Raw genomic sequence first — 50,340 nt, 5'->3', positions numbered from 1 at the left:
TTAATATTGACAAAAACAACAATTATTTTACTTAATCGAAATATCTGTTCTAAAGTGTCCTGCACATCAATTTCTATTAAAATTCTTGTTGGTTCTATAATATTAACTTTTTTCACGATCTATATTGGTCAGGAATTTTAGATTATTACTATTACACTTTCTCTTGAAAAAGCATTATATAATTAGTAAATAAGTGTTTGTGCTAGTATTTATTAATTGATAAAATTTCCCCCTACTTTTACTCCTGCATGATCCTCTAAATTTCGGCGTCTTCTTAAATACCTCTCGGTAGTTAAAAGAGACTCGTGACCCAGCATATCTTGTATGCTTTTGAGGTCAATACCTTTATCAGCAAAATAAGCAGCTGTGTAATGCCTGCAGGTATGAGGAGTAATATTAAACCTTTTACTTCCTTTTTCATGGAGCATCTTTCTTCGCTTGATAAATGGAAATATATGGCTGGTCGTGAGTATTAATTTAGAGAATTCAGTACTTAGATAACTAGAATTGTAATGCCCGCCACTTGCTTTAGGAAAAAAGGCAGTTTCATCTACCTCGGATAACTCACTGTAAATTCCTCTTCTTTTTCGAAACTCACTAACAACCTCCAGAACATCATTAAAAATCTTAGCATTTCTCTCCTTGTTCCTCTTACCTGTCACACTTAAGAAATAACTATCACTTTTAGGATAATAAAAAAGGGAAGACCAATTAGCTGTTGCCAGTTCATCTATACGTAATCCAGTTGAAACCAATACATATAACAATGTGTAAGCAAAATAGTTTTCTTTTTTAAAGTATTCTAAGAGCTGCTGCACTTCATGATCATAAAAGTCACGATTAACAAGCTGTTCTTTATCGACACTTACCCTTTTTAACATAATCGTTACATCTTTTTTAATGGCACCTCGTTTAAAAAGGTATGTTAAAAATTGCTTAATAACAGTTGTTTTTCTTCTTAAAGTTGAAGGGGCAAGATTTTTTTCTTCTATTATATATTGGTATTTTTGAACATCTTCTTCATCAATATACCTGATCCCCCCAAATTGACTTGCAAACTCAATAAATTCTTTAACATCCCGAAAATATTCCCTCTTTGTATTATCTGATCTTTTTTTGCCAATTGTAGGTTCATCATGCAGGAAAAGGTAAAGTAACATTTCGTCCGGAACATGATCCCAGGATACACTTGAAAAACCATTGTCTATGAAAATCTTAAAAAATTGATTATTATTCCAAAATTCTGGAGAAGATAAATTTAAATCATATTTATTACCCTTTAATATAATCTCCATAATTTCCCTCCTGCCTCTCTTGGATAAAGTTGTAAATAGAACCTTGTCCAAGCTCCTACAAATCTTAAACTTCTCTATTTCTAATTTTACACTACTAAAATCTCAAAACCTAGAAAAATCCATGATTTTCATAGGTTTAATTACAAATAATAAACAATAATTTTCTTTTATAATATTAATACTTGTATTTTTTAAATTTTCTTGCTATTATGTTATCGACTAACTTAATTAGTCAACAATACAATACACATTTTGGTAGTTAGAAAAGTAGGATGTAGGGAGAAGTGTTAGGCTCTACATGGAAGAAAATGTATTTGATAAACAATCCAAACACAGTAATCACCAAAATTACAAAATCAGATAATAAAATTTTATGATATAACTTTTCAAGAGGGGTATCAGGACAAAAGGATTCTTGAAACTTGGAATAGGCTTATACGTAATATCGAAACTTTGATGTTAGTAAATACGATTGTATCTCAATTGGTCCAATTTCATTTATGATTCACCAAGGAAAAACTGCTACCAATTTGAGTAACAAGATTTTACAGAAACTAAAAAGCGATAACCTGATAATAAGACAACGAATTAAATAAATTAAAATAAAGGACGATACATAGCAAGAAACTTCCGTTTCTATGTAGGAAGTAAGGAAGGGTGTATAGAAAGATGTATACAATTGAATTTATTTCAAAAAGAGTACATAAGGAGTTAACTAAACTCAGTTATAAGGATCAAGAGATTATTATAAAGGTTTTGAAGGTTCTTGAATCAGATCCCCGACCTCGTTCTCTAAAATATTCTCCACTAAACATTGATAAAAGCATAAAGAGAGTTAAGTGTAAAAGAGCTAGATTATTTTATCTAATAGACGATAGCAAAAAATTAATCCAAATCGGGAAAATTCAAAATAGAGACTCACAGTCTTATAATAACTATGCTATTAAAGATTGGTTTGCTGGAGTAGCTTAAAGAAGTGTCTAAGGAGATTTAAATATGTACATTACAGTTAATGAACTAGCCAGAATATTAAATAAAACTAAAAGACAAATACAATATATGATTTCCAATAAGATTGCTCAACCAATTAACCCTGATACCCACAGAAGAGATGGAGGGTATCGCTTTAGCTCGTCAGAAGTTGAGAGATTAAAGGAAAGATACAACAGGAATGATTTGTCGTTAAAAGAGGCTTCAAGATTAGTGGGAATAACTCCTCAATACTTAAATCAACTTGCATTGGATAATAAAATTCAAAGCAGCATGGTAAGTATTAGCCATCGTTTAGAGCGTAGATTTACTAAAGAAGATTGTGAAAAAATCCTTGTTGAATTAAAACAGAAAAAACATTCTAAAAGAAATAATCAGTACGGAAAAAAACTTGCCAATTATAGCGATGGGTTTAGATTGTTTAAGCATATAACACTGGACAATCAAAAGTGCGTAATTGTCAATACAGATCCTTTATCTGTTCTTAATGAAAAAGGAGAAACAGTTTATATAAATAGTATTGATATTAATATTGAAAGATGGATAGATAAGCCATATGTTACAAAAAAGGGATTCGTTGAATTTCAAATTCCTATTCCTAAGTACGTAGATCATCCCGTATACTGTCTTTTCTATACATTAATAAAACAGATAGGTCCAAAAAACATTCAATTTTATGAGACTCCCTTAGGCGATTATTACATAAGAAGTAGGCAGTCGAAAATTCATATTAGTGATGATCAGTATTATTTACTACAAAAATTCATTTTAAAAGGAAGAATAGAGAAAACAAAAGATTTTATTTTCCTTTCTTCGGGTCTTGATCAAGTGCTATTAGATATACCTTATTATACACACCAAAAACTAAGCACATTAGCATATAAAAAACAGCAAAGTGTAAATGACTTATTTCTTAATATAATAGAAGAGTTTTTAGGTGAGTTGGATGAAGAGTAAAAAAAGTATGTTGAAGCGATACAAAGCCGCTGCGAGGATAACACATCATTTAAAGAAAATTGAAGATGTTAAATCTACTTGTAATCCTGATGACATTTTAGATTTTATACTTAAAAATTTATCAGAGGGTCAGCTAATAAAAATAAGTAATGATCTATTTACATTAGAAAGGCAAAAGATAAATAGTAGAAACTACCTTTTAATAATAGCTTCCGGTATTATTAATTTAAAGAATAATGATAAACAGTAAAATAAGTAAGTTTTTAAAATACAGCAACTAGGAAGTTACAATTTATGAGAAACGACACATTAAAATTAGTTGCTATTTTATCGATGTTAACAGACCATATCGGCCTATTCTTTTTCCCTCAAATAGAGATTTTTAGAGTAGTTGGTAGAATAGCTTTTCCTTTATTCGCCTTTGGGGTTGCAGTGGGATGTTACTACACAAAAAATATCAAGAAGTATACAATTAGGCTGTTGGGATTTGCATTGTTTTCAACCATCCCACATTATCTTGTAATAAATAATATGCAATTAAATATCCTGTTTACGTTTTTAGTGTCTGTTATAGGCATTGCCTTTCTGAAAGAAGAGAAAAAGCTTTATGGATTATTATGGCTACTAGTAGTTCCAATAATTTCACCTTTAGAATACGGTCTATATGGGGTGTGGGTACCAGTTTTATTTTATCTTTTTAGACAAAAAAAATGACCCAACTTTTACTTTTTGCGTTGGTAACCATCTTCTTTTGCTTATTTTATAGTACTTGGATTCAATTGTTTGCTATACCATTCTCGTTATTACTTTATTGGAAGCCAAGACTCCAATTATCTTTACCTAAGTACTTCTTTTATTTATTCTACCCGCTTCACTTAATAATACTTGGTTTATTCTTGTGGTTTTTCTGAGCTTTCAATGAGGAGTATAGAATCTATGCGACAGTTAAAATATAAACATAATTTTTCAAGTAATCTCCTTGGATAGCGCTCCATATCATCATTATAAAGTCGTCTGACTACCTCATATTGTTCTTCTATATCGACGGACAGTTGACGTATTGACAAAGAAGCTACATTTTTCTCGTTGTATTCTTTTACTAAATTAGCTAAATTGGATCGTATTTGAACCATTATTGTAAGCACCATCCATCTACTATTTCTTGTCATGATAATATTACGTTGTGTAGTTAGTATTGTCGACTAACTATATTAGTCACCTATTGGGTTTTTGTTAAACTAATTTTATTTAAGAGCTTTAAAGAAGTGTCTTGGGATGAATCCTTTTTAAGCAGGAAAATGCCCCATTTTTGCAAAGCCGACTTTTTATCTATTCGCTTTCATTACTTATGGATTATAAAAAGAGTAAAATATTGATAAAGGTAATAAAACCAATTATTTAAAATAAATGGTATCTATTGTCCTCACATTTAGTTAAAGGGAGGAAATATATGAAAGCTTTTGCAATTGATATAAAGTATAGTGTTTTTAATAACGATACTGAAGCAATAATGTACGTTATAAAAGATAATGAAGTTGAACCTCAGGAATATATATTTTCTATTCCTGTCATTACCTTTTCATGGTCAGCTGTTAGTGAAGAAGATGTTAAGTTTGACTTTTACAATGTCTTTGGAGATAAAGATAAGGAAAAGAGATTATTAAATGAAATGAAAAAAGCAATTAGGACAATAGAAGGAAGATGATTTCTTAGCATTCTTTCCTTGAGAGGCACTAAATAAAAAATAGCATTTGAGGATAAAAGAATCTGTTTAAAACTAATAGCAATGAAGAGATTGTATCATAAATCAGAATTCTAAAGATTAAATCCCCATACCTTAATACTAGCAAAGTGGTAGACAGAAGACCAATGAAAATGTGGTGGACTATTCTAATGTACATATAACAAATGATGAATTAAACGATCAAAGTATAGTGACAGTATTTCTAATAGAAGTAGAAGGTAGTTATTCTGTAACAAACTTTATAGAGCATATTGCCATTGATATTAGAAATACTTACATTAAGCCGATGTTTTTTAACTACCAAGATATTTCTAAGCATTTATCTAATAAGATAAAATGGGTTCAAGTTGATTATTATCCTGAATTAGGTGCTTTAGAGGTCGAAATGAGTTGAGATGAAAAAAGACAACGATTTAATTCTCTTGTATGGAATAAATGTGATGATGCTGCTATTGACTACATTAGTACAAAAAAAGAAAAGTATTGATAATATAGCTTAGGATTAGACACTTTATAAAATTCCAAAAATATTTCAAATGTTCACATATGGCATTGCATATGGTCTTAATTCTGTTATCATATAAACTAAATAAATATACTAAAAGGCGGAACACGCAAATTGCTCTTGGAATATAGAGTCGTTTGCGTGTTTTCTTTTTTATAAAAGGGAGGAAATTACTATGATAATTTTAGAAGAAGCAAAGGTATTATTTGTAAAATTAATGCAGAAGAATTGCAAAGAAAGAGAGTGGGAAATGGGTTATGTTTTATTCCAGTGTTTAAATATGAGAGATCCAAGAACAGGGGACCATAGCTTACTCGTAGCATACTATTCATATAAAATGGGGCAGATATTAAACTTAAATAAGGAACAACTCTTCCTAGCTGGTTTATTGCATGATATAGGAAAAATTGAAATGAGAGATGAAGTACTTAAAACAGATAGAAAACTTTCAAAAGTTGAGAGAAAACAACTAAAAAACCACGTGTTACAAGGTGTTTTTTTACTAAGTGAAATGGATTTTGATTCAACTATTATTGAGTTCTGTTCACAACATCACGAAAGAATTGACGGCAGCGGGTACCCACTAGGTATTAAAAATAAAAAATTATCACTAATTGGGCGGATAGCAAATGTTACTGATGTATTCAGTGCCTTAACAGCTAAGCAGAAATATAATCATGATGATCCATACTCTACACTGGAATCACTTAAATTAATGGAATCCCAACAAGTTTTCGATCCAGGTGCACTCTCCGTTTTATCAATGATAGTTCAGTCTAATAGCAAAGTTAAGCAATTTGCATAAAAACGAGAGGAAAAAATGTATGAAAGCAGTTATTTTTATGTTTCTATATGGATGTAGTAACAATACAAGCTTGTCGTCAACAGTAGAAAGTCTCGGCACCTCGTTTACTCCTATATCTCTTCTGAAAACTAGGCAACCTTATGGTAAAGAAGCTACTCTTTTCTTAAGGAATCAAATCGAAGATAAAGATATAGAAATTGAATATGACATTAATATTACAGATAAATATGATAGAAAATTAATACATGTTAGATTTAATAGTCAAACTGTACGGAGCTTCTCCTTAAAGTAGGATTAGTAAGAGTTGCTTATCTTTATAACGATTATAAGTTTATTGATAAGTACAGAGAGGCTGAGCAGGTTGCTGCTAATAATAAATATTTGGTCAAAAGAAAAGTATGGGGACAGCAATAATGGATTTGATATAGAAGCGTATAACGGATATTAATATTTCACCTAATTTTTTTACGAAAGGGTTATTAAGTAACAATATAATTTTTTTAGATAGTTCAACTTATAAAGCTAGAATATATCTTTCTAGGAAATATTTTTGAGCATCTAATAAACCTAGAAAAGTATAGTCTCTATATATAAAAAATAATAAATATCATTTATTATCTATTAAGGGACAACTATGAATCTAGGGTTTTATTTTCTATTTGGCGTGCCCTGCAAGCCGTAATTGCTAATTGGTGAAAGTCCAATCTGAGTAAGTGCCAAGACGCTCAGTAGCTGACAGGAAACTGGTGAAGAAATTCTAAGGTTGAAGCCCTGTGATGACAAAGTAACTCTCTAGAAGAGTGCGAGCAACTTAACAGGTTGTAACATAAAGTGAATCCTGCCGTCTCGTCAAAAGAACCCACCGTAGGTTGCTAAAGAGAAGTCGAGCCTAGCGAATATGGGCGATAACCATGGAAGGTGTGAGAACTTGGAATCGCAATACTCAAGAATGTCTCGGGATATGGCGAACGACATGTTAAGAAAGTAATTAACGGAATTGGGGATACCCTCCTCATCACTTTCTTGGGAAGTAAAGCAGAATCCTATAAGTGCAAACGAAATGGTGGATGGATGAGAGGGAGTCGGAGGAGGTCATAGAACCGAAAATGGTCATGTGGCTACAGACCCAACCGAGGAATTGAACGAGTCTTACAAATCATTATGGCAAACATAAAACAAGGCTACAAATATAATTGTAATTGTGACATAAAATGATTCTTTGATAACATTCCTTACAAGAAGTAGGACAGGATAATACATAAGTACGTAACTGACGGTACTGTTCTAAATGTGATATGGAAATGGTTGAAAGCAGGTTATTTGGAAGACGGAAAATATCTCAACGGAGATTCTGGAACTCCGCAAGGTGGAGTCATCTCACCGTTACTTGAGCAAATTTATCTTAATGAGCATTGGACACTTGCTCAAAACATCCATTACGCAGATGATTTTCTACTCTTTACGAAAACAGAGAATGATATCAAAGACGCAAAGGCACTTACACAAAAGATATTAGACTTAGGGCTTGAAATCTCTTTGGAAAAGCAAAAATCGTTAATTTTATCATGATGATTTCACTTTTGTAGGATATACCTATGAACATTGGAGCAAAACGAAAGAGAGATGAAAACCTTATTATATCGCAAAGCCGAAGGGTGCGATGTGGAAGGACTTCCGAAAAAGATTAGAGTGAAAACAGGAAAGACATTGACAAAAACCCAAGCGATTGGATAAAAGGAGCTATCTAGTAATTCGAGGTAAAGTAAACTATTATCTTAATTTATGGAAGCCCAAAGAAGCAAACAAACAAGTTGGGATACCTTGTAGTGGCTACTTAAATGTATGTAGGGACGAACTGCTTTCCGTTGAAGGCTTAATCAGAAGATAGTTAAAATTCTCTATGATACATCGAAACCTGACTCAAAAGAAAGGTCAAGCAAGCAATGCAAAGCAGGTGGAATATAGAATTCTATGCTAGGGTAGGTATAGTTTCAGCTTTTCAGCTTTTCAACATTTCTATGGAACACAGTTTGGCAATAAAAGTATAAGAGTATATAAGGTATATGAAAGAAAAATCACTAAAGAAACTTAAAAGAGCCAAAGAACGTGTTAAAGAGAAAGGCGAAGTGAACTACAGTGAATGGAGACTTCGCAAAATGAAAAATGCGAATACCGTAAGAACTACTTGACGTCATGGAACACGGGGTAAATTTATGCCTTAATACTGCACGTACGGTTTATATGAGGGGGCAGCCACGTAAGTGGGTGCCCTATTCTTTATTACTCGGGTTTGTTATTTGCTTTTGGGTCAGGAGTAAAGTTTGGCTTGAAACCATCATACATTACGTTTGTTACCATACCTGCTGTGGCATGGTGAAGGTCGTGGCAGTGGAACATCCAGTCTCCTGGATTGTCTGCTTTAAATGCAACAATATACTCTTCTCCAGGTTTAAGGTTTAGGGTGTCTTTTACAATAGGTGAACCTTTTATAGGCTTACCATTTTTGCTAAGAACTTGGAAGAAGTGTCCATGTAGGTGCATTGGATGATCATCTTCAGCCGAGTTATTAACAAGTGTAACTTTTACCAAATCTCCTTCTTTAACGTTTAAACTTTCTGTTTCTGGGAAAGTTTTATCATTTATTGTATAAATATTTTCTGTTCCATTATTTTCGGTATTTAAATTCATTGTATAGGATATGTCATAGGCTTGATCAAGCGTAAACTCTCCCACTTTATTTTTCCCATATGATGTAAGGTCGAAAACAGGAAGTGTATCTTGTGAATTTGGCTCATCATTAACTTCGCCTTCAAAACCTTCATATTCAATCATAGTTTTCATGCCCTCTGTACCTTCCATATCACCGTGACATTCAAGATACCATTTTCCTGGATTATCTGCTGTGAATTCGATATCATAACGTTCTCCAGGAGCTATTGAAATTAATTCATCCTTTAGAATTTCAGGGTTTGTAATTTCCTGTCCGTCTGAACTAATTATTTTAAAATCATGTCCATGTAAATGGATTTTGTGTGACATAAAGCCAGCATTTACTAGTCGGATTCTAACCTTTTCTCCTTCTTTAACAGGTAATGAAGGGATATCCTTACCGCTTTTCCCATTAATGGTAAAGATGTCGTACATACTCATATCATGACCCATTTCCTCAGTTTGAGTTGCTTCCATGTCCATGCCTTCCATCTCTTCTGACTCCATGTTCATACTTTCATGATCCATGCCTTCCATCTTATCAGATGATTCCATATCCATCGATTCTGGATCACTCATCCATTCATCTAGCACTAGAACATAGTCTCTATTATAATCCTTCTGTTCCTTGCTCTCAATAATAAAAGAACCATAAAGTCCTTTATCAACTTGGTTGACACCATCTTGATGGGAATGGTACCAATACGTTCCGGGGACAGTTGCTAAAAATTCGTAGGTGAAGCTTTCTCCAGGTTGAACAGCATTCATTGTCACACCTGGAATCCCATCCATATTATTAGGGACCGGTATTCCATGCCAGTGAATAGTAACGGGATCCTTTAGTTCATTTTTTAGATTGATCTTTACATTTTCACCCTCTTGAACGCGAATCTCCGGTCCAGGTACTGATCCATTAAATGTCCATGCATTGACATTTATACTTTCAATTAGGGTATGCTTTCGTTCTTGTGCAACAATAGTAAACTCATTTTTTTCTATTTTCTGAGTTGCATTTGAGTTTTCTATCTTACTATCTTTTGAACTCTCACTTTCTTCTTTTGTATTATCCATGTTCATGTTACTGTGGTCCATCTTACTTGAGGTATTTGAGCATGCACCAAGTACAAGTATTAGCAGTAAGGCTATTAAATAAATAAATTTGTTTAACGTTAACATGTAATCACACCTCCGAAATATTTACAAATCAATATTAACTCTTATTTATGAAGAAAATATGTAGTTTAAAAAATTATTAAAAAATTTTATTAATAAAATGAAAAAACAGGTATACATCGACAAATAATTATCCATAATGTTGAGGAGGTGATCTGTTTATGAGAAATCGATATATTAATATAACAATAATCACTATTTTAACTATTATTATAATTAACAATTTTACTAGTGTATATAGCATCTCTAGTTTTAAAGAACTTGAGGATATTAAAAAAGTAACGGAAACCAATAACATTGAAATACAAAAATGGAAGGTTTATATAAAGGATACAAAGTCTAATGTTCCGTTACGAATGGTAAAAAATGAACTAAGGGATATATTTAAAAAGGAAGATGGATACTCTTGGGACAAAGAAGTTGACGAACATCATTATCAAGCAACAGGAGTTATGGAGAAGGGTAATATTATAGAAAAAGTAATCATTTCAGTTTTACCATCTAATCATGAGTATTCAATAACGTACACATATCAATTAATTGTTGAGGGATCTATAGGTAATGACGTACTTAATCAATTAAATATTCCATTTGATTTTAAAAAAAATAATAGATTCCTTACTGTTGAAGGAGTTACATATGAGGGTGAAAGTAATAATTCAATAAGTAAGGATTTATTGGATTTAGTTGATGGGAAAAAGGTTGAAGAACTTAATGAGAAAGGTTTCCTTTCTGTTTCTGGTTACACCAGTAACTGGGAAACACAATTAAAACTAGATGAACAAAATATAATGAATATTCAAATTGGAGTAAGGAAGCTAAGTGATCAAACATCAAAAATTACAATTGGTACACCAATTATTATTACGGAGTATTAGTTTTTAAAAGTATTTAGAAGGAAAATGATTAAAGTACATAATTTCTTCAAATTTATTTATTAAGCTATTCTCATAATCCTTATAAATACAACCGGGGTGACTAACATGAATAAACTAAGAATGGGAAAAAAGGGACAAATATATATTCCTACTTGGATCCGAAAAGAAATAGGTTTCAAGTTAGGTGATTTAATCAATATAATTTTAGATGGTGAAAAGATTATATTATCAAATAAAGTTGGATATGAGAAAGAAAATAAGTGTGTCTTTGGTCAAAATGGAGTATTCATATTCCTTCTGAGATTAGAAGGCTAAACAATTTCAACAATGAAGCTATATTTAGAGTTGTCATAGATAAGAAAGAAAAGCAGATTAATCTTATTCCTGATATTAATATATTAGTATGAGTATAGACTAAAATCTATAATTATATAAAGGTGTCATAAATTAAACATAAGCAGTGAGGTTGAACAATTGTAATGATACCCTTTTTACAACAGGTATCATTACAGTTATTTTATTATTGGTTTATGTAAATAAGAAAAATAAGCGAAATGGGAACTTGTTCTTTTGTTATAGTTTACTTTCATTTCTTATTTTTATTTCTCTAACAACCAAAGCCAAGTTGAAAAGGTTTTAACGGAGAAACAGTTAGATGTTCCTTTACTTTCACAGTTGCCAGAATTGTCAAGAGGCTGTGAAGTTACTAGTTTATCAATGCTAGAAATCATAAATATATTAAAAATTAGCAGCCTGTATGGATCATAACAAATGCAAAATATTAAAAGTTACCTGACTCACAATTTGATACTTGAGTGACTGAACTCGGACAAATTAAAATTACTTATAGAGAACATTCAGTTGTTGTTACTGATTATGATGTAAATTTCATCCATTTTAATGACTCTCTAACGAACCAAAAAGATAGGAAAATCAAAAAGGAAAACTTTATTGCTGCATGGGAATAGATCGGGAAACAAGCTATAGCAGTTAAATGACTTTTTTAAATTAATATTGACGTATGGTTCATGAGTTGTTATGCGACATCTTTAAATATAGTAGGAGATCCCGGTAACAGATTCGTAATATTTTTGTCATGTTAATGTAATTTTTCATCCTTATTATTCCCAAAATATGTTAAGATAATACTGAAAGTTTTAGGAAGGGGGATGAGCCAGGATTGAAAAAATTGTTGGAAAGAAAGAGATAGAAAATCCTGTTTCAGAACTCTGGGCAGAACAAGAAATAGAAAAGATAATTTATCAATATGAAAAAAAGCTCCGCTATTTAGCTTTTAAATATGTTCAAGATTGGACATTAGTTGATGATATTATGCAAGAGGTATATTTAAAAATATTTCTGAAAAGGGATACTTTTGAAAAAAAGTCTACTATGAAATCGTGGTTATATTCAATAACTCGTAATCAGTGCATTGACTACCTTAGAAGTAAAACTAAATCCATAGTCTTAACGGAGAATTTTGAAGAATTAAAAGTTACTAATCATAACTCAGCAGAGTTAGAAGCATTAAAAAGGCTTGAAAAAGAGAGTCTTTATGCAACTATTAATTCTTTACCTATGAAATATAAGAAACTACTGATTCTTTATCATTTTAATCACTTTACGTATAAAGAAATTAGCAAATTATTAAATAAAGATATTAGTTTTGTTAAAAATAATATCTTTAGAGGGAGACGCTTGTTAAAGGAGAAATACTTTATGGATAAGGGAAATTAATTTAGAGATAGATAGTCTTATTTTTAGATGTCTATTTATTAGTAAAAAAATTTTACAGGTGTAAATGACTTTACGTAAAGATATATGCCATATACAAGTGAAAAATCAATAGTGTGGGAAATGTCTGTAATCTTTATTAATAGTTCACAGGTTCATGGATAAAGACAATCCCCTAAAGCAAGGAGTGCAATGATGAAGAATTTAATATATTTAATTTGGTGTCGCTGGTTTTTATTGATGTTATTAGTAATAAATGTAGTAGGAACATTTTACGGTTATATTTGGTATGGCTGGCAATTAGCAGAGACACCAGCAAAATTTTTAGTATTTGTACCAGATAGTCCTACTGCTAGCTTATTCTTTGTTATTGTATTAATTGCATTTTTATTAAAGAAAAATTGGCCTTTTGTTGAGGCATTAGCAATTGTTACATTGTTTAAATACGGAATCTGGGCAGTTGTTATGAACATTTTAGTGTATGGGGTGACAGGTGATCTCCATTGGTCTAGTTATATGCTTATCCTTTCACACGCAGGTATGGCTATCCAAGGATTACTATATGCGCCTTACTACCGAATAAAAATTGTGCATTTAATGGTGGCAGCATTATGGATATTGCATAATGATGTAATTGATTATGTGTTCTTTATGCTCCCTAAATATAGTGTACTTGATCAATATATACCGAAAATTGGCTATTTTTCATTTTGGTTAAGTATAACTTCAATATTTCTAACTTATATATTATGTATAAGGAAAAAACCAGTCCTTACTTTATAAAATCTAAGGATAATATATTATCCTTGTCAAATTAATGACTTTTGCGGTTCCATCTTCACGAAAATCTATTACCAGATAGTAAATGAGATTAATTGACAAGGGAGAATATGTTGTTGTAATATCTGAAAATGTAATATTTTTGCCTAATATATTAAATAATATTCACTAAATCGTAATAATTACGAAAAGGGGAATTGTCGATGAAAACAAAACTTATCATTTTTGCAGTCTTTATTTCATTATTCTTATTAACGGGGTGTAATCAATCTTCACCTTCACCCAAAAATAACGACAAAGGTATCCCTCTAAATGTTTATACCACAATTTACCCTCTACAGGACTTTTCGGAAAAAATTGGTGGTGAATTTGTTGAGGTTAAAACGATCATACCACCTGGTGCAGAGGCACATTCATTTGAGCCGACTAGCAAGGATATGGTTGAAATTATAGAAGGTGATCTATTTATATACATGGGAACTGGGATTGAAGGATTTACAGATTCTATTACAGATGCTGTTAAGAATGAAAATGTTGATATTCTAAAGGCATCTGAAGGCATTGAACTTATAGAAGCTGTAGAGGAACAGGGGGAAGAAGATCATGGAGAAGAGGAGGAGCATGGTGATTTTGACCCACATGTATGGTTAGACCCAATTAAATCAATTCAACTTGCTGAAAATATTAAGAATTCCTTCGTGATGCTTTATCCGGAAGAAAAGGATTACTTTGAAAAAAATTATTTAGAATTAAAGAAAGACCTGGAAGGCTTAGATTTAGATTTTAAAGAGATGGTGCAACAGTCTTCTAATAAAACTTTTGTTGTATCTCATTCTGCATATGGTTATTGGGCAAGTGCATATAACCTTAAACAAATTGGAATAAGTGGCCTTTCTCCAACACAAGAGCCATCTCAAAAAGCACTTAAAGAAATTATTGACTTCTCTAAAGAAAATAATATTTCGTATATTTTATTTGAACCAAATGTTTCTAACAAGGTTGCTGATGTTGTAAGAAAGGAAATTGGTGCAGAGGTACTAACAGTACACAATTTAGAAGCATTAACCGACGAGGATATAAAAAATAATGATGATTATTTTAGTATAATGCGTGAAAATATATCTACACTTCAGAAATCCTTAAAGTAACACCCACCAACTAAAGCACAATTTATCTATTGGAATAGTGATTAATTTTAAATCATATTGCTAAATATCATATTAAAATTCAATAAGTAACCTGATTGTATAAACCTTCTACATTCAGGTTGCTTATTTAAATTTGGCTGTTTTAAAGTTATAAATTGATAAGATATAGAACACCTCACTGTTTAATTGACAATTGTATTGTACTAAAGAAGGAAGCGTATGCCTGCATATTAAATGTTAACTGCTAACAAAAAACTTGTGTGTTAGATGGTTAATAACAAAAACCCAGGATACTTACATGGTACAAGGAATTTTTGATACCTTTAAGGTTATCGCGAATAAACAGTTGTAGGAGAGGTTAAAATATGCTTGATAGGTAATGTTAAACCCTTTTTATTTCATATTTTAATAGTAGTAATTTGTGGTGTCATTAACATTGGAGTATGGGGCAATGGAGTCAACCAGGAATATTTTATTATAGTTTTTATAATCTCTTTATGTCTGTATTTTTCTTTTGGGGGGTTTTTGAATAATAAAAATTCAGTATTTAAAAATATAGGAACCGTATTACTGATACCAATTTTTAGTTTGTTGTTATATTTGAGAGTATTAATCCTGAAGCAGATTTCTTCTTTGAATTTTTATATTTTGGAACTATCCAATCAATCCTGAATTTCACAGGAATTCCAGCGGGTTTTAATCATCCATTCTTTTTTGCCTTAACTCCTGCGCTGCTGCTGTGGGTGGGACTGCAAAATAAGTTATAATAAGAAATTTAATAATTAAATAAAATTGATTGAGGAACTCATTCTCTCATTTTAAATGTATTATCAATATTTTTCCTTTAACAGAGCCGTTAATTCAACAAGAACATGGAAATCCTTCAAATTTTTGCTCTCCAAATTATTCTTTGTATTTTTTTAGCTAAAGCAAAACAATCAACCTCCAATTTTTCTACAGTAAACAATATATGTTATAGATGAAATGATTTTCCAATTAAGTTAGGATTTAAAAAAGAATATGTAATATCAATTAGATCAGAAGACTGTATTTTGTTTTTTAGTGTTGGTCAGTTTAATTATTGTTTATTTAGGAAAATTAGTATTATATTTTAATTTTTAGGAGGTTATTATGCGTAAGGTTGGATGGACTTCTTTGTTTTTTACCTTATTGATTTTAACGAGTTGTTCAAATAGCCAAGAAACCAAGATAATAGACATGGGTGATGAAATTTCTCAAGAAGGCAATGACGTTCCGGATAATCAAATCTTATTAACAAATTCACCATATGAACTCGGTAAAGAAATAGAAGTAAAGAATCAACAGGAAAATGATGAGTGAACGTGGGATGGTTTGTATGAATATGTTGTATTTGTAAGCGGTGATTTTGAGAAAGGATTTCAATCATTTAAAGAAGCCGTTACCTATGCAAAAGATTTTAATGAATCAACTGTTTTTTTTAGAGGGGACAAAAATTTAGTTTGGGAAAATCCAAAAATGCTACCGGTAAAAACAAAATTGATCGATGCTCCGATTATTGCCCAGTTACCTCAATTACCAAGGGGGATGTGAAGTAACCTCATTATCTATGATGTTACAAGCAGCAGGCATACCTGAGGAGAAAGTAAAAAAACTAAACTGGCAAAAGAAATTAAGAGGGATCCAACACCATTCAAAAAGGTAAATGGGAAAATATTTTTCGGAAATCCGTATGATGGATTCGTTGGGGATATGTATTCACTAAAAACTCCAGGTTACGGAGTATATCACGGGCCTTTAGCTGAATTAGCTAAAAAATATATTCCTAATCGCGTAACTGATATGACTGGGAGTGAATTTAATGATATATTATACCCTGTCAGTGAGGGAAGACCTGTACTTGTGATCCATAACTCGTGGTTTAAAGAGCTACCTGATTCACAATTTCAAACATGGCATACACCTACTGGAAAAGTTAAAATCACAATGAGAGAACATGCTGTATTAATAACAGGGTATGATGAAAAATATGTATATTTTAATGATCCTTTAGCTAATTTAAAAAATAGAAAGGTAGACAATAAGGATTTTATAGAAGGATGGGTTCAAATGGGGAGTCAAGCAATTTCATATGTTAATTCTTAAGGGTTCTCCTTTCTGTTCTTTTATCAGGATTAAATTCGTAATCTACTTTGATAAGATTGGTGATACATTATAAACAAAAGTAAGTACATAATTTTGATAGCTACATGTAAATTATTTTGTAAAAAAAGGAAGACATCTGATTATACTTATAGATGTCTTCCTCTAAGAATTAACTAATAATTTCATTAAATTACAAGGCGTGCATTGCTCATTAGGCTCTTATGTGAGTGGTATATTACTAGCTTCCGCTTCATTGTTAAAAGTATATTTCTTTTCAATAAAAACTTGATGCCATACCATAAAGATAAGGATTGTCCAAAGCTTTCTACTGTTATCTTTTTGCCCAGCGCAGTGCTGGTGCAAGAGTGTTAGAACTTGCTCTTTATTGATTAGATAGTCTGTTGCACTATCCTTAATTATATTTACTGTCCAATCATGTATTTCTTCTTTAAACCAGTTTCTAATTGGAACTGGGAAACCTAACTTCTTCCTATTTAAAACGTGTGAAGGAACGATCCCTTCAGCAGCTTTCCTAAGGATATATTTTGTTGTATTTTCGGCAATTTTCATTTCTGTTGGAATTTTTGAAGCTATGTTAAAAACCTCTTTATCAAGAAATGGTACTCGTAACTCCAAAGAGTTAGCCATTGTCATTTTGTCCGCCTTTAGTAAGATATCTCCTCTTAGCCAAGTATTGATGTCAATATGTTGCATCTTTGTCACGCTGTCATAGTCTTTGGCTTCATTATAAAAAGGAAGTGTTATATTTTTAAAAGTAACATTATCCCAATACATTCTTAACATTTTTTTAATTTCCTCATCTTTAAAAATCTTTGCGTTACCAATGTATCTGTCTTCAAGTGGAGTACATCCTCTTTCAATAAAACTTTTTCCCTTAACACCATCTGGTAGAATTTTAGCTAAGAAATTTATTGAACCTTTAATTGACTGGGGGATTGTTTCAAATAGTCTTAGATCAAATGGTTCTCTATAAATATTATACCCCCCAAAAAGTTCATCTGCACCTTCACCTGATAATACAACCTTAACATGCTTTCTTGCTTCCCTAGCAACAAAATATAAAGGAACAGCTGCGGGATCAGCAAGTGGATCATCTAAATGCCATACAATCTTTGGAAGCTCTTTAATAAACTCTTCTGGCTCTATAACATAATCTATGTTTTCAATATTAAGTGCATTAGCAGTTTCTTTTGCGATATCTATTTCACTATACCCCTCTGTGGCAAAGCCTACAGAGAATGTTTTTATGTTTGGATTAATTTCCTTAGCCAAAGAAACCACAAAGCTAGAGTCTATACCACCTGATAAGAAAGAGCCAACTGGCACATCACTACGCATGTGCATATTAACTGAATTATAGAGTGCGTCTGTTAGTTCATTTTTTAACTTAGTAAATTCGTTTCTCACGGGCTTGAATTTTGGCTTCCAATAACTTTTAATTACTAACTGCTCTTTAGGCTTCTTTATAAAGTAATGGCCTGGTTCTACTTTCATAATATCTCTCGACATAGTAGAAGGCTCAGGGACATATTGAAATGTTAAATAATGGTGTAGAGATTCTCCGTTGATAAATTCATGATCTGTTCCTAAAACAATACTTTTTCTTTCGGAAGCAAAATAGATTTTATTAGACAATTCAAGATAATAAAGTGGTTTAATACCAAATGGGTCTCGTGCACCAAATAATTGCTTTTCTTCTCGATCCCAAATTAAAAATGAGAACATGCCTCTTAGAGAATCAAGCATTTTTTCCTTCCTACTACAATATAGAGCTAAAATTACCTCTGTGTCAGAAGACGTTTTGAATGTATATCCATCATTCTCTAATACATTTCTCAGTTCAATATAATTATAAATCTCACCATTAAATACAATCCAATATCTCTCATCTTCATAAGATAGAGGTTGACTACCAGACTCGATATCAATTATGCTCAAACGTCTAAATCCAAGTTGTATATGATTATCCACATAATACCCAGAATCATCTGGACCGCGATGAACAATCGCATTATTCATCCTTTCAAATTGTTGATCTATATTTACAGATTCCTGTCCAAAATCAGACAATACCCCAACAAATCCACACATATATTTTTCCACCTCAATAATTAACTTTTAAATTTCATATAAAATTTCATTTCATATATTAACCTAATTATTTGTAGAAATTGTGTAGTTCTTAATTTTATAATTTTGAAAAAATCAGTTTATTTTTAATTGGTTAAAGAGCTAAATACTAAGTTTTTATTCAATCTAAATTAATATCTTGTATTAGTAAAAGTGTATAAACCCTGAGAATTACTCTTTACCCAACAAAAGGGGGAATATAGGTCAGATTCCATTTCAGTGTTTTGGTATCATTTTTAAGATAGGATGTAATCGAAACTCGATCTTATTAAAAAGTATTTATAAGATACTTTAGCTTTGTAGTTGATTTTACAATTATCCCCTAATAACTTCTTTTGTAACATTTTCAGCCACTCCAATTATTTTTTAAGGTGTATTCCCTTTGAAGCAAGGGAAAAATAAAATTGGTTACTCAAAAGGTGTCTATATATACAAGGTTCTGGAAATAAAATGATTAAGTTCTTTTTATTTTTGAAAAATATAGAAAATACCTCTCCTGAGCTTACTGTATGTTTTTGGTATATTTTTTTGGTATGATATAGTCAAATATAAAGGAGGATATTTATGATCAAAAAAACAATAATATTTTCATTATTTACAGCACTGTTCCTAGTATTGGGGGCATGTGCAAACGATAATGATGGAAACAAAGAAAACAATGAGACCACAGAAAACACAGAGGATAAAGAAATCACTGAAGAAACAGAAGACATGGAAGGTATGGATCATAGTAATATGGATATGAACAACTCGGGGGAAGTCCCTGAAGGTTTGGAAGTGGCGAAAAATCCAACCTATAAAGTTGGAAGTCAAGCGATTATAAATGATGCTCATATGGAAGGTATGAAGGGGGCTGTAGCAACTATTGTAGCAGCGTATGATACTACAGTTTATACTATATCGTATACTCCGACAACTGGTGGAGAAAGAGTAGAAAACCACAAATGGGTTATTCATGAAGAGATTAAAGATGCAGGTGAAGAACCGTTTGAACCTGGAACGGAAGTATCCATAGAAGCAAGTCATATGGAGGGTATGGAAGGAGTAACAGCCGAAATAGATTCAGCTGAAGAAATGACAGTGTATATGGTCGACTACACTCCAACTAATGGAGGAGAAGAAGTAAAAAATCATAAATGGGTAACAGAAAGTGAACTGTCACCAAAAGAGTAAATGATGAATAAACAAGAATTATATTTTTTAACTAACCTAAAGAGTTTTTCCATAATGGAAAAACTCTTTTTTTTAGGTTTATTTCGGAATAATGGGGTATCGTATTTTGATTTAACCTTGTATTTTAAACAACCCCTTAATGATTTAAGTGTTTATTACCAAACAAGGAGTATCTAGTATTTTAGCTCAGGGTTTATTTTTTGAAAGCGGAAAAATTGTGACAAAAATTTGACTACAATAAATCTACATATTTATGTTAGATAATAATCTATTCATACCCTATAAAGTCTCTAGCTTATGAGGTTGTATTGTATTATTAGTGTCCTATTCACTAAAAATTCTTGAACTTTAAGAATTTCCTTTTTTCAATTTGTAATTCTTATAAGCCTTTGGATCTTTGTTTCAAAGTTAGTTTGGTAAAGTTATCTTTGATAAAACAATAAATAGGAAATAATCACTTATAAGTAGTTCGATTATATTAGTCTATTAACTAGTTTGAAAAGGGATTTTGATTTTTATAGAATAGTCCATATATTAAAATTAAGTAGGTGAAAATAATGAAAAATATTATTGATAAAAATCAAATGAATACTTATCTTGGCTTTTTCTTCTTGGCTGTAATTTTCCTCTGGGTTAAAACATATCTAGCACAGCTAGTCGAGTTCAATTTAGGAATCGATAATTCAATACAGAAATTTTTATTATTTATGAATCCTCTAGGTTCAGCAATTTTTTTCCTAGGATTTGCTCTCTTTACAAGAGGTAAAAAACCATATACATGGATTATTATTATTAATTTACTTCTATCATTTGTACTGTATGCAAATATATTATACTATCGATTCTTTAATGATTTTGTAACTTTACCAACATTAACACAGACTCAAAATATTGGTGACGTTAGTGGGAATATTGTTGCTTTGTTAAAACCTCATGACCTATTATATTTTCTTGATACATTCATTTTACTGATCATAGCAACACTACCTATTATGAAACTTGAGCCAATTCAACTAGGACGTCGTAAAATTATATGTATTTTTACTTCAGCCATTATTTTGATGGGTACAAATCTAGCATTGGCAGAAATGGATCGTCCACAGTTATTAACAAGAACGTTTGATCGAAATTATATTGTAAAGTATCTAGGTATGTATAACTATACGATTTATGATGCTGTTCAAAGTACGAGATCTTCTGCTCAACGAGTCATGGCTGATAGTAACGATATCACTGAAGTTATAAATTATACGAGGTCAAATTATGCTTCGCCTAATCCAAAGTACTTTGGGGTTGCAAAGGGTATGAATGTTATCTATATTCATTTGGAATCTCTGCAAAACTTTATTATTAATTACAAACTAAATGGGGAGGAAGTTACTCCGTTTTTGAATTCACTAACAAAGGATTTAAATACATTATATTTTCCGAATTTCTTTCACCAGACAGCTCAAGGAAAATCATCAGATGCTGAATTTATGTTAGAAAATTCATTATTCGGATTACCGCAGGGATCAGCTTTTTCAACAAAAGGTTTGAATTCGTATCAAGCGGCTCCTGCAATTTTAAGCCAACAAGGTTATACAACAGCTGTTTTTCATGGTAATACAGGATCATTTTGGAATCGTAATGAAATCTATAAATCATTTGGGTATGAAAATTTTTTTGATTCTAGTTATTATAATATGAATCCCGAAGAAGTCTTAAATTATGGATTGAAAGATAAGCCATTTTTTGAGCAGTCAATACCAATGCTAGAATCTTTACAGCAACCATTCTATACAAAATTTATTACATTATCTAACCATTTTCCTTATCCTATTGAAGAAGAGGATGCAACGATTGGTCCGCATAATACAGGGGATGGAACTGTTGACCGCTATTTTCAAACAGCCCGTTATTTGGACGAGTCCGTAAAGCAATTTTTTGACTATTTAAAGGAATCCGGCTTATACGATAAATCAGTAATTGTTTTGTACGGCGATCATTATGGTAATTCGGCAAATCGTAACGAAGCGATGGAGAAAGTAATTGGAAAAGAAATAACTCCATTTGAATATGCCGGTTTACAGCGAGTACCATTGATTATTAGTGTTCCTGGTATTGAAGGAGGAGTTATAAATAAATTTGGTGGACAAATTGATGTACTTCCTACACTTCTTCACTTGTTAGGTATTGATTCTAAAAAATATGTTCAATTTGGTACCGACTTATTATCATCGGAACATAAACAATTAGTAGCATTCAGAAATGGAGATTTTATAAGTCCGACGGTAAGTTCAATTAATGGAAAATACTATGATAGTTCAGGAAATGAAATTGAGAAAAGTAATGAGATCACAAGATTTGAGGAAATAGTGAAAATAAAATTAGGGTTTTCTGATAGAGTTGTAAATGGAGATTTATTACGATTCTATACACCGGAAGACTTTGTTCCAGTTGATCGATCTCAATACGAATATAATAAAAATCATACATTAAATTAAATGTTCCAAAAAACGGTTAATTTAATAACCCTACATGTAAAGCTGTTGAGAGTATAGTCTCTTAACAGCTTTTTCGATTTTAAAAATTAGTTAATCCTGAGTTGAAGGTACTTCTACGTTTTGGTTGTAATAATTGGTAATTTAAAAACGAGTATAAGATACATCACTTTTTAGGAAGGGGAATAAGGAGATGTATAGTCAGAATTAATTAATAACCCATGTATCTTCATTAAGTTGATTAATTATAAGGTTCTTTAAAACACGATTACGCGAAAATTTTCGCATTTAAACTATCTTAACTTAATAATGTTAACTGGAAATTAGAAAGTGTTAGTACAAAGCTAGTAATGTCTTGGTTATATTTTTTTCTTACTCGCATATAATGGTTAGGGTCAAATTTAATGGATCCAGTAGAAAGGATTAAAAAAGTAAAAGAGAAGGTTTTCATTAAGTGATGTTAACATAGTTTGCTCAAAAGGAAGGTGGAAGCCATAGATAAGTGGGAAAGTAGGATTGCATACCCGGATGGAAAAATTGCTGATTACCAAACTATGGGCAATGGAAGATATTTTAAGTTAATTGCTGAACCTATTAAACATAAAATTCTACCGGAAGTAATAATAAATGGATTAGGCTACAATGGAATGACTCCTGGTCCATTACTAATACTAAAGCAAGGGGAATGGGTATATATTGAACTAGTAAACCATTTTGATGAACCAACAAGCTTACATGTACATGGTTTGTCAAAACCTAATTCTCAAGATGGAATCCCTGAGATAGAACCTACTCCTAAAATTAAACCTGGACAGAGTTATACGTATCGTTTTCAAGCATGGCAATGTGGAACATTTTTTTATCATGCCGGAAACCCTTTGCACATAAGTTTAGGTATGATTGGTGGATTTGTAGTTATCCCACAATATCAAAAACATTTGCCTAAAAAAGACTACGTTTTAATTTTTATAGCAATGGGAACTTCCCCAAGGGGAGGTTGGAAAGGTAATACCCGGAGTATATAAACCTCAAAAATTTGATGTGAATCCCAACTTTTTCACCATTAATGGTAAAGCGTTTCCGAGTACAAGTCCATTAAACACAAAATACGGTGATAAAATTAGAATACGTTTCATTAATAAATCAAATGCAGCACACTCAATGCATGTTCATGGTCATGATTTTCGATTGATTGAAATAGATGGTTTTCCTAGATATAAGCACTTTGATACGTTAAATGTACCTTCAGGGAGAAGGCGTTCTATAGAGTTTATATCGAATAATCCAGGTATATGGCCAATAAATGGCACGAAAACTTTCCATCAAACTAATAATGGAGTAACTCCTGGCGGGATGATTACTCGTTTACATTATAAATAAAAAGCACAGGCTCCTACATAATTATTAAGGAGCTTGTGCTTTCTATTATAATTAAGAGACAGTTATCCAAGTGCAACATCCAAAATCATCATAATTGTGAACCCCACCATTAAGCTTAAAGATGCTAAGTCTTTATTCCCCTTTTCTTGGGATCCCGGAATAACTTCTTCTGCTACCACAAAAATCATTGCACCTGCAGCAAAAGCTAATGCGAAAGGTAAAAGTGGTTCTATAAATATTACAGCTGCTGCTCCAAGCATGGCAGCAATTGGCTCAACCATACCTGAAAACTGTCCGTAAAAGAAACTTTTTCGTCTTGAAAAACCATCTTTTCTTAATGGAAAAGAAACTGCTACTCCTTCGGGGAAATTTTGTATTCCAATACCTATTGCCAAAGCAATTGCAGCTGTTATAGAAGCTGAAGGAAACCCTGCTGCAACAGCACCGAAGGCAACACCTATTGCAAGTCCTTCTGGTATATTATGAAGTGTTATCGCAAGAACGAGTAATGTACTGCGTTTTTTAGTTGATGGACGGATGCCCTCTGCTTCGTCAATTGGCGAGTTAGGGTGTAGATGTGGAAGAATTTTATCAACCACCCACAAAAAAAGCCCCCCTAATAAAAATCCAATAGCAGCTGGTAGCCAGGTAGGTAGAATACCACCCTGGGACATTTCGATGGCTGGAGATAGGAGTGACCAAAAGCTTGCTGCAATCATAACCCCACCTGCGAAACCTAACATACTATCAAGAAATTTATCATTAACAGTTTTAGTTGTAAAAACTAAACCAGCTCCAAGAGCAGTCATTCCCCAAGTAAATAGGGTACCTATTAATGCTTGTAAAACAGGATCAAGATTTAAAAAAGTATCAAACATTTTATCTCCTCCAGATAAGGGTGATAATTTTTTTCTTTATATCTTATTAAAGTTAGTTTGGACTATTGAAGAAATTATTACAAAATATTTTTGTACATGCAAAAATTATAGATAAAGTAAAAAATGCTTTTTATTAATAGTCAAACCTATTTGGAAAAAAAGTTTAGAAATAATACTAAATCAATTTATCATTTATAAGGTAAAGAATATAGGATTACGTACAATAGGTAAGAAAAATATCATATGTTTAGTTTTAGTTGAACTAATTTAAGTAAGTACAAATTTTCTACATATTTTTTTGTTAATACTTATAAGGATTGTATTTATAGTTAATTTTAAATATCGAAAATGGAAAAAGTATTCCTATTATAGATAAATACTTAAAATGCTATGTAAATGTTAAATAAAATATAACACCTATTAGTACTAAGAAATGGAGTTTAACGATGAGTAAAAAAATTTATTTTAAACTTTTTATTGTTAGTTTTATAATTATGGGACTTGAGATGACTGCTACTCGGTATATTGCACCTACGTTTGGTAACACCGTTTACACTTGGGGGATCATAATTTCAATTTTTCTTATTGGTTCATCAACGGGGTATATAATTGGCGGATATGTTGCGGACCAAAAAGCTGTTAATAAAATCATGCAGTATCTCTATATTTTTGGGATATTAACTATTGCTCTCATTCCTATGCTTAAGAGTAGTATTTTCCCTTATTTAGAGTCTCTATCAAGTATATGGGGAACTACGATTGGAGTAGTTACTCTATATTTTGTGCCCAATTTGACATTTAGTAGTATTGTTACGGTTTTAATGAAAGACCGACTGGATAATCATGTAAGTGGAAAAATAATTGGTAATCTTCATACGGCATCGGCTATGGGGAGTGTAATGGGGACGTTGGTGACCACTTTTTTCCTTATTCCATCAGTACATATCAATTCGGTTATTGGTATATTTGCTTGTATGATATTTATAGTTTTTTTAATCTATTTTGAAGCGAAAACAAAATCACAAATGATATTATTGTTAATTTCCATTATTTTCGTTATGATGCCCTTTTTATCAACAAAATTACAGTCCTCTGAAATTTTATATAAAACAACAAGCCTCTATCATAACATCTTTGTATACGAATCAGATTATTATAATGGTAGTAATGGAAATTATCGATATCTTACATTCGGAAATGAGACAACCATTCAAGGTATGGTAGATATAAATCACCCTAATAAATTGGTATTAGATTATGCAAAAAACATATGGGAGATCTCCAATACCTTTGCACAAGATAGCGACAAAGTATTTATTATAGGGCATGGAATAGGCACGCTAACAAGAAAATATGAACAAGAAAATAAAGATGTAAAAGTTGCGGAAATAGACAAGGATGTTTTGGAGATAAGTCGGAGGTATTTTCGATATAAAGGTAACAGTGTCGAAATTGGTGATGGCAGAAAAATTTTAAAAGAGGAACAAGATAAGTTTGATGTAATTGTATTAGATGCATATAACAATACAGTTCAAATACCTTTTCACTTAACTTCAAAGGAATTTTTTTATTTAACAATCGAAAAGTTGAATGATAATGGAGTTTTAATTATTAATTCTATTGGAAACCCAAAAAAGGATATATTGATCGAATCTATAAATACAACGTTAAAAAGTGTATATCCATATGTGTACATATTTGCAAATGGAGAAAAGGATGGGTTACAAAACTTAACTATTGTCGGGAGTAAAAAGCATCTTGATGATAAAAAGGTAAAAGGACAGCAAATTGTGAAGGTTAAAGAAGGCAAGTTAATCTTAGATGGAGATACAAAGTTGCATAATCTAAATTAAAAAAATTTGGTTAAGAAAGACACATGATATTGAAAGGTTCATAGCATATCTGCAAGAATTTTCATCCGAGAAATAGTCATGTATTTAAATAATTAAAAACTAAGAGGTGTTACATATGAATGTAATAGTTATCCTAATATTAAGTTCTTTATTCTTTTATCTTTATTTAAAGGTGAAATTTTTAAAAAGTAACCTACCTATTGAAAAAAAGTTGATATCAGTGAAATCTAGAATTGCGTTAGGGTTGTTTTTAGGATTGTATGGTTTAAATCAGTTAATTCTTAATCTTTCAATTATTAGCTTAATAGTTGGAGTGATTTTTGGCTTAGTAGGTTTCGCAAGTACAATATTAGCTATTCGAGAATATAAATGGTATATACCGACTACTGAAAATGAAAAAGATCAATCACTTTAATGTGTTTGCCAAATATCAGTTTATAGCTTTTCTTGGCTTATTGATTTTAAAAACAACCGAGATTTGAATTGAAAAATCTTTGTCGAAAGTTTAACTGTACTTTTTTGATTAACATTTTTAAAGAATAATAATTGCAAATTTTGATTTAATAAACATAAAATAACCTGAGGTTACTCTCATATTTTTCGCTATTCCAGCTGGAAAAAGGGGGAATAATTTGAAAATTAGTCCTATATAATGTACAAGTCTTTATTCGGAGGGATTTTTCATGAAAAAAATTATGAGAGTAATTTTAATCTTAGGCATTATAGGGGTGATCTCCTCTACCATTTATCAACAAAATAAAAATGCTAACAACAATAAAGTTGCTAATATTGACGAAATAAAAGAAAGCCCACAAGTAAACTTTAAAGCCCCTTTATTTACTCTTATTGGTTTAGACGGGAAAGAATATTCTTTGGATTCTGCAAGGGGAACTCCTATAGTAATTAATTTTTGGGCATCATGGTGTGGACCGTGTAAACTTGAAGCACCAGAATTAGTTGAATTATATGAAAAATACCAAGGAAAAGTAGAAGTATATGCGATCAACATGACTGGAAGTGATATGGTGAAAGAAGCAAAACAATTTGCTGAAGATTATGGTTTTAAATTCCCAGTTTTGTTAGATAAAGGTGATATGATTTCAACAAAGTATCGTGTAACTGCTATTCCAACTACATTTTTTATAAATAAGGAAGGAATCATTGTCGATATCCTAACAGGGTATGGTGGATCTGAATTACTAGCTCAAAAATTTAAAAAACTGTCTGCTCAATAAGAAGATTATTATTAAATGATGTGTTCAAATAGTGTCCCTTTGTATAAAGTATAAATGTTTAATTCCTTACTAAAAGTTTTTAAATACTAATTTTTACTGTTTTAACTTTGAAAAATGGTAATAAAGTGTTTACTAGTTTTTCGATTAATCGTAAGAAATAGGAGTCTTAATTAAAAGAAATAATAAAAATGGAAGCAGTTTATGATTCCATTTTTACATGATTTAAATCAAGTAAAAAAAACGGCTAAAAATAACACTGCAGTTAGGGCGGCTGCAGTCATATTACAAGGAGTCATGACTTTGACATATTTCATATGATCATCTCTCCTGTAATATTAACTGACATACCGGGCATTCCAGAAACAGGAGAGGCTACATCACCAAAAGTACCTCATGAGAAAACTGCAGCTATAACTAATGGAACAGAACTCCTTGTTGTCTCTGCCAATGGGATAGCAACTGGCATCATTAATGCCTATGCCCGCCAAGATAACCGATAAAAATAGTAATGGCAGCTGTAACAATAAATACAATAAATGGAACCCATACAGGTGTAATTGTTCCTATAAATAATTCTTGAATCAATGTGATTAAACAAAGATCTTGTGATAGATCAGAAATTGACATGCAAGAGCGAGGATAATAATCGTGGTCATTAATTTATTGTCGCCATTTATAAAGTGATTGGTGTTTTTTTTAAATTGAACAACTTGAAAGAGATATAAAACGGATGATGCTATTGTTGTTATGATAAGTGCTAATAACATCATTCTCGATGGTTCATCACTATCCCACATGAGAATAAAGCTTAATGGAAGAAGATTAGCGACAGGAATAATAAATTCATTATACGAGGTTTAAGCGCAGACTTTTCATCCTCAACCCCATCTTCATATGCCCGTGATCCATTTTCTTCTCTTTTCCTTTCATCGCCACACCCATTTGGTCCTTTGCTGTTTCAGCTTTGTCTTCATTTTCTTTTCCATCGGTAATTTCTTTTGAGAACTCGAAAGCATAATTAGGGCTTTTGGCAAATTTTTCATTAGTTTTTTTATTTGATGTTCTTGCATTAATGCTTTCATTGATGGAAAGTTAAGAGCCGATGTTATGGATAACAGAGCAATATATAACAAGCTTTCGAGCCATAATCCAATAAACAACGATGGAATTACTTGTTTTGTCCATATTGCAAAGATAATAGCAAGGGGAAGGGACAATTGGCAACAATTGCTCAAAAGACATAAAATAACCTCCAATTTTATTTTAAGTTTCTTCGATTATTTTGTCTGGATTTCTACGTGTTCTATCCCCTAAAAAGACCAAAGAAAAATCGGTTACTATTATAAATCACCTAACTAAATTCACTATATAGTTATTAATAATTTTATTCCCGATATTTAAGAAGTTATCTCCATATTTTCTTCAAACTTTTTTAGTAGAATAATTCAAAGGGAAAAATAGAAGGAAATGGTGATAGGAGATGTATGAATTTTTTAATCAAATAAGTAATATTGTGACTCAACCCTTTTTAAATCTGGCGCGTAGTTTTGAAAGTATACCAATCTTATTTGCTTTCTTACTAGGGATTGTTGGTGCAATGGCACCTTGCCAATTTACAGGTAACATTGGAGCTATTACTCTTTATGGAAATAAATCCCTCCAAAAGGAGCTTGCATGGATCGATGTTTTTTTGTTTACTCTAGGGAAAATTGTTGTGTTTACAGGCCTGGGACTACTTGTTTGGTTTTTTGGAAAGGGATTTGAATCTCAACTAACACTATATTTCCCGTGGTTTAGAAAAGTAATTGGTCCAATGTTTATTATAGTTGGTATATTTATGCTTGGTATGATTAAGATGAAATGGACATTAATTCTATTGGAATTGCCGAAGAAATTTTTCCAAAAGGGAAAAATGGGTTCCTTTTTAATGGGAGTTAGTTTTTCGCTTGGTTTTTGTCCAACCATGTTCGTTTTATTTTTTGTTACATTAATGCCAATTGTAGTTTCTACATCGTATGGGGTTGTTTTGCCTAGTCTTTTTGCGATTGGTACATCCATACCGCTGTTCCTTGCTATGTTTTTAATTTGGTATTACGGAGCTAGTGGTGCAGTGATGAAAAAAGGAAGAAAAATTGGCTTTTATATTCAAAGAATTTCTGGTTCAATCTTGGTTGTATTAGGAGTATTGGATACTATTACCTACTGGACGATCTAGGATTCTCTCAATTTTCTTCAAATATATAAGGCAAAAAAATTGTGCAGAAGAGGGAAAAATGATGGAGTATATTAAGGTTTTAATTGGAGTTATATCGTTTTCTATTTTATATCCCATAAAAAGTGTTTTAGCACATAATGGGGTAGATGAACAAAACAGTACGAATAACATTTATGAACAATGGAATCCCATATTAGTTGTAGCCTTATTAGTTATTATAGCCGCTTATATCTATCAATTTAAAAAGGAACAAGACTTTGTTAAGAAACTTATCTTTTTCTTGTCTTCTCTATTCATTTTTTATCTTGCTATGGGTAGTCCCATACACTTATTAGGAGATCATTATTTATTTAGTGCTCACATGTTAGAGCAATCTCTCATTTATACGGCCTTACCGCCTTTACTTTTGTTAAGCTTACCAAAGCGTTTTGTTAAGCCAGTTATCGATTTTGGATTGAAGTATAAATTATTAAGTTTTTTAAAATATCCTTTAATTCCGTTACTATTATTTAATATGTTATTTTCTTTTTATCATATCCCGATAATATTCAATACGGTAATATCAAATAATATTCTGCATAATGTAACTCAACTTGTTTTGACTGTTACAGCTCTGTTTATGTGGGTTCCTCTTATCCCAAAAGTAAAGGACTTGGATAAATTAACGGAGGTTCAGAAAATTGGTTATATCTTTGCAGCAGGCATTTTGTTGACTCCAGCTTGTGCTCTTATCATTTTTTCAGACCAAACATTTTATCCTATATACACAGAAGCACCACAACTATTTGCGATCCTTCCGCCGTTAGAAGATCAAAGAACGGGTGGGATTATTATGAAAGTCGTACAGGAAATCGTGTATGGAACCATGATAGGCTATATTTTCTTTAAATGGGCAAAGCAAGAAAGGCTAAGAGATGTTATTCCAGATAAAACCATTACAGGGGTTGTAAAGTCATGAAGAACAAGGAAATTGTATTAGTGATCGATGATGAGTGGAACATGAGGAATTTACTTAACATTCATCTATCTTCGGACTTTGAAGTTACAGAAGCTTCCAGTGGTGAGGAAGCGTTTGGAGTCCTTCATAAAGAAAAAATTGACTTAGTGATATTAGATTTAATGATGCCTGAAATGGACGGCTGGGAGGTTTGTAAGAAAATAAGAAATATAAGTCAAGTACCAATCCTTATGTTAACAGCACGTGGAGACATAAAGGATAAGGTTCAAGGGTTTACTGTTGGGGCAGATGATTACCTTGTTAAGCCTTTTAACAAAGAAGAGTTGCTTGTAAGGGCAAAAGCTCTCATTAGACGTTCAATGATCTCAACAAATTCTCATTCAACTCCTGATGGATCCATTGAAATTTCCGATTTAAAAATTGATAAATTAGAAAGGCAAGTTTATATAAAACATACTGTTTTGGATTTAACACCAAAGGAGTTTGAGCTTATTCAACTTCTTGTTTTAAAACCAAAAACAATCTTTACTCGAGATATGCTTTTGGATCATATATGGGGTATTCATGATGTACTAGATATCCGTACCGTGGATTCACATGTTAAAAATGTAAGAGAAAAGTTTAGAAAAAATGGCCTTTCGTTTAACCCAATCAAAACAGTTTGGGGAAAGGGCTATAAGTTTCAAGCCCCGGATGAAGAACAATGAAATGGAATAGTATTGTTGTCAAATTAGGTGCAAGTATTTTGTTGCTTGTATTAGCCATTTTGCTTCCACTTGGTTTTATTATGAATCAAATATTTTCTGGTTTTTATTTTAGTAAGGTACAGGAGCAAATCAATGTTCTTTCCACCAGGTATGCAGAAACAATAAACACATTAGATGTACAATATCTGCACATGTTTGAATTGCTAGCGACCTTGACAGACCAAGAAATCGTCATTGTCGATGACCAGGGAATCGTTGTTGCAAATTCAGGAATTCCAAGTTTACCAAAAGGAGAAAAAATAGATTCGGATGAGCTTGACTTATTGACTAATAACAAGGCTACTCAAAATGAATATTATGATGAAACGAATAATAGACGTTATTTAAGTGTCGGAAAACCTATTTATTCTGACAATGTGTTCATCGGTGGGATCTTCGTGTTGGCTTCAATCGAAGACATGTATCAATCGGTCGATATCATAGAAAAATCGGTTATTTTAGCGGGAGTAGGTGCTATTTTCTTAGCACTCGGTTTTATCTTTATTCTTTCACGTAAATTATCAAATCCACTTTTGGAGATGGAGAAAGCAACTAGAAAAATCGCTAAAGGTGATTTAGATACTAGAGTTTCTATTGGTACAAAAGATGAAGTAGGTTCACTTGGAAATGCTATCAATGATTTAGCTTTTGAATTACACCGATACCGTTCGAACAGAAGAGAGTTTTTTGCAAACATTTCGCATGAGTTGCGAACTCCTATTACGTATTTAGAGGGATATGCAAATGCATTAGAAAATAATCTCTATCAATCCGAAGAAGAAAAAAAGCAATATCTTCAAATCATCCAAGAAGAAGCAAGTAGAATGTCTAAATTAGTAAATGATTTATTTGAGTTATCTAAAATGGAGGAAGGAAAGGTTGAATTATTTTTTGAGGAAGTAGACTTGGTCGAAGTAGTTGAGAATGCACTTTTAAAGACGAAGATTAAAGCTAAAGAAAAAGGACTAAAATTGGATTTTAGTAGATTACCTAATATTCCAAGTATACATGCTGACGGTTTAAGAATGGAACAAATCGTTATTAATTTGATTGAAAATGCCATTCGATATACGGAAAAAGGAATGGTAAAAGTAATTTTGTTTAAAGAATTAGAAAGGGTAACTTTAGCAGTTGAAGATACAGGAATTGGAATTCCAGAAGAAGATGTTCCATTTTTGTTTGAAAGGTTTTATCGAGTTGAGAAATCTAGATCAAGAGAATTTGGGGGAACAGGGCTTGGATTAGCTATTGTTAAACAACTCGTCGAGCTTCAAAGTGGAACGATAACGGTGAAAAGTAAAGTTGGAAAAGGGACATGTTTTGAGCTTACATTCCCAATGGATAAGGGGGATGCTCAGTGAAAAGAATGGAAGTTGTTTTATCTATTTCTTTAATTGCAGCTGGACTAATCTGTTTGACAATGTCTGGTTCCATACTGTTTGAGCAAGAAATTGCTGTTTATTTAAAAACGTTTATTCAGATTTGTTTATGGATGGGTATCCCCATTATTTTAGTTGGTTTATTTTACTTGTTTTATAGAAAGAAAAGGAGATAATTTATGACTTTAAAAACATTACTTACATTTTTAATCATATCTTTATTTACAATTCCAGTTAGTGCATTTGCGCACGGAACTGAGGCGGAACATCAACAAGAGGTTGTGACTAATATGTTTTTAACCTATGGCATCGTTATTTCAGCAGTTTTATTAGTTGTAGGAATAGTTGTATTATTGACAGTTAAGAGTCGTTTAAAGACAGTGAATGTTAAAAAACAAGAAGGAAGAACAAAAAGGGATAAGTTAAATAGTTGGTTAAAAGTCAGCCAGTGGGTTTCCCTTTTATCCCTAATATCTTTTATTATTTTAGGTGCTTTTGCATTATTAAATGAAAAGGAAGATGAAGTTAAGTTTATGGATATCCATGGCTTAGGGTTTACAAACGAAGGTTCCGAAATTTACGTTCCTGCACATGACGGTTTAAAGGTTTTTCAAGATGGAAAATGGAGAATTTCCGAAGGTGAAAGAAATGATTATATGGGATTTTCGATGGTTGACAATGGTTTTTACAGTAGTGGACACCCTGGTAAAGGGTCTTCATTAAAAAATCCATTTGGTGTAATCAAAAGTACAGATTTTGGTAAGAACCTTGAAACCTTAGACTTTTATGGGGAAATTGATTTTCATGGAATGGCAGTAGGCTATAAATCACATACCATTTATGTAATAAATCCACAAGCAAATTCAAGAATGGATGATACAGGATTATATTATTCTACAGATGATACAAAAACTTGGAATAAGGGCAAAATGGATGGGCTTGATGGACAATTATCGTCAATAGCTGTACATCCAACTGAAGAGGAGATTATCGCTTTAGGAACAAATGAAGGTATTTTTGTATCAAAGGACTTTGGTCAATCATTTAAAAAAGTTTCAGATTCGCCTACAACAGCAATATCGTTTTCTATAAAAGGGGAATTATTTGCAGGAAGTATTTCTAATGAAATTACTTTATCAAAAATTGATATTGAAACAAAAGAACAAACAATGATTTCAATCCCTCCATTAAGTGGAGAAAATGCAATCGGTTATATTGCAGTTAATCCACAAAATGAAAAGCAGATCATATTTACAACATTTGAAAAAGACATTTATATAACTGAAGATAATGGTGGGACTTGGAGTCAATTAGCTAAAAAGGGCGTGGGAATTGCTCTTAAGTCAGACGCAGAAGAGGAGTGATATTTATATGATGCGTATAGGGATGATGTTAAATATGTTAATTTGGATTGTTCTGCTTGGCTTTGCTATATACGGGTTTATATTATTGATAATGAAACCTTTTGAATATAAAACAAATAGTGCTCTAACTATCTTAAAAGAGCGTTTTGCACGTGGAGAGATTGATGTGGAGGAATATAAACAAAGAAAGAGTCTTTTGAAAGAACAATAGTAATCTCCATATTTTCTTCACAAAATTAAGTTACGATTAACATGTAGTTGATAGCCTATAAAAAATAAAACTACAGTAAACAGACTAAAAAGGGGAGAAGTTTTTTCTCCCTTTTTAATATTGGTGCCTATTAATCAATCTTCAAACTTTAATTAAAATAAAGCATGACAAAGTTGTCACTTTCATTTTTTCTTCCTTAAAATCCATACTTTCTCCATACTTTTCTTGTACGATTCTAGAGATACCGAAAATATTAAAGGAGGCTAACTAAAAAATGGAAACAATTCAACCAATTGATCGAATAGCATTTGAAATAGGACCCATGGCAGTCTATTGGTATGGAATTATTATCGCTTTTGGTGTATTTCTAGGGCTATATTTAGCAACAAAACAAGCAAAGAGTTTAGGACTAGACAAAGATATTATTGTAGATTTTGTCATGTGGGCTATTCCAATTGCTCTTATTAGTGCAAGAGTGTATTATGTCATTTTCAAATGGGAGTATTATGCCAACAACCCTGGCAAGATCATAGCAATTTGGGAAGGAGGTATTGCCATTCATGGAGCGCTTATTGGTGCAACCCTTACTGCTATTATATTTGCTAGAAAAAGACAAGTTTCTTTCTGGAAGTTAGCTGATATTTTAGCTCCTAGTATTATTTTAGGACAAGCAATAGGTCGGTGGGGGAACTTTATGAACCAAGAAGCACATGGAGGGCCTGTAACCAGAGAATTTCTTGTGAACTTACAGTTACCTGATTTTATAATAAATCAAATGTTTATTAACGGACAATATTATCACCCAACATTTTTATATGAGTCAATTTGGAATATAGCTGGTTTTATCGTTTTAATAATGTTACGGAAAATCAATCTTCGCCAGGGTGAGTTATTTTTAAGCTACATTATCTGGTACTCTATTGGGCGTTTCTTTATTGAAGGGATGCGAACAGATAGTCTAATGCTGACGGAGACGTTAAGAATGGCGCAATTTATTTCTATTGTACTAGTTATCTGTAGTTTACTAATCTTAATTTATCGTAGAAAAGCAGTGCATACTCCATAAAAATAAGTATGAAGAATGTATTCTCCATACTTTCTTCATACTTATTAACTATAATTGCTTATATAAACAAAAAGGGAGGATAATCTTGATGAAAAAGAAAATTGCATTTGTTACATCTTTTGCATTAGCGTCTCTATTAGTCGTTGGTCAGTTTACTTATGCGGAAAAACCTGACAATATGCCAAACATGATAAATGGCAATGGAATGATGAACATGATGGAAGCAATGAATTCACCTGAAGGACAAAAAATGATGAAAGCTTGTGGAGAATTTATGGAGTCTAGTGAAAATAGTGAAGTAAAAGATACCTCCTTGTAAGAGATTCTTCTGAAAACCTACGAAGGTATTGTATCTTGTTAGATGAAAGGGGATAGATATATGGAGTGGTTATTATTTTTATTATGTCCTTTAATGATGTTATTCTGCATGAAGGGGATGTTTTCAGGCGGTAAAAAGGATTGTCATTCAAAACAGAATAATTCAGAGAATCTGAAATCCCTGCAAATGCAAGTTCAAAATTTGCAAGAGCAAAATATGAAACTAATGGATGAGATGAAATCACATAAACAAGCAAGTGAAAACAAAGTAATCTCTATTTCAAAAAATAAGGATACTAATCAAAAAATTACATCTTGATGACAACCGAAATTGGTTGTCTTTTTTCTATTAAAACAAAAACCTTCTTACGGTTGGTATCTCCATATTTTCTTCAAACTTTTCATCTATAGTAATAAAAGGTAAACATTGGTGTTAGAAAGGTGAATGAAATGAATTGTTTAAAATGTGAGTGTGGTCATGAGAACCCATTCGGTACAGAGATTTGTGAAGCATGTGGAAAACCAGCAAATGAACAAACTGGGCAAAAGCTTCTGAATATGCGTTATGAAGGAGTAGCAAGAAGATCACAAACTTATCAAAAAAACATTGTAGACAAAATTTGGAACTTTTTCTCATCTGTAAGAGTCGGTATCTGGCTAATTGTAATAACTCTTATTGCTTCTGCTATTGGTACGATTTTACCTCAAGAAATGTATATTCCCCCGAATATAAGTCCATCACAGTTTTATAAAGATGAGTATGGAATGTTTGGGTATATTTTTTTTGTTCTTGGTTTTCATAATCTCTTCGGATCCTGGTGGTACATGCTTTTACTTGCTTCGATGGGTCTATCATTGATTATCGCAAGTTGGGACAGAGTTGTTCCTTTATATCGGTCATTGAAAAAACAACGTGTAACAAGACATGTAGGTTTTTTAAAGCGTCAAAGAATCTTTGGTGAAGCAAGAGTTCAAAATAAAACAGAAACAATAAACCTCGTTGAGCAACAACTTAAGCAAAAGCGATATCGTGTTCGCAAAGAGAATGGGAATATTTTGGCTGAAAAAGGACGTTTTTCTAGGTGGGGACCTTATGTAAACCATTTAGGACTTATCATTGTACTTATCGGTGCAATGTTACGTTTTTTTCCAGATATGTATGTGGACGAAATACTTTGGGTACGTGATGGAGAAACAGAAGCAATACCAGGTACGGAAAGAAAGTACTATTTGAAAAATGAAAAATTCACATTAGAAACTTATACGGAAGATGATGAAATATATAAAGAAATGATTGAAACGGTAGGTAATGGGATTGTTAAAAAATATCAAACAGATGCTATTCTTTATGAAAATATTAACCGAGAAGTCGCAGGAGCCGAGCCTGAATTGGTCAAAATGAAGGAAGAGGAAATTATCGTTAATTATCCATTGAAATTTGAAGGATTTGCACTTTATCAAACTAGTTATAAGCTTAATGAATTTTATAAAATGAGGTTTAAATTAGAAGAGAAGTCTACCGGAAAGACTTTTGGAGAGATTGAGGTTGATTTATTTAACCCAAAATCTACATACCTTTTATCCGATGGATATCGGGTAGAATTAATGAGTTTTTTCCCTGATTTTGAATTTACCAAGGAAGGTCCTACGACTAAATCAAAAATACCAAATAACCCAGCCTTCTTATTTAAAATGTATACACCTGAAACGGAAGAAGGAGAAGTTAGTTTTATAACAATCCAAAATAATACAGAACCACTTGGGGAGAACAAATATAAGATGTCATTTTCAGGGTTAGATGTACGTAATATAACAGCTTTAACTGTTCGTAAAGACCATACTTTAGGAATAATTGCTTTGGGTGGGTTAATTTTTATGATAGGTCTAGTTCAGGGAATGTATTGGAATCATCGGAGAATATGGATTCAACAGAGTAATAAGGAGATTCTAGTGGCAGCGCATACAAATAAAAATTGGTATGGATTAAAAAAAGACATTGAGTATATCTTGGAAGATACAAATATACCAATTCCTAAAGATCAAACAGAATAGGAAGGGGAAAGAACATGATCGAGATTAGTAGTAACCTTTTAGCAGGTGCCTTTTTTGCTTATTTTGTCGCAACTATTTTATCTTGGGGTTCAATCAAAACAAAAAATAAGGAAAATTCATTAAAGGGGAGGACCTGGGAGCGTTTTTCAATTATTGCTTCACTTCTTGGTTTCCTCTTACAAACGGGGTATTTCTTCACTCGTTGGGTTGCTGTTGCACATGTTCCGGTCAGTAACATGTTTGAATTTACAACCTTTTTTGGAATGATGTTAATCCTAGGGAATCTAATATTTTATTTGATCTACCAAACAAATGTCTTGGGACTATTTGCTCTTCCTACAGCAATGACTGTTATTGCTTATGCGAGTGTTTTCCCAAAAGAAGCGTCACCATTAGTGCCGGCGTTACAGAGTTACTGGTTAAAAATACACGTAACAACAGCTGCATTAGGTGAAGGTATCTTAGCCATAAGCTTTATTGCAGGATTTATTTATTTAATTCGAACAGTTGATCAATCTAAAAGCAGTAGACAAACATTCTGGATTGAATTTGTCATTTATTCAATAATAAGTACTTTAGCGTTTGCGTTAGTCGTTTATACTTTTAATCTATTGAATTTTGAAACTACATTTACTTGGGAAAATGAAACAAATCAACAACAGGAACTTACTTATAATATGCCAGCTTTGGTAGGGCCACCAGAGGGCAAAATACTGAGCAGTTCACATTCTTTTGAACCGATAGTGGATGCACCAGTATGGATGAATGGAATTAATGCACCTAGGAAGCTTAATTCAGTCATTTGGTCATTAGGAGTAGGACTAGTTTTTTATTTCATATTAAGACTATTATTCTTAAAAAGAATTGGAGCAAAAGTCCAACCACTATTAAAGAGTATTCGACCTGAGTTATTAGATGAAATAAATTACCGTTCTGTAATCATTGGTTTTCCGGTCTTCACATTAGGCGCTTTGATATTTGCGATGATTTGGGCTCAGGAGGCATGGACAAGATTTTGGGGATGGGATCCAAAAGAAGTTTGGGCATTAATCACCTTCCTTTTCTATGCAGCATACCTTCATCTCCGCTTATCAAAAGGGTGGGAAGGAGAAAAGTCTGCCTGGCTGGCTGTAATAGGGTTTGTAATCATCATGTTTAATTTAGTGGTAGTTAATCTTGTTATTGCAGGGTTACATTCTTATGCATAAGTAGCCTACAAGGAGGGAGTAAATTGCAAAAAAAAAGAAGATTAATAGTAAGGGCAGGTATACTAATAGGGTTTGTTGCTGTTATTGCCTATATTTTATATACAAATTTCTTTAATAATGATAATGGCTTGATTACTGAGGGTGACATAGCTCCAGACTTTCAATTACAAACACTTGATGGTGAAACAGTTAGGTTAAGTGATTATAAAGGACAAGGTGTGTTTTTGAATTTTTGGGCGACCTATTGTCCTCCGTGTAAAGAAGAAATGCCTTATATGCAGAATCAGTATGAAGAATTTAAGGATAAGGGAGTAACTATTTTAGCAATTGATGTTGGGGAACCTAAATTAACTGTAGAGAAGTTTGTAAAACGACACGGTTTAACTTTTCCTATTTTACTAGATCAAAATGAGGATGTTTTGGATTCATATGGAGTTGGACCTATACCTGTAACGTTTCTTATTGATAAAGATGGAAAAGTAGTTGACCGAATTACAGCTGGTTTAACTGAGGAAGACATCAAAAAATATTTGACTCGAATTATGCCTTAAAATACAAATAACGATTTAAAAGGTAAAAGGAAATAAGAAGGAGATGATATCTTGACAGACGTAAACGCGCTCTTAGCGTTTGGTGCAGGATTTTTATCATTTATATCTCCTTGTTGTCTACCTTTATATCCGGCATTTTTATCTTATATAACAGGTATGTCAGTGGGAGAATTAAAAGAAAATAATGCTCTACTTAAGCGTAGAGCATTTTTGCATACAGCGTTCTTTTTAGCAGGTTTTACTGTAATATTTTTAGTCATAGGTTTTTCTACTTCAATCCTTGGCTCAATTTTCATTCAGTATGATGATCTAATTCGGCAAGTAGGGGCTGTCTTAATCATTGCATTTGGCTTAATTATAATTGGAGTAATAAAGCCTCCATTTTTAATGAAGGATAGATCAGTGTTTTCCTTTCGAAATCGGCCAACCGGGTATTTAGGATCTAGTTTCATAGGTATAGGCTTTGCGGCAGGATGGACCCCTTGTACTGGACCGATTTTAGCTTCAGTTATAGCTTTAGGTGTAACAAATCCTGATAAGGCAATTTTTTATATGTTCATGTACTCCTTAGGTTTCTCGATACCATTTTTTATCATGGCATTTTTTATTGGGAAATTAAATTGGATAAAGAAGCATAACCGAAAAATTATCACTGCAGGTGGATATATCATGATCCTGATGGGTGTCTTCTTACTATTTAATTGGATGACCAAGCTAACATCATTTCTTTCCAATAACTTTTTTGATGGGTTTACAGGATTTTAGGTAATTACTTAATGAAAAGAATACTTGAAAAATGGGGAAATGTTTCTTAATTATCATTTTTTAAATACTTAATTTAATAGATAATGAATTTTAAAGACCGGGAAGGATAACACCTATAAAGGAAAAGGGTTAAAAGGATGGGGGTTAGATTAGGGTTATTATCATCACTAATTTTAGACCCCGTAACATTAGCTGTATCTAAGTACTTACCATTTTATTTGGAAAAAAGTGTTAACAGTTTTGTGATGCCGATAATTTATTCAGCTGCTATGTTCATCCTACTTTTAACAATTTGTTTGATAATATATGGATTTGAAATTGATCGAGAATTCCAAAAAATAACACTTTAATTAAATTTATTTCACTTTTATTAATTATCCTAGCTACAATGGTTCTATTTGTTACCTTAATTCTAAGAAGGGTCTGAATCTAATGCTTGTGGTCTTGTTATTTTCATAGCCAGGTGATAAGAGACAGTTGAGAACTCAGCTGTCTCTTATCACTATTTTAGTAAAGGACTAGGATTTTTATTTTTGATGAGTTTTGCAATAAATATTAAAGATAAGCATACTGGAGTTATTCCTAAACTATTATAACTGTAGTTATATTAAAGCTTTGAGGCCGGTATATGATCTTCTTCTTGCTATACTTTAGAGGAAACACTTTATGATTACATTTTTTTCCTCATTTAAATAGTTTATGGAATACCACTTGGTATCTCAATATTACTTTGATTATTTTTTAAAACCACATGCTATTTCTTTCGTCATCCATAATCTTTTCTGTTTAAAAGAAAATGCTAATATAGGTGTAAAAGAATTAGGAGGCCATTGAATGAACAAGCAAGTTAAAGTATTAGTCATTGAAGATGATCCTTATATTTGTGAGTTGATTACTTTATACGCAGAAAAAAGCGGGTATATAGTTAATACTGCAAAAAATGGAATAAAAGGGTTAGAAATGTTTTATGATATCTCTCCTGATCTTGTCGTTCTGGATATTATGATGCCTGAAATGGACAGTTGGGAAGTTTGTAAGGAAATAAGGAGATTTGAAAAAACTCCCGTTATAATGTTGACAGGGAGAGGCGAAAGTTACGACAAACTTAAAGGATTTGACGTGGGAGCGGATGATTATTTAGTGAAACCTTTTGACCCAAATGAACTAATGGCAAGGATTAAGGCGGTGATACGACGGGCTAATCCGATGATAGATCAAAATGAGATCATTGAACTTCCCATGTTAAAGATTAATCTTAAACAATACAATGTAATCTTATATAGACAGGAGATCATATTGCCTCCCAAGGAAATGGAGCTGCTGTATTTTTTAGCATCATATCCAAATCAAGTATTCACACGCCAGCAGTTGTTGGAACAAATATGGGGGGTGGATTTTGAGGGTGAGCCGAGAACTGTGGATGTGCATATTAAAAGGATTCGAGACAAACTAGGAGATTCCAACCCTTATTGGAAGGTCAAAACCATAAGAGGAGTTGGATATAAATTTGAGGTGGACAACTAGTGATTCGAATAAAAAGTATTTTTTTGAAGCTTTTTTTCACGTGTATCCTCATATTAATTGTGTCCCATTTCGTATTTGTTATTGTTTCTTATCTGTTATTTCAGAACAATCTAACAAAAATGCATCTAAATTCAGGAGATTTTGACCAAATGAAATTCTTGTTCATATTGGCTTCTATTATATCTATTATCATTACGGGCTTATTTACTTTCTACCTTACTAAAAGAATTACCGCTCCACTTCGGGAAATGAACCGGGTTGCCTTGCATATTGCTAGGGGAGAATTTAATCAAAGAGTCAATATCAAGACACATGATGAGTTGGGAGAGTTGGGGAAGACGTTCAATTATATGGGTCAGGAGTTGTTAGTCTTGGATCAGATGAGAAAGGATTTTGTTGCAAATGTTTCTCATGATCTGCGCTCCCCACTTACATCGATTCATGGATTTATCAGGGCATTCCTCGATAATACGATCCCAGATGAACGAAAGAGATATTATTTTACCATCATGAAAGAACAAACTGAGAGAATGATTAAGCTGATCAATGATCTTCTCGATATGGCCCAAATAGAATCAGGGCAGATGGAAATCAGACCTGTTTTCTTTAATTTTTCGGAATTAGTACGTAAAGTCGTAGCTCGTATGGAACCTGAATATGTCAAAAAGAAGGTTAATGTAGTAGTAATATCTAAAGAAGAACAAAATATACATGTATTTGCCGATCCGAACCGAATTGATCAAGTGATCGTCAATTTGATTCAAAACGCCATACAATTTTCTTCACCCAATAGTTCCGTTGAAGTAATTTTAAAGAAAGAAGAACAAGTGGTAATTTCTATTCGAGATTTTGGATCCGGAATCAGACAAGAGGACATTCAATTTATTTGGGAACGGTTTTATAAAGCGGATAGAGCCAGAACAAAAAAGACTGGTACAGGACTTGGCTTGTCTATTGTTAAGCACATTTTACATCTTCATCAAACCGATATTCAGGTGGAAAGCGAAGAGGGTAAAGGTACTACTTTTACTTTCACGCTCCCTATAGCTACGAATAAATAATAAAAACTTGAAAAAGTGTGATGCTCCGTTAATCTTCTGTTCACAAAACATTGCTATATTGATTTTGCGCAAGAAATCATGAAAATATATGGAGGATATCTCAATGAGTAAATTACAAAATTCCAACATCGATACTGGTGACGATACCGGTGCGAGTTCAGTCGAAGGGCGACCACCAAGGACACCACGCTGGGTGAAGTTGTCGGGGATCATCGTCATTGTCCTGATCCTGCTAGTTGTTATTATGAAGTTCATCGGTGGTGGTAACCATGGCCCTGGTCGCCACATACCGTTGGGTGACGCTGCTGGTCAGATATCGCCTATAGAACAAGGGAAACAACAGGTATGACCATGACACCTTTCCTCCGTAAATTCGCTCTTACCGCGCATATTACTGCCTCAGTCGGCTGGGTCGGTGCAGTCGTAGCCTAAGCTCTAGCCGTCGTCACTCGGACAAGCCAAGATGCTCAGATGGTACGTGCTGCCTATCTCGCTTTAGAGCCTATAACCGGGTTCGTTCTTGTCCCGTTGGCCTTCGCCTCGCTACTAACAGGGCTTGTAATGTCATTTGGAACCCCGTGGGGAGTGTTCCGGCACTATTGGGTAGTTTTCAAGCTCTTTTTAACTCTCTTTGCGACTATCATCTTGCTAGGGTTCACTCAGACACTTGACAGCATGACCAGCATTGCAGCAGATCCAACAACTTCCATTTCCACCCTCCGAGCGATGGGAGCAGGCATGAACCATGCCGTTGGAGCCCTGATGGTGTTGTTTCTGATCATGAAGGAACAGAATACACTAGCGGTAACATATGGTGATTTATGTGACAAGTAAAAGGAGCTATAACTTCCGGTTATGGTCCTTGTTGGGGTAAGTTACATGATGTTTTGATATAGCTAATCATGAAGCCGATGTTCCGATCGTAGCTGCTGCTGGACAGTTATTCGCTCATATTACTCAAGTAGCTACGGCAATGCTTTTTCATCTCTCACAACATAGATGGAAATGTATATACCACTGTATATGCCCATATGGATTCACGATCAGTTAGTATTGGTCAAACTGTTAGTAAGGGGCAACAAATAGGATATACGGGTAATACGGGGCGCTCATTCGGAAAACATCTTCACTTCGAAATTCATGATGGGGCTTGGAAAAACCCTGTAAATCCTATGAATTACTTACCTTAATTAGATAACTCCTAAAACATACATGTTTTGGGAGTTTTTTTGTGTTCTAAGCGGTAAAATCATCAGGTTAGAATTGAGCGTTACATGTTTTTTAGAACCATCGGTTGTTGGGGTATTTAAAATTATTTAAATATCTTTATCTTGTTATAAATCCTCGATATCTTTAAGATACAGAATTATCCCACTCATAATGTACATAATAATAAAAGATTTATGATCGAGAAAATATGTGTATAAGAGGGTAATAAATTTGATAATACAAACAAACTAAAAATTCTTTAAAGCTTGACCTCCATAATTTCTTCAAATTTCTCTGATAGAATTTTGTACATAAGATGAGGGATAAAGGTGAAAAAGATAAGCCGAAGAACATTCTTAGGAGAAACAGTGAAAAGTACATTAGGACTTTTAACTATTTCAGTTATCCCACTAAGCTTGGCAGCTTGTAATGATGATACTGTTGATACGACTGCGATGGCAAATCTTGGGCCTTTAGAAGAATTAAAAAAAGGACCGTTTCCCAAGAAAGTAAATTATCAAGTGAAAATAAAAGATGGATGGGAAGAGCAAGAACGTGAAGGTTTTGTTTATGTAAACATAAAAAATGACGAGCTTCTTATCATGTCTCCCATTTGTACTCACCTAGGATATACAGCTACGACACCGGAAGAATCAAAGCAGAAAGATGAAATTACTTATTTTTGCCCTTGTCACGGTTGGGAATACGATGAGTATGGAATAAATATTGGGGGACCGCCTCCAAGACCACTTGATATATTTAAACCCTACTTAGTTGAAGGGAATGTTTATATTCCTATCTTAAGTGCAACTGAAAGAAAAATTTGATATCTTGTTCACAATATTATTATTAAATGAGACTCCAAATGAAGTAAAGCCAGCTCACAAAGTAATGAATTTAAAAATCCTCTCCTAGATTTCAAAGTTTAGAATAGGAAATTTTAAAAAGTAAAAAATAAAATAAAATAAAAAATTTTAAAAATAATTCGCCCTTTACATAGGGTAGAGGGGTATGGTATATTGGATACGAGGAGGTTGAGAGATGGAATTAAAGGAACAACCTATAGAAGATGATTGTTGTGTAAACCATTCTTTTGAAAGAAAAAGTCATCACTCTGAAACAGTAAAAAAGAATTTAACTACACGTTTAAATCGCATCGAGGGTCAAATCCGTGGGATTAAGGGTCTGATTGATAAGGACACTTATTGCGATGACGTTATCACCCAGATTGCTGCCACCCAAAGCGCTCTAAATAGTGTCGCAAAATTATTATTAGAAGGTCATCTGAAAACTTGTGTTATAGAGCGACTTAATGAGGGTGATCCAGAAGTTATTGATGAGGTATTAGTAACCATACAAAAATTAATGAAAAAGTAAAGTAAAGGAGTCGATTGGAATGGAAAAAATAACTCTTAATGTAAAAGGAATGTCTTGTGGTCATTGTGTAAATTCAATTGAAGGAAGTGTAGGGAGACTTAAAGGAGTCTCCAATGTGAAAGTAGATCTTAATAGTGGGTCTGTAGATGTTGAATATAATCCAAATGAGGTAACCTTAGAGACAATCAAAGAAACTATTGATGATCAAGGTTACGATGTACACTAGTAAAATTTTAAAGGGAACGTGCTAAATATTAGCACGGTCTCTTTTTTAACAACACATACCCTATATAGGTATATTTATTGCGTGATTAAATCATAAAAACGGTAATATTTCTTTTTAAAGTCTCCTTTGAGTGGATAGATATTGATAGGAGGGTAAAAACATGACAGGACAGGCAAATACTAAAACGCCGTCTAATGGAGCTGCTCGTGAAAATGTTACTCTGAATGTTACTGGAATGACTTGCGCAGCGTGTGCAACTCGAATTGAAAAAAATTTAGCTAAAGTACCAGGGGTTGAGAAAGCTAATATAAATCTTGCTACAGAAAAAGCATCGGTTACGTTTAATCCTTCCGAAGCTACTGTTGAAGATATCATTGCAAAAGTGAAAAAGACTGGATACGGCGTTCAGGAAGAGAAGGTTCAGTTAAATATTATTGGTATGACTTGCGCAGCATGTGCAACCCGTATTGAAAAAGGACTAAATAAGGTTGAGGGGGTAACAAATGCATCAGTCAATCTAGCAACAGAAAAGGCTAGTGTTGAATTCATACCAGGAGATACAAATGTTGATCAACTGATTGCAGCTGTAAAAAAAGCTGGTTATGATGCGAATGTTATTGGTGAAACGGATGGGGATTATGAAAGAAGTACAAGAGAAAAAGCATATAAAACACAAAAAAATAAATTTGCAGTAGGTGCTATTTTATCCATTCCCTTCTTAATACAAATGATTTCGGACTTTACAATGGAATATGGGAACGGCGGATTTTTTCATTTGAACCCGTGGATTCAATTTTTACTGGCCACTGCTGTCCAGTTTTATGTAGGTGGCCATTATTATCGTGATGCTTTTAATGCTGTCCGAGGTGGTAGTGCTAATATGGCTGTCCTTGTTGTACTTGGAACATCAGCAGCCTACTTTTATAGTTTAATCGTTACAATAATGGGTACTGGACAATTCTTATACTTTGAAGCTGCAGTAATTGTCATGACACTGATAGTTCTAGGAAAATTGCTTGAAACAAGGGCAAAAGGACAAACTTCGGAAGCAATCAAGAAATTAATGGGTCTTCAAGCAAAGACTGCACGAGTTATTCGTAGTGGTGAGGAAATCGATATACCACTTGAAGAGGTTGTAGCAGGTGATGTGATTTTTGTACGTGCTGGAGAAAAAATTCCCGTCGATGGAATTCTTATCGAAGGAAGTACATCAGTTGATGAATCTATGTTAACAGGAGAGAGTATGCCTGTTACAAAAAAAGTAGGTGATACTGTCATTGGAGCGACTGTCAATAAACATGGTTCTTTCAAATTTAAAGCAACTAAAGTTGGTAAAGATACGGCATTGTCTCAAATAATTAAACTTGTAGAAGAAGCTCAAGGATCAAAAGCTCCAATTCAGCAACTGGCGGATAAAATTTCTGGCATATTTGTACCGATTGTTATTCTTATTGCATTAGCTACGTTTGGTATTACTTACATCCTAGCAGGATTTACACCTGCATTAGTTAGCACTATCGCAGTATTAGTAATTGCATGTCCATGTGCGTTAGGACTGGCGACTCCAACGGCAGTCATGGTTGGTACAGGGAAAGGTGCTGAAAATGGACTTCTTATTAAAGGTGCAGAACACCTTCAAAATTCACAGCGTGTAACAACTGTTGTTCTAGATAAGACAGGAACTATTACAAAAGGTGAACCTGATGTAACAGATATAGTTACTTTCGGAAATTATTCTGAAGATGAGTTACTACAGCTTGCGGCTTCAGCTGAAAAGGGATCTGAACATCCACTTGGGGAAGCAATTGTAAATGGAGCAAAAGAAAAGGGAATACAGCTTCAGGATAGTAAAAACTTCAATGCCATACCCGGACATGGGATTCAAGTCGAAATTAATAATAAATTAGTGTGGATTGGAAATAAAAAATTAATGACTAAAAATAATGTGGAAATTAATGCTGCCCTTAGTCGGATGGAACAACTCGAAGGCGAAGGGAAAACGGCCATGCTTATGGCTGTGGATGGTAGTCTTGCTGCCATCATCGCTGTAGCAGACACTGTAAAGGAAACATCAGCAGAAGCCATTGGACGGATGAAGCAAATGGGTCTTGAAGTAATTATGATTACGGGAGACAACCATTTAACAGCTGAAGCAATCGCAAAGCAAGTTGGTGTGGACCGTGTACTCGCTGAAGTTCTTCCTGAGGATAAATCTTCCGAAGTAGAAAAATTAAAACAGGAAGGAAAAGTTGTTGCGATGGTTGGAGATGGAATCAACGATGCCCCAGCACTTGCCGCAGCGGATGTAGGTATTGCAATTGGAACAGGAACGGACGTAGCAATTGAAGCTGCAGATATTACATTAATGCGTGGTGATTTAATGGGAATTGCCGATATCATCAGTCTATCAAAAGCAACGATGCGAAAAATTCGCCAAAATCTTTTTTGGGCATTTGCCTATAATGTCGTACTGATTCCTGTTGCATCTATAGGTCTTTTAAATCCGATCCTAGCAGGTGGTGCCATGGCTTTCAGTTCGGTATCTGTTGTAGGTAATACATTGATCCTTCGTAAGTGGAAACCGCAAAGATAATAACAATCCTTTATTGATGAGTACATGTAGAATTGGTTAGTTTAAACGTAACACCTTTGTTATATTTGTTTTTGGCCAAGTAAGTTAGACGAAAAATTATGGTTTTTTTAATTCCATCAATAGAATGTCGTCAAATGCTTGATAGTCATTCCTTTAGTACTAGCTCTTACTTTTAATAATATCCTATTCATGTTCATGAAACTTTTCATCATCCTAATTAAATAAACATTTTTCCATTCCATTCAATTCAAATGAAATGGTAAGGAAATAAATTTAATTAATTAATGACAATTGTCTAAAACATTTCATATTATTAATAAACAATATTTATAGTGTAGTGTTTATTTAACCTCCCATGACCTTCATTTAATAAAAAAGGATGCTAAAATTGCAACCTTTTTTATTTGCGTAGATTATTAAGTATAGCCCAAAGTTATGAAAAAATAGGATAGTATCCATATCATGATGATGTGTCTTTTCATAAATTAGTAATAAGTAATTGGAGGTGTTAATTAATGAGTGGTGCAGTTGCTGGAGCAGGTGTAGGCTACGGTGGAGGATTTGCTTTACTCGTAGTTTTATTTATTCTTTTGATTATTGTGGGCGCAGCTTTCGTTGGATACGGTTACTAAAAAACTAAAATATAATTAGGGTCAGGAGGGTTTTTATGGCTTTTGGAACTGGATGTGGTGGATATGGCTATGCGGCACCTGTTGCTGGCTATGGCGCTGGCCGATGGTTTGCACTAATCGTTGTATTATTTATCCTTCTTATCATTGTAGGTGCTGCTTGGTGTTAATCCTTTAAATATAATTTAGTGTTAAATAAAAAAGAAGGTTGCTTAGACCTTCTTTTTTTATACACTGAAAAGCACTAAGAGGCTTATAAATTAGGGCAAACACCTAATTCCTAGGACAAATACCCCAGCATACTATGAAATGGAAATAATATTTAAACTTTCTAAGGAGGATAAACATGCATTAAACACACGATGCCCATCATCAATATTCTCACAGTCATATGAGCTCTCACCATTTACTTAGTACGATACAACATTGTGAAGGAACTTGTGAACATATGATTAGTATGTTAATGAACCAAGGGGAAACCCATTCAAGAAAAAAGCAAATTCAACTGTTACGGGACTGTGCTGACATTTGCACATTGATGGTTAAATATTTAGCAAGAAACACTCATTTAGCAAAATGACTTGCTCAATATTGTGCTTATGTTTGTGAATTATGTGGGAATACCTGCTTGCAATTTCCTGATCATGAATCTCAACAATGTGGTCAAATTTGCTTAAATTGTGCACAAGAATGCAGAGCATTTTCAATGTGATCTTATTCATGATCTGATATAGCATTAGTATATGACTAAAAACTATTTTTTGGTTTAGACATTCCCCCAGGTCAAAAGTCAATTTTAAAATTAGGAACAAGTTAGTAGAAAATAGACAATGGTCTTCTAGAATTAAGTTATAATTCACTTATACCGTAGCAACAAAAAACATTCATGATCT

General features: G+C 32.8%; 56 protein-coding genes and 2 pseudogenes. 52 read left to right on the top strand and 6 right to left on the bottom strand.

The window, feature by feature from the left end; genetic code table 11:
• Nucleotides 1-212 precede the first annotated feature (212 nt).
• Nucleotides 213-1,295: a tyrosine-type recombinase/integrase gene (locus COD11_RS22520; protein WP_098799148.1), complete on the bottom strand. Its 1,083-nt coding sequence runs from the start codon at nucleotides 1,293-1,295 to the stop codon at nucleotides 213-215.
• Nucleotides 1,296-1,964: 669 nt separating this feature from the next.
• On the opposite strand from COD11_RS22520, the gene COD11_RS22515 reads away from it, so the two are divergent.
• The 4 genes from COD11_RS22515 to COD11_RS22500 are packed head-to-tail and all read left to right on the top strand — an operon-like array spanning nucleotide 1,965 to nucleotide 3,956.
• Nucleotides 1,965-2,267, top strand: coding sequence for a type II toxin-antitoxin system RelE family toxin (locus COD11_RS22515; RefSeq protein ID WP_098799147.1), 303 nt, complete (start codon nucleotides 1,965-1,967; stop codon nucleotides 2,265-2,267).
• 24 nt (nucleotides 2,268-2,291) lie between these two features.
• The gene (locus COD11_RS22510; protein WP_098799146.1) at nucleotides 2,292-3,242 is read left to right on the top strand and encodes a helix-turn-helix domain-containing protein; all 951 of its coding nucleotides are present in this window, start codon (nucleotides 2,292-2,294) and stop codon (nucleotides 3,240-3,242) included.
• Entirely contained in the window at nucleotides 3,232-3,492 is a 261-nt protein-coding gene (locus COD11_RS22505; RefSeq protein WP_098799145.1) for a hypothetical protein, read from the top strand. The genes COD11_RS22510 and COD11_RS22505 overlap by 11 nt, the downstream gene beginning before the upstream one ends.
• Nucleotides 3,493-3,536: 44 nt before the next feature.
• Entirely contained in the window at nucleotides 3,537-3,956 is a 420-nt protein-coding gene (locus COD11_RS22500) for a TraX family protein (RefSeq protein WP_098799144.1), read from the top strand.
• A 176-nt stretch (nucleotides 3,957-4,132) separates the two neighbouring features.
• Here COD11_RS22500 and COD11_RS22490 read toward each other — a convergent pair whose 3' ends face one another.
• On the bottom strand, nucleotides 4,133-4,375 hold the full coding sequence (locus tag COD11_RS22490; RefSeq protein WP_098799142.1) for a helix-turn-helix domain-containing protein: 243 nt from the start codon (nucleotides 4,373-4,375) through the stop codon (nucleotides 4,133-4,135).
• A gap of 317 nt (nucleotides 4,376-4,692) precedes the next feature.
• Between COD11_RS22490 and COD11_RS22485 the strand changes: the two genes are divergently transcribed.
• From COD11_RS22485 to COD11_RS22465, 5 genes are all read left to right on the top strand, one after another.
• Complete coding sequence (locus COD11_RS22485) at nucleotides 4,693-4,947, top strand: hypothetical protein (RefSeq protein WP_098799141.1); 255 nt, start codon at nucleotides 4,693-4,695, stop codon at nucleotides 4,945-4,947.
• A gap of 175 nt (nucleotides 4,948-5,122) precedes the next feature.
• Complete coding sequence (locus COD11_RS22480) at nucleotides 5,123-5,380, top strand: hypothetical protein (RefSeq protein ID WP_141549734.1); 258 nt, start codon at nucleotides 5,123-5,125, stop codon at nucleotides 5,378-5,380.
• A 286-nt stretch (nucleotides 5,381-5,666) separates the two neighbouring features.
• Nucleotides 5,667-6,296: an HD-GYP domain-containing protein gene (locus tag COD11_RS22475; protein ID WP_098799139.1), complete on the top strand. Its 630-nt coding sequence runs from the start codon at nucleotides 5,667-5,669 to the stop codon at nucleotides 6,294-6,296.
• 19 nt (nucleotides 6,297-6,315) lie between these two features.
• Complete coding sequence (locus COD11_RS28075; protein ID WP_098799138.1) at nucleotides 6,316-6,588, top strand: thermonuclease family protein; 273 nt, start codon at nucleotides 6,316-6,318, stop codon at nucleotides 6,586-6,588.
• 959 nt (nucleotides 6,589-7,547) lie between these two features.
• Entirely contained in the window at nucleotides 7,548-7,865 is a 318-nt protein-coding gene (locus COD11_RS22465) for a reverse transcriptase domain-containing protein (RefSeq protein ID WP_098799137.1), read from the top strand.
• Nucleotides 7,866-8,576: 711 nt separating this feature from the next.
• On the opposite strand, the gene COD11_RS22460 is transcribed toward COD11_RS22465, so the two are convergent.
• A complete protein-coding gene (locus COD11_RS22460) occupies nucleotides 8,577-10,181 on the bottom strand; it encodes a multicopper oxidase family protein (RefSeq protein WP_098799136.1) in 1,605 nt (534 codons plus the stop codon).
• Nucleotides 10,182-10,339: 158 nt separating this feature from the next.
• On the opposite strand from COD11_RS22460, the gene COD11_RS22455 reads away from it, so the two are divergent.
• From COD11_RS22455 to COD11_RS22425, 9 genes are all read left to right on the top strand, one after another.
• Nucleotides 10,340-11,056: a YwmB family TATA-box binding protein gene (locus tag COD11_RS22455; RefSeq protein ID WP_098799135.1), complete on the top strand. Its 717-nt coding sequence runs from the start codon at nucleotides 10,340-10,342 to the stop codon at nucleotides 11,054-11,056.
• A gap of 105 nt (nucleotides 11,057-11,161) precedes the next feature.
• Nucleotides 11,162-11,371: an AbrB/MazE/SpoVT family DNA-binding domain-containing protein gene (locus COD11_RS22450; protein ID WP_098799134.1), complete on the top strand. Its 210-nt coding sequence runs from the start codon at nucleotides 11,162-11,164 to the stop codon at nucleotides 11,369-11,371.
• A gap of 273 nt (nucleotides 11,372-11,644) precedes the next feature.
• Nucleotides 11,645-11,824, top strand: coding sequence for a C39 family peptidase (locus tag COD11_RS28265; RefSeq protein ID WP_141549736.1), 180 nt, complete (start codon nucleotides 11,645-11,647; stop codon nucleotides 11,822-11,824).
• Nucleotides 11,825-12,235: 411 nt separating this feature from the next.
• Nucleotides 12,236-12,793, top strand: coding sequence for an RNA polymerase sigma factor (locus COD11_RS22445; RefSeq protein WP_098799133.1), 558 nt, complete (start codon nucleotides 12,236-12,238; stop codon nucleotides 12,791-12,793).
• A 192-nt stretch (nucleotides 12,794-12,985) separates the two neighbouring features.
• On the top strand, nucleotides 12,986-13,573 hold the full coding sequence (gene lhaT, locus COD11_RS22440) for a lipoprotein heptaprenylglyceryl N-acetyltransferase LhaT (RefSeq protein ID WP_098799132.1): 588 nt from the start codon (nucleotides 12,986-12,988) through the stop codon (nucleotides 13,571-13,573).
• A gap of 200 nt (nucleotides 13,574-13,773) precedes the next feature.
• Complete coding sequence (locus tag COD11_RS22435) at nucleotides 13,774-14,718, top strand: metal ABC transporter substrate-binding protein (RefSeq protein WP_098799131.1); 945 nt, start codon at nucleotides 13,774-13,776, stop codon at nucleotides 14,716-14,718.
• Between the two features lie 1,131 nt (nucleotides 14,719-15,849).
• On the top strand, nucleotides 15,850-16,059 hold the full coding sequence (locus tag COD11_RS22430) for a hypothetical protein (protein WP_098799130.1): 210 nt from the start codon (nucleotides 15,850-15,852) through the stop codon (nucleotides 16,057-16,059).
• Nucleotides 16,060-16,071: 12 nt separating this feature from the next.
• Nucleotides 16,072-16,290: a hypothetical protein gene (locus COD11_RS27745; protein WP_255301680.1), complete on the top strand. Its 219-nt coding sequence runs from the start codon at nucleotides 16,072-16,074 to the stop codon at nucleotides 16,288-16,290.
• 66 nt (nucleotides 16,291-16,356) lie between these two features.
• Nucleotides 16,357-16,842, top strand: a complete 486-nt coding sequence (locus COD11_RS22425; RefSeq protein WP_255301682.1) for a C39 family peptidase — start codon at nucleotides 16,357-16,359, stop codon at nucleotides 16,840-16,842.
• A gap of 219 nt (nucleotides 16,843-17,061) precedes the next feature.
• Here COD11_RS22425 and asnB read toward each other — a convergent pair whose 3' ends face one another.
• Nucleotides 17,062-18,954 (bottom strand): asparagine synthase (glutamine-hydrolyzing), encoded by a 1,893-nt coding sequence (gene asnB, locus COD11_RS22420; protein ID WP_098799129.1) that lies wholly within the window; start codon nucleotides 18,952-18,954, stop codon nucleotides 17,062-17,064.
• A 603-nt stretch (nucleotides 18,955-19,557) separates the two neighbouring features.
• Between asnB and COD11_RS22415 the strand changes: the two genes are divergently transcribed.
• The 4 genes from COD11_RS22415 to COD11_RS22400 all read left to right on the top strand — a co-directional run bounded on the left by COD11_RS22415 (nucleotide 19,558) and on the right by COD11_RS22400 (nucleotide 24,029).
• Nucleotides 19,558-20,166 carry a YdhK family protein gene (locus tag COD11_RS22415; RefSeq protein WP_098799128.1) on the top strand — a complete coding sequence of 203 codons (609 nt, stop codon included), beginning with the start codon at nucleotides 19,558-19,560 and terminating at the stop codon, nucleotides 20,164-20,166.
• Nucleotides 20,167-20,723: 557 nt separating this feature from the next.
• Nucleotides 20,724-22,652 carry a lipoteichoic acid synthase gene (gene ltaS, locus COD11_RS22410; RefSeq protein ID WP_098799127.1) on the top strand — a complete coding sequence of 643 codons (1,929 nt, stop codon included), beginning with the start codon at nucleotides 20,724-20,726 and terminating at the stop codon, nucleotides 22,650-22,652.
• 467 nt (nucleotides 22,653-23,119) lie between these two features.
• Complete coding sequence (locus COD11_RS22405; RefSeq protein WP_098799126.1) at nucleotides 23,120-23,674, top strand: multicopper oxidase domain-containing protein; 555 nt, start codon at nucleotides 23,120-23,122, stop codon at nucleotides 23,672-23,674.
• A complete protein-coding gene (locus COD11_RS22400; protein WP_098799125.1) occupies nucleotides 23,658-24,029 on the top strand; it encodes a multicopper oxidase domain-containing protein in 372 nt (123 codons plus the stop codon). The genes COD11_RS22405 and COD11_RS22400 overlap by 17 nt, the downstream gene beginning before the upstream one ends.
• A gap of 62 nt (nucleotides 24,030-24,091) precedes the next feature.
• On the opposite strand, the gene COD11_RS22395 is transcribed toward COD11_RS22400, so the two are convergent.
• Entirely contained in the window at nucleotides 24,092-24,907 is an 816-nt protein-coding gene (locus tag COD11_RS22395) for a ZIP family metal transporter (RefSeq protein WP_098799124.1), read from the bottom strand.
• A gap of 446 nt (nucleotides 24,908-25,353) precedes the next feature.
• On the opposite strand from COD11_RS22395, the gene COD11_RS22390 reads away from it, so the two are divergent.
• The 4 genes from COD11_RS22390 to COD11_RS22375 all read left to right on the top strand — a co-directional run bounded on the left by COD11_RS22390 (nucleotide 25,354) and on the right by COD11_RS22375 (nucleotide 28,495).
• Nucleotides 25,354-26,760, top strand: a complete 1,407-nt coding sequence (locus COD11_RS22390) for a fused MFS/spermidine synthase (protein WP_098799123.1) — start codon at nucleotides 25,354-25,356, stop codon at nucleotides 26,758-26,760.
• 115 nt (nucleotides 26,761-26,875) lie between these two features.
• Nucleotides 26,876-27,175, top strand: a complete 300-nt coding sequence (locus COD11_RS22385) for a YtpI family protein (protein ID WP_098799122.1) — start codon at nucleotides 26,876-26,878, stop codon at nucleotides 27,173-27,175.
• 268 nt (nucleotides 27,176-27,443) lie between these two features.
• The gene (locus tag COD11_RS22380; RefSeq protein WP_098799121.1) at nucleotides 27,444-27,995 is read left to right on the top strand and encodes a TlpA disulfide reductase family protein; all 552 of its coding nucleotides are present in this window, start codon (nucleotides 27,444-27,446) and stop codon (nucleotides 27,993-27,995) included.
• Nucleotides 27,996-28,309: 314 nt separating this feature from the next.
• The gene (locus COD11_RS22375) at nucleotides 28,310-28,495 is read left to right on the top strand and encodes a hypothetical protein (protein ID WP_098799120.1); all 186 of its coding nucleotides are present in this window, start codon (nucleotides 28,310-28,312) and stop codon (nucleotides 28,493-28,495) included.
• A 592-nt stretch (nucleotides 28,496-29,087) separates the two neighbouring features.
• On the opposite strand, the gene COD11_RS27090 is transcribed toward COD11_RS22375, so the two are convergent.
• A complete protein-coding gene (locus COD11_RS27090; RefSeq protein WP_176551202.1) occupies nucleotides 29,088-29,237 on the bottom strand; it encodes a hypothetical protein in 150 nt (49 codons plus the stop codon).
• A gap of 238 nt (nucleotides 29,238-29,475) precedes the next feature.
• On the opposite strand from COD11_RS27090, the gene COD11_RS22365 reads away from it, so the two are divergent.
• The 26 genes and pseudogenes from COD11_RS22365 (at nucleotide 29,476) to COD11_RS28260 (ending at nucleotide 50,159) form a co-directional block, all read left to right on the top strand.
• A complete protein-coding gene (locus COD11_RS22365) occupies nucleotides 29,476-30,210 on the top strand; it encodes an urease accessory protein UreH domain-containing protein (protein ID WP_098799118.1) in 735 nt (244 codons plus the stop codon).
• Between the two features lie 61 nt (nucleotides 30,211-30,271).
• On the top strand, nucleotides 30,272-31,168 hold the full coding sequence (locus COD11_RS22360; protein ID WP_176551201.1) for a cytochrome c oxidase assembly protein: 897 nt from the start codon (nucleotides 30,272-30,274) through the stop codon (nucleotides 31,166-31,168).
• Entirely contained in the window at nucleotides 31,165-31,875 is a 711-nt protein-coding gene (locus COD11_RS22355; protein ID WP_098799116.1) for a response regulator transcription factor, read from the top strand. The genes COD11_RS22360 and COD11_RS22355 overlap by 4 nt, the downstream gene beginning before the upstream one ends.
• The gene (locus COD11_RS22350) at nucleotides 31,872-33,275 is read left to right on the top strand and encodes a sensor histidine kinase (protein ID WP_098799115.1); all 1,404 of its coding nucleotides are present in this window, start codon (nucleotides 31,872-31,874) and stop codon (nucleotides 33,273-33,275) included. Before COD11_RS22355 ends, COD11_RS22350 begins: the two co-directional genes overlap by 4 nt.
• On the top strand, nucleotides 33,272-33,469 hold the full coding sequence (locus tag COD11_RS22345) for an LPXTG cell wall anchor domain-containing protein (protein WP_098799114.1): 198 nt from the start codon (nucleotides 33,272-33,274) through the stop codon (nucleotides 33,467-33,469). Before COD11_RS22350 ends, COD11_RS22345 begins: the two co-directional genes overlap by 4 nt.
• 3 nt (nucleotides 33,470-33,472) lie before the next feature.
• Nucleotides 33,473-34,657 carry a F510_1955 family glycosylhydrolase gene (locus COD11_RS22340; protein ID WP_098799113.1) on the top strand — a complete coding sequence of 395 codons (1,185 nt, stop codon included), beginning with the start codon at nucleotides 33,473-33,475 and terminating at the stop codon, nucleotides 34,655-34,657.
• 7 nt (nucleotides 34,658-34,664) lie between these two features.
• Entirely contained in the window at nucleotides 34,665-34,868 is a 204-nt protein-coding gene (locus tag COD11_RS22335) for an SHOCT domain-containing protein (protein WP_098799112.1), read from the top strand.
• A 274-nt stretch (nucleotides 34,869-35,142) separates the two neighbouring features.
• The gene (gene lgt, locus COD11_RS22330; protein WP_098799111.1) at nucleotides 35,143-35,934 is read left to right on the top strand and encodes a prolipoprotein diacylglyceryl transferase; all 792 of its coding nucleotides are present in this window, start codon (nucleotides 35,143-35,145) and stop codon (nucleotides 35,932-35,934) included.
• Between the two features lie 88 nt (nucleotides 35,935-36,022).
• Nucleotides 36,023-36,253: a hypothetical protein gene (locus tag COD11_RS22325; RefSeq protein WP_098799110.1), complete on the top strand. Its 231-nt coding sequence runs from the start codon at nucleotides 36,023-36,025 to the stop codon at nucleotides 36,251-36,253.
• A 60-nt stretch (nucleotides 36,254-36,313) separates the two neighbouring features.
• Nucleotides 36,314-36,571: a DUF2933 domain-containing protein gene (locus tag COD11_RS22320; protein ID WP_098799109.1), complete on the top strand. Its 258-nt coding sequence runs from the start codon at nucleotides 36,314-36,316 to the stop codon at nucleotides 36,569-36,571.
• A gap of 131 nt (nucleotides 36,572-36,702) precedes the next feature.
• A complete protein-coding gene (gene resB / locus COD11_RS22315) occupies nucleotides 36,703-38,304 on the top strand; it encodes a cytochrome c biogenesis protein ResB (protein ID WP_098799108.1) in 1,602 nt (533 codons plus the stop codon).
• A gap of 14 nt (nucleotides 38,305-38,318) precedes the next feature.
• A complete protein-coding gene (gene ccsB, locus COD11_RS22310; protein ID WP_098799107.1) occupies nucleotides 38,319-39,512 on the top strand; it encodes a c-type cytochrome biogenesis protein CcsB in 1,194 nt (397 codons plus the stop codon).
• Nucleotides 39,513-39,535: 23 nt separating this feature from the next.
• A complete protein-coding gene (gene resA, locus COD11_RS22305; RefSeq protein ID WP_098799106.1) occupies nucleotides 39,536-40,063 on the top strand; it encodes a thiol-disulfide oxidoreductase ResA in 528 nt (175 codons plus the stop codon).
• Nucleotides 40,064-40,114: 51 nt separating this feature from the next.
• The gene (locus tag COD11_RS22300) at nucleotides 40,115-40,828 is read left to right on the top strand and encodes a cytochrome c biogenesis CcdA family protein (protein WP_098799105.1); all 714 of its coding nucleotides are present in this window, start codon (nucleotides 40,115-40,117) and stop codon (nucleotides 40,826-40,828) included.
• A 137-nt stretch (nucleotides 40,829-40,965) separates the two neighbouring features.
• Nucleotides 40,966-41,178: a hypothetical protein gene (locus tag COD11_RS22295; RefSeq protein WP_098799104.1), complete on the top strand. Its 213-nt coding sequence runs from the start codon at nucleotides 40,966-40,968 to the stop codon at nucleotides 41,176-41,178.
• Nucleotides 41,179-41,662: 484 nt separating this feature from the next.
• Nucleotides 41,663-42,352, top strand: coding sequence for a response regulator transcription factor (locus COD11_RS22290; protein ID WP_098799103.1), 690 nt, complete (start codon nucleotides 41,663-41,665; stop codon nucleotides 42,350-42,352).
• A 149-nt stretch (nucleotides 42,353-42,501) separates the two neighbouring features.
• Nucleotides 42,502-43,413, top strand: a complete 912-nt coding sequence (locus COD11_RS22285; RefSeq protein WP_176551200.1) for a HAMP domain-containing sensor histidine kinase — start codon at nucleotides 42,502-42,504, stop codon at nucleotides 43,411-43,413.
• A gap of 103 nt (nucleotides 43,414-43,516) precedes the next feature.
• Nucleotides 43,517-43,762 carry a hypothetical protein gene (locus COD11_RS22280; protein WP_098799101.1) on the top strand — a complete coding sequence of 82 codons (246 nt, stop codon included), beginning with the start codon at nucleotides 43,517-43,519 and terminating at the stop codon, nucleotides 43,760-43,762.
• Nucleotides 43,763-44,249: 487 nt separating this feature from the next.
• Nucleotides 44,250-44,603, top strand: a pseudogene (locus COD11_RS27910) (M23 family metallopeptidase); the annotation flags it as partial.
• A 348-nt stretch (nucleotides 44,604-44,951) separates the two neighbouring features.
• Nucleotides 44,952-45,449: a QcrA and Rieske domain-containing protein gene (locus tag COD11_RS22265; RefSeq protein WP_255301679.1), complete on the top strand. Its 498-nt coding sequence runs from the start codon at nucleotides 44,952-44,954 to the stop codon at nucleotides 45,447-45,449.
• Between the two features lie 214 nt (nucleotides 45,450-45,663).
• Nucleotides 45,664-45,999, top strand: coding sequence for a metal-sensitive transcriptional regulator (locus COD11_RS22260; RefSeq protein WP_098799100.1), 336 nt, complete (start codon nucleotides 45,664-45,666; stop codon nucleotides 45,997-45,999).
• 19 nt (nucleotides 46,000-46,018) lie between these two features.
• Nucleotides 46,019-46,225: a copper chaperone CopZ gene (gene copZ, locus COD11_RS22255; protein ID WP_098799099.1), complete on the top strand. Its 207-nt coding sequence runs from the start codon at nucleotides 46,019-46,021 to the stop codon at nucleotides 46,223-46,225.
• Nucleotides 46,226-46,385: 160 nt separating this feature from the next.
• Nucleotides 46,386-48,818, top strand: coding sequence for a heavy metal translocating P-type ATPase (locus COD11_RS22250; RefSeq protein WP_098799098.1), 2,433 nt, complete (start codon nucleotides 46,386-46,388; stop codon nucleotides 48,816-48,818).
• Nucleotides 48,819-49,333: 515 nt separating this feature from the next.
• Nucleotides 49,334-49,450 carry a YjcZ family sporulation protein gene (locus COD11_RS22245; RefSeq protein ID WP_098799097.1) on the top strand — a complete coding sequence of 39 codons (117 nt, stop codon included), beginning with the start codon at nucleotides 49,334-49,336 and terminating at the stop codon, nucleotides 49,448-49,450.
• Between the two features lie 35 nt (nucleotides 49,451-49,485).
• Nucleotides 49,486-49,617 (top strand): YjcZ family sporulation protein, encoded by a 132-nt coding sequence (locus COD11_RS22240; RefSeq protein WP_098799096.1) that lies wholly within the window; start codon nucleotides 49,486-49,488, stop codon nucleotides 49,615-49,617.
• A 221-nt stretch (nucleotides 49,618-49,838) separates the two neighbouring features.
• Nucleotides 49,839-50,159: pseudogene (locus COD11_RS28260) on the top strand (four-helix bundle copper-binding protein).
• The last annotated feature ends 181 nt before the right edge of the window (nucleotides 50,160-50,340 follow it).

The organism is Bacillus sp. AFS040349, from assembly GCF_002577655.1.
Classification (GTDB): Bacteria; Bacillota; Bacilli; order Bacillales; family Bacillaceae; genus Metabacillus.
This window is presented reverse-complemented; position numbering and strand designations above follow the sequence as displayed.

What these genes read in the sequence shown, in the direction of transcription:
- COD11_RS22280 (WP_098799101.1), top strand. Translation starts at nt 43,517, where the DNA reads ATGAGTAAATTACAAAATTCCAACATCGATACTGGTGACGATACCGGT.
- COD11_RS22355 (WP_098799116.1), top strand. Translation starts at nt 31,165, where the DNA reads ATGAAGAACAAGGAAATTGTATTAGTGATCGATGATGAGTGGAACATG.
- COD11_RS22380 (WP_098799121.1), top strand. Translation starts at nt 27,444, where the DNA reads ATGAAAAAAATTATGAGAGTAATTTTAATCTTAGGCATTATAGGGGTG.
- copZ (WP_098799099.1), top strand. Translation starts at nt 46,019, where the DNA reads ATGGAAAAAATAACTCTTAATGTAAAAGGAATGTCTTGTGGTCATTGT.
- COD11_RS22515 (WP_098799147.1), top strand. Translation starts at nt 1,965, where the DNA reads ATGTATACAATTGAATTTATTTCAAAAAGAGTACATAAGGAGTTAACT.
- COD11_RS22385 (WP_098799122.1), top strand. Translation starts at nt 26,876, where the DNA reads ATGAATGTAATAGTTATCCTAATATTAAGTTCTTTATTCTTTTATCTT.
- COD11_RS22455 (WP_098799135.1), top strand. Translation starts at nt 10,340, where the DNA reads ATGAGAAATCGATATATTAATATAACAATAATCACTATTTTAACTATT.
- COD11_RS22335 (WP_098799112.1), top strand. Translation starts at nt 34,665, where the DNA reads ATGATGCGTATAGGGATGATGTTAAATATGTTAATTTGGATTGTTCTG.
- COD11_RS22320 (WP_098799109.1), top strand. Translation starts at nt 36,314, where the DNA reads ATGGAGTGGTTATTATTTTTATTATGTCCTTTAATGATGTTATTCTGC.
- COD11_RS28075 (WP_098799138.1), top strand. Translation starts at nt 6,316, where the DNA reads ATGAAAGCAGTTATTTTTATGTTTCTATATGGATGTAGTAACAATACA.
- asnB (WP_098799129.1), bottom strand. Translation starts at nt 18,954, where the DNA reads ATGTGTGGATTTGTTGGGGTATTGTCTGATTTTGGACAGGAATCTGTA.
- COD11_RS27090 (WP_176551202.1), bottom strand. Translation starts at nt 29,237, where the DNA reads ATGTCTTTTGAGCAATTGTTGCCAATTGTCCCTTCCCCTTGCTATTAT.
- COD11_RS22365 (WP_098799118.1), top strand. Translation starts at nt 29,476, where the DNA reads ATGTATGAATTTTTTAATCAAATAAGTAATATTGTGACTCAACCCTTT.
- ltaS (WP_098799127.1), top strand. Translation starts at nt 20,724, where the DNA reads ATGAAAAATATTATTGATAAAAATCAAATGAATACTTATCTTGGCTTT.
- resB (WP_098799108.1), top strand. Translation starts at nt 36,703, where the DNA reads ATGAATTGTTTAAAATGTGAGTGTGGTCATGAGAACCCATTCGGTACA.
- COD11_RS22390 (WP_098799123.1), top strand. Translation starts at nt 25,354, where the DNA reads ATGAGTAAAAAAATTTATTTTAAACTTTTTATTGTTAGTTTTATAATT.
- lhaT (WP_098799132.1), top strand. Translation starts at nt 12,986, where the DNA reads ATGAAGAATTTAATATATTTAATTTGGTGTCGCTGGTTTTTATTGATG.
- COD11_RS22490 (WP_098799142.1), bottom strand. Translation starts at nt 4,375, where the DNA reads ATGGTTCAAATACGATCCAATTTAGCTAATTTAGTAAAAGAATACAAC.
- COD11_RS22435 (WP_098799131.1), top strand. Translation starts at nt 13,774, where the DNA reads ATGAAAACAAAACTTATCATTTTTGCAGTCTTTATTTCATTATTCTTA.
- COD11_RS22395 (WP_098799124.1), bottom strand. Translation starts at nt 24,907, where the DNA reads ATGTTTGATACTTTTTTAAATCTTGATCCTGTTTTACAAGCATTAATA.
- COD11_RS22505 (WP_098799145.1), top strand. Translation starts at nt 3,232, where the DNA reads ATGAAGAGTAAAAAAAGTATGTTGAAGCGATACAAAGCCGCTGCGAGG.
- COD11_RS22350 (WP_098799115.1), top strand. Translation starts at nt 31,872, where the DNA reads ATGAAATGGAATAGTATTGTTGTCAAATTAGGTGCAAGTATTTTGTTG.
- COD11_RS22325 (WP_098799110.1), top strand. Translation starts at nt 36,023, where the DNA reads ATGAAAAAGAAAATTGCATTTGTTACATCTTTTGCATTAGCGTCTCTA.
- ccsB (WP_098799107.1), top strand. Translation starts at nt 38,319, where the DNA reads ATGATCGAGATTAGTAGTAACCTTTTAGCAGGTGCCTTTTTTGCTTAT.
- COD11_RS22510 (WP_098799146.1), top strand. Translation starts at nt 2,292, where the DNA reads ATGTACATTACAGTTAATGAACTAGCCAGAATATTAAATAAAACTAAA.
- COD11_RS22375 (WP_098799120.1), top strand. Translation starts at nt 28,310, where the DNA reads ATGATCATCTCTCCTGTAATATTAACTGACATACCGGGCATTCCAGAA.
- COD11_RS22260 (WP_098799100.1), top strand. Translation starts at nt 45,664, where the DNA reads ATGGAATTAAAGGAACAACCTATAGAAGATGATTGTTGTGTAAACCAT.
- COD11_RS22285 (WP_176551200.1), top strand. Translation starts at nt 42,502, where the DNA reads ATGAAATTCTTGTTCATATTGGCTTCTATTATATCTATTATCATTACG.
- COD11_RS22475 (WP_098799139.1), top strand. Translation starts at nt 5,667, where the DNA reads ATGATAATTTTAGAAGAAGCAAAGGTATTATTTGTAAAATTAATGCAG.
- COD11_RS22520 (WP_098799148.1), bottom strand. Translation starts at nt 1,295, where the DNA reads ATGGAGATTATATTAAAGGGTAATAAATATGATTTAAATTTATCTTCT.
- lgt (WP_098799111.1), top strand. Translation starts at nt 35,143, where the DNA reads ATGGAAACAATTCAACCAATTGATCGAATAGCATTTGAAATAGGACCC.
- COD11_RS22430 (WP_098799130.1), top strand. Translation starts at nt 15,850, where the DNA reads ATGCGTAAGGTTGGATGGACTTCTTTGTTTTTTACCTTATTGATTTTA.
- COD11_RS22485 (WP_098799141.1), top strand. Translation starts at nt 4,693, where the DNA reads ATGAAAGCTTTTGCAATTGATATAAAGTATAGTGTTTTTAATAACGAT.
- COD11_RS22500 (WP_098799144.1), top strand. Translation starts at nt 3,537, where the DNA reads ATGAGAAACGACACATTAAAATTAGTTGCTATTTTATCGATGTTAACA.
- COD11_RS22250 (WP_098799098.1), top strand. Translation starts at nt 46,386, where the DNA reads ATGACAGGACAGGCAAATACTAAAACGCCGTCTAATGGAGCTGCTCGT.
- COD11_RS22360 (WP_176551201.1), top strand. Translation starts at nt 30,272, where the DNA reads ATGGAGTATATTAAGGTTTTAATTGGAGTTATATCGTTTTCTATTTTA.
- COD11_RS22460 (WP_098799136.1), bottom strand. Translation starts at nt 10,181, where the DNA reads ATGTTAACGTTAAACAAATTTATTTATTTAATAGCCTTACTGCTAATA.
- COD11_RS22415 (WP_098799128.1), top strand. Translation starts at nt 19,558, where the DNA reads ATGATCAAAAAAACAATAATATTTTCATTATTTACAGCACTGTTCCTA.
- COD11_RS22290 (WP_098799103.1), top strand. Translation starts at nt 41,663, where the DNA reads ATGAACAAGCAAGTTAAAGTATTAGTCATTGAAGATGATCCTTATATT.
- COD11_RS22245 (WP_098799097.1), top strand. Translation starts at nt 49,334, where the DNA reads ATGAGTGGTGCAGTTGCTGGAGCAGGTGTAGGCTACGGTGGAGGATTT.
- COD11_RS22450 (WP_098799134.1), top strand. Translation starts at nt 11,162, where the DNA reads ATGAATAAACTAAGAATGGGAAAAAAGGGACAAATATATATTCCTACT.
- COD11_RS22240 (WP_098799096.1), top strand. Translation starts at nt 49,486, where the DNA reads ATGGCTTTTGGAACTGGATGTGGTGGATATGGCTATGCGGCACCTGTT.
- COD11_RS22295 (WP_098799104.1), top strand. Translation starts at nt 40,966, where the DNA reads ATGGGGGTTAGATTAGGGTTATTATCATCACTAATTTTAGACCCCGTA.
- COD11_RS22340 (WP_098799113.1), top strand. Translation starts at nt 33,473, where the DNA reads ATGACTTTAAAAACATTACTTACATTTTTAATCATATCTTTATTTACA.